Origin of the sequence: Streptomyces sp. RB17, assembly GCF_009604455.1 — a bacterium.
In the GTDB taxonomy this organism is placed as follows: Bacteria; Actinomycetota; Actinomycetes; order Streptomycetales; family Streptomycetaceae; genus Streptomyces.
Genome location: NZ_WEGL01000013.1, coordinates 1 through 57,671, shown reverse-complemented (window position 1 = coordinate 57,671; position 57,671 = coordinate 1). Strand labels below are relative to the sequence as shown.

The following is a 57,671-nucleotide window of genomic DNA, read 5'->3' as shown; positions in this document are numbered from 1 at the left end:
GAACATGTTGGCGAAGAGTCGCACCGCGTGCGTGAACGGGCGGACCAGCAGGTTCGAGAAGAACTCGATGACCATGACGAGCGGCAGCACCGCACCGAGCGACTTGTCGTAGCCCGTCACGTTCTTGAAGAAGCCGACGAAGCCGTGACGCTTGAAGGTCAGGGAGACCCAGATGACCCAGACGATCACGGCCAGAACCATCGGGTAGGCGACGATCGAGCCCACCGGGAACTGCGCCAGCGGGATCACGGACCAGACGTTCATGATCCAGATGAAGAAGAAGAGGGAGACGATGAACGGCACCCACTTCTCGCCCTCGCGCTTGCCGAGCGTCTCGTACACGATGCCGCGGCGCACGAAGTCGTAGCCGGCCTCGCCGACCATCTGCAGCTTGCCCGGGATGACCTTGGCGTTGCCGAAGGCGGCCCAGAAGAAGCCGACGACGAGCGCGGTGGTGATGAGCGCGAGCAGCATCACCTTGTTGAAGTCGAAGCCGCCGACCGTGAAGAGCGGCGTGAACAGGAAGGAGTGCAGGCCCGGAGCCGGAAAGCCACACCCGTTGTCGGACATGATCCGACAACTCCAGTCAAAGGCGAGCTGGGTCTGGTCAGCACTCACCGCGGGCTCCTTCGGCGTGACGCATGGGTACGGCAACCTCGTTGTGTCGGCGCGGCGCGCGGCCGCGGATCGGCACCGGACTGGTGTTACGGATGTGGGGGCGGCTGGGGGGCATCGAGCCTCGCGATCGAGCAGGCGTCAGCTCAGATGCCCGCGCCCGCGATGCCGCAGTTGGCACCGGACGATAGCAGGAGATCTCACAAGCCTTTATCCCGCCCCTACCCCTCACGACGACGGCCCTGTCTTCTCGGGCTTGTCACTCTTCGCGGAGTCCGGATCGATATAGAAGATCTTGGCCTTCAGGTGCGCGCGGGCCTGCGCGGCCATCCACGCGACGGTCGTGACCACGATCCCCACGGCGAACGCCTTGCCGTTGAAGAGGGAGGTGCCTTTGAAGACGGCGACGAAGATGAAGAGCAGCAGCAACTGGGCCATGTAGAGCATGAGGCCCATCGCCTGGAACAGCTGCGGGAGCGTTTTTGCCGTCCACTGCAGCACGTAGAGGCCGATTCCCATGAACAGGATGGCCAGCACCGTGCCGACGGCCGCGCCGAGCGCGCCCTTACCCCCTGCGACCGCGGCGCTCACAGCGACGGCGATCGCGCCTGCAGCCGCTGCGGGCACAGCGATCTGCAGTAGGTTCCGGGCGTCTTTGGACGGCATGGCGGCAACTCCGCTTTCACAGGGGGCAGGGTGTCGTCATGGACGAGCGTAGTCCCGGGCTGAGTGATCGAGACCTCACACCAATGGACCGTCGCACTACGGTCCTTCGGCTCTGTCCGGGGTTCTCGTGAACCGTATCACAAACTATTTGATGAGGTCTTTACTCGTCACGTGTGCTTGCTGTCACACATGAGAGTGACAGTGCACGTCTGCGCAGAGACCGGGCCCATTTGTCTGGTATTGGGGGACTTTATTCCCCCACGAGTTGGCAATGCTCTCGTCAGATTCTTACCTTGCCAGAGTCAGCGCCGGTCAAGGAAACGCGAACGGGGGCCGATCGCGGTCGCTCCGTTGACGCCCGAGACCCCGGCGGCGACGGGAGCCCGCTCCTCGGCCTCCTGTGCCTCCTGTGCCTCCTCCGCCTCCCCGATCACAGCGGCCTCGGCGGCACGGCGCCGCAGCCGGTAGCGCGGCGGCACGAACCGCTGGGCCCACATCGGGACCCGCGGCGTGAAGCGCGGGAGCAGCAGCAGGACCAGGCCGACCCCGCTCAGGGCCACCACGCCGAGCACGATCCACATCGACGCCGAGTTGACCGAGTACGCCAGTGCACCGAAGGCGATCAGCGCGGACCAGAAGTACATGATCAGCACGGCCCGGCTGTGCGAGTGGCCGATCTCCAGCAGCCGGTGGTGCAGATGCCCGCGGTCCGCGGCGAACGGGGACTGGCCGCGCCAGGTGCGCCGGACGATCGCGAGGACCAGGTCCGCCGCCGGCACCGCGATGATCGTCAGCGGGAGCAGCAGCGGGATGTAGACCGGCACCGTCTGGTGCACCGCCGCCTTCTCCGAGCCCGTGAACAGCGCGAGCGCGTCCGGGTCGAGCTGGCCGGTGATGGAGATCGCGCCGGCCGCCAGCACCAGGCCGATCAGCATCGAGCCGGAGTCGCCCATGAAGATCCGCGCCGGGTGCATGTTGTGCGGCAGGAAGCCCAGGCACATGCCCATGAGAATCGCCGCGAACAGGGTGCCGGGGGCGGCGGCCTCGATGCCGTACGAGTACCAGATCCGGTAGGCGTACAGGAAGAACGCGCCCGCCGCGATGCAGACCATGCCGGCCGCGAGGCCGTCCAGGCCGTCCACGAAGTTCACCGCGTTGATCGTGATGACGACGAGCGCCACGGTCAGCAGCGTGCCCTGCCACTGGGTCAGCGCCACGTTGCCGACGCCCGGGATGGGCAGCCACAGGATCGTCAGGCCCTGCACGACCATGACGCCGGCGGCGATCATCTGGCCGCCCAGCTTGATCAGCGCGTCGATCTCGAACTTGTCGTCCAGGACGCCGATCAGCCAGATCAGGGCCGCGCCGGAGAGCAGGGCCCGCGGCTCGTTCGACTTCGCGAAGACCTCGTTGAGGTTGGTCAGGTGGTCCGCGACCAGCAGGCCCGCGCACAGGCCGAAGAACATGGCGATACCGCCGAGCCGCGGAGTGGGTTCCCGGTGCACGTCACGCGCCCGGATCTCCGGCATCGCCCCGGCCACGATCGCGAACTTCCGTACCGGCCCTGTCAGCAGATACGTCACCGCGGCCGTGACGCAGAGCGTCAGCAGGTATTCACGCACAGGCTTCCCCACGAGTCTCGCTGGCCATCACAGCCCCACACCCTAGCGATGGACGTATATGGATGGGGACTTCCGGGTAGCCACGATGGTTGCACGGGTGGCTGTGAGCCACGGCGCACATCGGGGTGTATGGCACACCGCCTACCCCCGTTCAGCCCGGATACGGCGGAAACGCGCCTGTGAGAAGGCGCACCTCCTCCCGTGCCGCCGCCGGCTCGGTCTCGCCGCGCAGCACGCCCGCCAGCAGGGCGGCGATCCGCACCATCTCCGGCTCCCCCATGCCCTGCGTGGTCACCGCGGCCGTGCCCAGGCGCAGGCCGCGGCCGTCGCCGTGCGGCAGCGCACAGCAGTCCAGGACGATCCCGGCGGCGGCGAGCCGGCCGCGTGCGCTGCGGCCGTCCACCCCGAGCGGGGCCGGGTCGGCGGTGATCAGATGGGTGTCCGTGCCGCCGGTGGTGACGGTGAAGCCCTCGGCGGCCAGGTGACCGGCGAGCACCCGTGCGTTCGCGACCACCTGATGGGCGTACACGGCGAAGGCCGGTGTTGCCGCCTCGCCGAACGCGACGGCCTTCGCGGCGATCGTGTGCATCTGCGCGCCGCCCTGGGTGAACGGGAACACCGCGCGGTCGACGCGCTCGGCCAGTTCGCTCCCGCACAGGATCATCCCGCCGCGCGGACCGCGCAGCACCTTGTGGGTGGTCGCGCACACGATGTCGGCGTACGGCACCGGGCTCGGCGCCGCGCCGCCGGCGACCAGCCCGATCGGGTGCGCGGCGTCGGCGATCAGATAGGCCCCGACCTCGTCGGCGACCTCACGGAAGAAGGCGTAGTCGATGTGCCGGGGGTAGGCGATCGAGCCGCACACGATCGCCTTGGGCCGGTGGCCAAGGGCCAGGTGACGCACCTGGTCGTGGTCGATGAGCCCGGTCTCCGCGTCCACCCCGTACCCGACGAAGTCGAACCAGCGGCCGGAGAAGTTGGCGGGTGAGCCGTGGGTGAGATGGCCGCCGTAGTGCAGCCCGAGGGCGAGGACGGTGTCACCGGGGCGCAGCAGGGCCGCGTAGGCGGCCAGGACGGCAGAGGAGCCCGAGTGGGACTGGACATTGGCGTGTTCGGCGCCGAACAGCTCCTTGGCCCGGTCGATGGCGGCGCGTTCGGCGAGGTCGACGATCTCGCAGCCGCCGTGGTGCCGGGCGCCGGGATAGCCCTCGGCGTACTTGTTGGCGAGCGCGGAGCCGAGGGCGGCGAGCACCGCCGGCGAGCAGAAGTTCTCGGCGGCGATCAGCTGCAGGGTGGTGGACTGCCGGTCCAGCTCCGCGAGGAGGATCTCGGCCATCGCCGGGTCCTGCCGCCGCAGGACATCGGTCTCGAGGGTATGGGTGACCGACATGGCGGGCTCCCGGGCGGTCGACGGTGACGTGTACCCAATGTAGGACGGAGATGTGCGTTATGCCCGGTATTGCAGCGCCTCCGGGGCACTCAGGTCCGCGCCGGTACTCCGGTCAGCGCCGTGACCACCGGATCCAGCGCCTCGTGTATCTCGTCCCCGATCGACCGGAAGAACGGAAGGGGCGCCCCGTACGGGTCGTGGACCTCGTCCGCCTCCACCGTGGGCGCCAGCAGCCACCCGCGTAGAGCCGCCGCCGCACGCACCAGGGCGCGTGCGCGCATGACCACGCCGTCGTCCAGGGGCGGCAGGGTGGCCGGATCTATCGCCCGGACCAGCCGGGTGAACTCCTTCAGGGTGAAGGTGCGCAGGCCCGCCGAATGGCCCATGGAGATGACCTGGGCGCGGTGGTCGCGGGTGGCGGTGAGCACGAGGTCGGCCCTGATGACGTGCTCGTCGAGCAGCTCCCGGCCGAAGAAGCCGGAGGCGTCCGCGCCGAACTCCCCCAGCACGGCCTCCGCGTTGGCCTCCATCGGCGCGCCCTCGTGGCCCCAGGTGCCCGCGCTCTCCACGATCAGACCGCCGCCGAGCACGCCGAGCCGCTCGGCGACGAAATGCCGGGTCAGCCGCTCGGTGATGGGCGAGCGGCACACATTGCCGGTGCTGACGTGGAGGATGCGGAAGGTGTCGCGCGGAAACCCGAAAGTGGTCGTCTCCTCCGCGACACGTTCGCCGACGCCTATGCCACGCCCCGCTTCAGGGGCCGTCAATTCGCCACCTCGAGGTCGGGTACGACCTTGCGCAGCTCCTCCGGGGAGATCGCGCCCTCGCGCAGCAGCACCGGCACCGGGCCGCTGACGTCCACGATGGACGAGGGCACATTGGCCGGGGTGGGGCCGCCGTCGAGGTAGACGGAGACGGAGTCGCCGAGCATCTCCTGCGCGGCGTCGCAGTTCTCCGGCGCCGGGTGGCCGGTGAGGTTGGCCGAGGACACGGCCATGGGACCGACCTCGGTGAGCAGCTCGATGGCGACCGGGTGCAGTGGCATGCGCACGGCAACCGTGCCCCGGGTGTCGCCGAGGTCCCACTGCAGGGACGGCTGGTGCTTGGCGACGAGCGTGAGGGCGCCCGGCCAGAAGGCGTCGACCAGCTCCCAGGCCAGCTCGGAGAAGTCCGTGACGAGGCCGTGCAGCGTGTTCGGGGAGCCGATGAGGACGGGGGTGGGCATGTTGCGGCCCCGGCCCTTGGCGGCGAGCAGGTCGGCGACCGCCTCGGAGGAGAACGCGTCGGCGCCGATGCCGTACACCGTGTCGGTCGGCAGCACCACCAGCTCGCCCCGGCGGACGGCGGACGCGGCCTCGCGCAGACCCGTCGCGCGGTCGGTCGCGTCGTTGGTGTCGTATCGCCGTGCCATCTTTAGCGGGCCTCCTCGTACACGTACTGCGGGACATGAGTCTGCGGGGTCACGGCAGCGCCTTGCGGGCGGTCGCGAACCGGGGGCGCTTGTTGAGGTCGGGGTGGTCGGCCGCGTCGGCCCAGCCCCGCTCCTCGGTGAAGATCCACGGCACCTGGCCGCCCTGGGTGTCGGCGTGCTCGACCACGACGACCCCGCCGGGACGCAGGAGACGGTGAGCGGTGCGTTCCAGGCCCCGGATCAGGTCGAGGCCGTCCTCGCCGGAGAACAACGCCAGCTCGGGGTCGTAGTCACGGGCCTCGGGAGCCACGTACTCCCACTCCGTGAGCGGGATGTACGGCGGGTTGGAGATCACCAGGTCGACCTGCCCGTCGAGGTCGGGGAAGGCCGTCAGGGCGTCACCCTGGCGCAGGTCGACCCTGGACCCCTCCACGTTCTTGCGGGTCCACTGGAGCGCCTCCTCGGACAGCTCCACGGCGTGCACACGCGAGCGCGGGACCTCCTGGGCGAGGGCGAGCGCGATGGCGCCGGAGCCGGTGCACAGATCCACGATGCACGGCTCGACGACGTCCATGGCGCGCACGGCGTCTATGGCCCAGCCGACCACGGACTCGGTCTCCGGCCGGGGCACGAAGACGCCCGGCCCGACCTGGAGCTCCAGATAGCGGAAGTAGGCCCGCCCGGTGATGTGCTGCAGCGGCTCGCGCTGTTCGCGCCGGGCGATGACCTCCCAGTACCGGGCGTCGAAGTCCGAGTCCTTCACGGAGTGCAGTTCGCCGCGCTTCACGCCGTGCACGAACGCGGCCAGCTCCTCCGCGTCGGTGCGCGGCGAGGGCACGCCGGCGTCGGCCAGCCGCTGGGTGGCCTGGGCCACCTCCGCGAGCAGCAGGTTCACGCGAGTCCTCCGTGTCGTACTCGTACTTGTGCTCGTACGTGCGTACGTGTCTTACGCGGCCGCCAGCTTCGCCGCCGAGTCGGCGTCGACGCAGGCCTGGATGACCGCGTCCAGGTCGCCGTCCAGGACCTGGTCCAGGTTGTACGCCTTGAAGCCGACGCGGTGGTCCGAGATGCGGTTCTCCGGGAAGTTGTAGGTGCGGATCTTCTCGGAGCGGTCGACCGTGCGGACCTGGCTGCGGCGGGCGTCCGCGGCCTCCCGCTCGGCCTCCTCCTGCGCCATGGCGAGCAGCCTGGAGCGCAGGATACGCAGCGCCTGCTCCTTGTTCTGCAGCTGACTCTTCTCGTTCTGGCAGGAGGCGACGACCCCGGTCGGCAGGTGCGTGATGCGCACCGCGGAGTCGGTGGTGTTGACCGACTGGCCGCCCGGGCCGGAGGACCGGTACACGTCGATGCGGAGGTCGTTGGGGTTGATCTCCACGTCCACCTCCTCGGCCTCCGGGGTCACGAGGACACCGGCGGCGGAGGTGTGGATACGGCCCTGCGACTCGGTCGCCGGGACGCGCTGCACGCGGTGCACACCGCCCTCGTACTTCAGCCGGGCCCACACGCCCTGGCCGGGTTCGAGCTGGCCGCGGGCCTTGACCGCGACCTGGACGTCCTTGTAGCCGCCCAGCTCGGACTCGGTGGCGTCGATGATCTCGGTCTTCCAGCCGACGCGCTCGGCGTAGCGCAGGTACATGCGCAGCAGGTCGCCGGCGAAGAGGGCCGACTCGTCGCCGCCCGCGCCCGCCTTGATCTCCAGAATGACGTCCTTGTCGTCACTCGGGTCGCGCGGGATCAGCAGGAAGCGGAGCTTCTCCGTCAGCTCCTCGCGCTGCTTCTCCAGGTCCTTGACCTCGGCGGCGAAGTCGGGGTCGGCGGCCGCGAACTCGCGCGCGGTCTCGGCGTCGTCGCCGGCCTGCTTCCAGGAGCGGTACGTGGCGACGATCGGGGTCAGCTCGGCGTAGCGCTTGTTCAGCTTGCGCGCGTTCGCCTGGTCGGCGTGGACCGACGGGTCGGCGAGCTTCTTCTCCAGATCGGCGTGCTCGGCGACGAGTTCGTCGACGGCCTCGAACATCTTGGGCTCCTGTACTGCGGTGAGGGGAAGGGCGGGCGACCAAAAACGCCGGTCCCGGGCACACCCCGGCGAGGGCGTGACCGTGGACCGGCGAAATGGGGCTCGCTACTTCTTGGAGCCGGCGGCCTTGCCGAAGCGGGCCTCGAAGCGGGCCACACGGCCACCGGTGTCGAGGATCTTCTGCTTGCCCGTGTAGAACGGGTGGCACTCGGAGCAGACCTCGGCCCGGATGGTGCCGGACTCGATGGTGCTGCGGGTGGTGAACGACGCGCCACAGGTGCAGCTGACCTGCGTCTCGACGTACGCGGGGTGGATGTCGCGCTTCAAGGTGTCTCCTAGGTTTCGGGAGGGCGCCGGGTCGCCGCCGCGGGGTGCGGGAGCGTGAACCGGGGCCGACGTACCAGTCTGCCAGGACTGGGGCCATCCCCCAAAACTGGGGGCCACTGTTCTTTATTCCTCGAGGGTTTTCGCCCGCCCCGCGCCCCTTACGGGGCGTTCACCACGCCCTTGGCCTCGCCGGTGGCCGTGCCCGCGGTCGCCGACTTCGGGATCGGGCGGTCGTTCTTCAGGGCGTCCCAGACCAGCTGGGCCTTCTGCTTCTCCATGAGGACGCGGTTGGGGTTCGACGGGTCGTACTGGACCGGCATGGTGATCATGGTCATGCGGTGGGAGCTGATGCCCTTGAGGCCGTCGGCGAAGTCGATGAGGGAGTTGACCGAGCCGAGTTCGGAGTCGGTGGTGACCGTCTTGGTGGCGGTGTCGGCGAGGTCGTACAGCTTCTTGGGGCTGGTGAAGACGCCGACGTGCTTGACCTGGCCGATCAGTGCCTTGACGAAGGCCTGCTGGAGCTGGATGCGGCCCAGGTCGGAGCCGTCGCCCACGCCGTGCCGGGTGCGGACCAGGCCGAGGGCCTGCCGGCCGTCGAGGGTGTGGGTGCCGGCCTGGAGGTTCAGATGGCTCTGCGGGTCGTCGATGTTCCTGGTCGTGGTGACCGGGACTCCGCCGAGGTCGTCGATGAGCTTCTGGAAGCCCGCGAAGTCGACCTCGAGGTAGTGGTCCATGCGGATGCCGGTGAGGGACTCGACGGTCTTCACCGCGCAGGCGGCGCCGCCGGTGGAGTAGGCCTCGTTGAACATCACGCCGTTCGCGGCCGGGTGCGTGGTGCCCTTGGTGTCGGTGCAGGCCGGACGGTCGATCAGGGTGTCCCGGGGGACGGAGACCACGGAGGCCTTCTTGTGGCCCTCGTAGACGTGGACGATCATCGCCGTGTCGGAGCGGGCGCTGCCGTCGTCGGTGCCGCCGCCGAGCTTCTTGTTGGAGCCGGAGCGGGTGTCCGAGCCGAGGACCAGGATGTTCTCGGAGCCGTTGTCGATCTTCGAGGGCCGGTCGTTGCCGAGGGCCTGGTCGATGTCGACGCTTCGGAGGTTGCCGTTGAGCTCGAAGTACAGGTACCCCGCGCCCGTACCGCCCAGCACGACCACCCCCGCGGCCGTCCAGGCCGCGACGCGCAGGGCCTTGCGGCTCCTGCTGCGGGCCTTGCGGCGGCCCCTGCCACTGCGGGGGCCGGGCTCGGCCGGCGTGGGTATGACGGGCTCCGGCGTGCTCTCGGCGGACACATTGCTCCTCAAGTCGTCGTCGGTCGGTTACCCCCTGCTTTCAGGGTCAGGCGCGGTCGGTACCGCTCCATCGTCGCTCCGTAAGGGCAGACGGAGAAACTCGGGCCAGGGTTGCACGACGCACCGTGCCCATCGCGTAGGGCGATGGGCACGGTGGGTCATCGGGTCACGGGCGGTGAGCCTCGCTCACCTGGGGCTTCAGCCCCAGAGGTCGTATGCCTGGAAACCGGTGCCAACCGAGATTCTTGTGGCAAAGATCTCGCTGGTCGCCTTGCCGGTGCCCGGGTACAGGTAGAGCGTGCCGCCGGAGGTGCGGGCCAGGAAGTCCGCCTTGCCGTCACCGGTGATGTCGCCGACCGCGTCGAAGGCGTTGTAGCCGGTCCAGCCGCTGCGCACCTTGATCCGGGAGGCGAAGGCACCCGAGCCGGACTTGCCGGTGCCCCGGTACAGGTACACGTCGTCGGTGCCGCTCTGGCGGGCGATCAGGTCGGCCTTGCCGTCGCCGTCGAAGTCGCCGTGGCCGCGCAGGGAGTTGTACTGGCCCCAGCCGGTGCCGACCTCGACGCGGGCGGAGAAGGTGCCGTCGCCCTTGCCCGGGTAGATCCACAGGATGCCGGAGGAGTCGACCGAGAGGAGGTCGGGCAGGTAGTCGCCGGTCACGTCACCGGGAGCGACGGTGAACTTCCGGCTGGACCAGTTGCTGAAGATCTCCTTCTTGCTCCAGCTCTGGGTGGCCGGGATGTAATGCAGCCAGAAGACCGCCCCGTCGCTGCTGCGGCGCAGGACGAAGTCCTGGTAGCCGTCCCGGTCCAGGTCCGTCTGCAGGATCGTGTTGTAGCCGGAGAAGCTGCCCCAGGAGACGCGGGACGCGAAGGAGGTGCCCTTGGAGTCCTTCTCATAGCCGGTGTTCGTGGAGTGCTCGCGCACGAACAGGTCGGCCTTGTGGTCGCCGCTGAGGTTGGTGTCGTCGATGCGCGGGTAGGCGGCGCCGACGTAGGTGCTGACCTTCGTGAAGACGGCGTAGGCCCCCTTCGCGACGCAGTTCGTGACACCCCAGGAGACCACGCCCACGATCCGGTTGTTCACGATCAGCGGGCCGCCGGAATCACCGTTGCACGTGGTGGTGGTGCCGCTGTCGCTGCCGGTGGCGGGGTTGCCGACGCAGACCATGTGGCCCGCGACGAACACGGAGCTGCCGTAGGCGGTCGTGCAGGTGCTGTCGGACTGGATCGGCAGCGTGGCCGTCTTCAGCGTCTGCGAGATGTCCTGGCTGGTGGAGCTGGTGCGGCCCCAGCCGTAGACCTTGGCGCTGGTGCCGGCCTTGTACGAGGTCGTGTCGCTGGACGTCGTCATGCGGATCGGCGTGGCCTTGATCGGCGTCGGCAGGGTCAGCACGGCGATGTCGTTGTTGGCGGGCGGCTGGGTGTTCGTCGTCCCCGCGGTGTACGACGGGTGGTTCCACTGCCGCCAGACGCCGGAGACCGTGCCACCGTGCAGATCGGTGTTGCCGGAGGAGTCGGTGGTGGGCAGCTGGTCGGTGCCCGTGAGGATGGCGCCGTTGGCGTGCCAGTCGTAGCCCTTGACGCAGTGCGCGGCGGTGAGGATCTTCGTCGGCGCCACCACGGCACCGCCGCAGAAGAAGCTGACGTCGTCGCCGGTGCTGCTGGTGCCCTTGTCGTCGTAGTACCAGAGCTGGGCCATCCACGGGGCCGAGCTGATGCTCGTGGTGGTACCGCCGATGATCATCGGGCTGACGGTGGACGTCGACGACGAACCGGACGAGGTCCCGGAGCCGGATGCCGTGGACGAGGAGGACGAGGAAGACGAGGAAGACGTGTCCTTGGTCTTCGAGGCCTTCTTGAAGTCCTTGTCGGTGGCGAGCGCGCCCGTGACGCGGTGGGTCAGCTCGGAGAGCGACGCGGAGCTGGTGGCCGGCTTGACGGTCGGCGCGGCCGAGGCCGTCGTGGCGCCGGCGGAGGTGGTCAGCAGCGCGGCGGCGACGGCCGCGGCGACACCGGCGGCGGCGACGGGCAGGCCGATGCGTATACGGCGTCTGTGCCGGCCGCTGCGGGGCAGAGGTGTGGACAAAGAGTCCCCCCATGGAGCGTGAGTCAGAAGGGGTGCGTGATGCGCACCCGTACCTCTCAGCGCCAAAGGGCCGCCCCCCGTCACCGACGTGACGGGGGGCGGCCCTCTTTCTTACCCAGTCTCTACCGGCTAGTCGCCGTTCCCGGGCGTCGGCGTCGTCTTCTGAATCTGCATCAGGAACTCGACGTTCGACTTGGTCTGCTTCATCTTGTCGAGCAGCAGCTCGATCGCCTGCTGCTGGTCGAGCGCGTGCAGAACGCGGCGCAGCTTCCAGACGATGCCCAGCTCCTCGGCCCCGAGCAGGATCTCTTCCTTACGGGTACCGGAGGCGTCCACGTCCACGGCCGGGAAGATCCGCTTGTCCGCGAGCTTGCGGTCGAGCTTCAGCTCCATGTTGCCCGTGCCCTTGAACTCCTCGAAGATCACCTCGTCCATGCGGGACCCGGTGTCCACGAGAGCCGTGGCCAGGATGGTCAGCGAACCGCCGTCCTCGATGTTGCGCGCCGCACCGAAGAACCGCTTCGGCGGGTACAGCGCGGTCGAGTCGACACCACCGGACAGGATGCGGCCGGAGGCCGGCGCCGCCAGGTTGTAGGCGCGGCCCAGACGCGTGATGGAGTCGAGCAGCACGACGACGTCGTGGCCCAGCTCCACCAGACGCTTGGCGCGCTCGATGGCGAGTTCGGCGACCGTGGTGTGGTCCTCGGCCGGGCGGTCGAAGGTCGAGGAGATGACCTCGCCCTTGACCGACCGCTGCATGTCGGTGACCTCTTCCGGACGCTCGTCGACGAGGACGACCATCAGGTGGCACTCGGGGTTGTTGTGCGTGATCGCGTTGGCGATCGCCTGCATGATCATGGTCTTGCCGGTCTTCGGCGGGGCCACGATCAGACCGCGCTGGCCCTTACCGATCGGCGAGACCAGGTCGATGATGCGGGTGGTGAGCACGCCCGGGTCCGTCTCCAGGCGAAGGCGGTCCTGCGGGTAGAGCGGGGTCAGCTTGTTGAACTCCGGGCGGCCACGGCCGTGTTCGGGCGCCATGCCGTTGACGGAGTCGAGGCGGACCAGCGCGTTGAACTTCTCGCGGCGCTCGCCCTCCTTGGGCTGACGGACCGCGCCGGTGACGTGGTCACCCTTGCGCAGGCCGTTCTTGCGGACCTGGGCGAGGGAGACGTACACGTCGTTCGGGCCCGGCAGGTAGCCGGAGGTCCGGATGAAGGCGTAGTTGTCGAGGATGTCCAGGATGCCCGCGACGGGGATCAGGACGTCGTCCTCGGCGAGCTGCGGCTCGGCGATCTCGTCGCGGCCACGGCGGCCACGGCGGTCGCGGTAGCGGCCGCGACGGCCCCGACGGCCGCCCTCGAAGTCGTCCCCGTCCTCGTCGGCCCGCTGACGGTCCTGCCGGCCGCCCTGCTGCTGGCCCTGCTGCTGACGCTGGCCGCCCTGCTGGTCGTCGCCCTTGCCGCGGCGGTCACGGTCGCGGTCGCGGTCACGGCCGCGCTCACGGCGGTCGCGGCGGCCACGGCCCTCGCCGTCACCGGCGTCGCCCTTGGCGGCCTCGCCCTGCGGCTGCTGGGCGGCCGTCTCGGCCTTGGCCTCGGCGGCGACGGTCTCGGCGCTGCTCGCGGCGGGGCTGCCGGCCTCCGCGGTGGCGCGGCGGCGACGGCGCTCGGTCGGCGCGTCGTCGGAGGCGGGCTGACCGGGGATCTCGATCTGCTGCTGGGCCACGGCCTTCTCGGCGGGGGCCTCGGTCTTGGCCTCCGCCTTCTTCTCGGCTTCCTCGCCGGTACGGGCCTTGGAGGTGGCGCGGCGCTTCGGCTTGGTCTCGGTGGCGGCATCGCCCTTGGCGGCGGCTCCCCCGGCGGGGGCACCTCCACCGGCGGCCTGCGCCTCCTTGATGACCTCGATCAGCTGGCTCTTGCGCATCCGCGCGGTGCCCCTGATGCCGAGGCCCGAGGCGACCTGCTGCAGCTCGGCCAGCACCATGCCCTCGAGGCCGGTACCGCGGCGCCGCCGGGAGCCGGCACCGGTGGCAGGCGCGGAGGCGTCCGTGGCGGGCGCGGCAGCGGTCTCCTCGACACGTGCGCCCATCAGATCGGTGGTGTCGCTCACGAAGGGTCCTTCCCTGGAGCGGACGTCGGCCTGTCTGGCTCGGCGACCGGTTGTGCTGTCCGGCTACGGTCCTTGCTTTCGGTGAACCGTGCCGGGGCGGTGGTCCGCCAAAGCGGCGGAAGAAATGTGCGGTGACGGCGCTTCCACGAGTCGTGGCACTCAGTGTCACGCGGCGTGGTAGCACCTGTTCCGGAGCGTGCCCAGTGGCCTGCTCAATGTCCGCATACGACGTACTGCCCAGGTACGGCGCACGGAACACGGAGTGGCGTGGGAGGCTCCCGGAAGAATGTCTGTCCCGAACTGGGACACAAGGCACCTCGCCATGGTGGGGTCGGGTGCAGACTTGAGGTTAACACTACCGGATCCAACAAACATTCCCCCTCTCCAAATCCGGCAACCGTGTGTCAGGTCGCAAGCGGCAGCACACTCGCTCCCTGCACATCGAGGTCCAGCCGGTTCGCGGCCCAGCCCGCACCCGCGAGGTGGGCCACCTTGTCGGCGCTCTCGGCGTCGGCCAACGCCATGACGGTGGGGCCGGCGCCCGAGATGACGGCCGGGATGCCGTCGGCGCGCAGCCGCTCCACCAGCGCGGCGCTCTCCGGCATGGCCGGGGCGCGGTACTCCTGGTGGAGGCGGTCCTCGGTGGCGGGCAGCAGCAGCTCGGGGCGCCGGGTGAGGGCCTCGACGAGCAGGGCGGCACGGCCCGCGTTGACGGCGGCGTCGACGTGCGGCACGGTGCGCGGCAGCAGGCCGCGCGCGGTCTCGGTCAGGACCGGCTTTCCGGGCACGAAAACCACCGGAACGATGGAATCGCAGGGTTCCATCCTGATCGCCCGGGCGGCGCCGGCCTCCATCCAGGACAGGGTGAAGCCGCCGAGCAGACACGCGGCCACGTTGTCGGGGTGGCCCTCGATCTCGGTGGCCAGCTCGAGCAGCGCCGCGTCGTCCAGACGGGCCTCGCCGCCTATGGTCACCGCGCGGGCGGCGACGATGCCGGCGCAGATGGCGGCGGAGGAGGAGCCGAGGCCACGGCCGTGCGGGATGCGGTTGGCGCAGACGATCTCCAGGCCGCGGGGCTGTCCGCCCAGCAGATCGAAGGCGGTGCGCAGGGACCGGACGAGAAGGTGAGACTCGTCACGCGGAAGGGTCTCGCTGCCCTCTCCCGCGATGTCGATGTGCAGCCCGGAGTCGGCCACCCGGACGACCACGTCGTCGTAGAGCCCCAGCGCGAGGCCGAGGGCGTCGAAGCCCGGGCCGAGATTGGCGCTGGTGGCGGGAACGCGCACCCGGACGGCGGCGGCGCGGAACGCTGGACCGGCCATCGCTCGTTGACTCTCCTTGAGCTGCGTGACTGTTGAAGGCATTCGATACGTACGTGGAGACCCTCAGGCCGCGCAGACGGCGCGGCGTCGCCCATATGCACAGACATATGCCAGGCATATGCAGCGGGCGGGTTCAGTACAGCCTATCGAAGGAAGGTTCTGTGGCGACATAGGGCGCACAGGAGGCGCACGATGCGTGTCGTAAGCCCCCTGTGCACCCTGTCAGGGAAAATCCGGGGTTCCCGCCGCTCAGGCGAGGCCCAGGCGCTCGGCCGCGGCGGCCGCGTCGACCGGGACGGTGACCGGCTGCGGGGCACCGGCGACGGCCCAGTCGGGGTCCTTCAGACCGTTGCCGGTGACCGTGCACACGATCTGCTGGCCCGGGTCGACCTTGCCCTGCTCGGCGGCCTTCAGCAGGCCGGCCACGGAGGCGGCGGAGGCGGGCTCCACGAAGACGCCCTCCTGCGCGGCCAACAGGCGGTAGGCGCGCAGGATTTCACGGTCCGTCACCTCGTCGATGGCGCCGCCCGACTCGTCGCGCGCGGCGAGGGCGTACTGCCAGGAGGCGGGGTTTCCGATGCGGATGGCGGTGGCGATGGTCGACGGGTCCTTGACCACCTCGCCGCGCACGATCGGGGCGCTGCCGGAGGCCTGGAAGCCCCACATGCGCGGGGTCCTCGTGGCGATCCCGTCGGCGGCGTACTCCTTGTAGCCCTTCCAGTAGGCGGTGATGTTGCCCGCGTTGCCCACCGGCAGGACGTGGATGTCGGGTGCGTCACCGAGCATGTCCACGATTTCGAAGGAGGCCGTCTTCTGCCCCTCGATACGCACCGGATTGACCGAATTGACCAGCGCCACCGGGTAGTTCTCGCTCAGGTTCCGGGCGAGGGTGAGGCAGTCGTCGAAGTTGCCGTCGACCTGGAGGATCTTCGCGCCGTGCACGAGGGCCTGGCCCATCTTGCCGAGGGCGATCTTGCCCTGCGGGACGAGCACGGCCGAGACCATGCCGGCCCGCACCGCGTATGCGGCGGCGGAGGCGGAGGTGTTGCCGGTGGAGGCGCAGATGACCGCCTTGGCCCCCTCCTCCTTCGCCTTGCTGATGGCCATGGTCATGCCGCGGTCCTTGAAGGAGCCGGTGGGGTTGGCCCCCTCCACCTTCAGGTGCACCTCACAGCCCGTGCGCTCGGAGAGCACCTGCGCGGGCACGAGGGGCGTGCCGCCCTCGCGGAGCGTCACGACCGGCGTGGTGTCCGATACCGGCAGCCGGTCCCGGTACTCCTCGATGATTCCGCGCCACTGGTGGGTCATTGCTGGTTACTCTCCTTCAACCCGCATGATGCTGGCGACACCCCGCACGGTGTCGAGCTTGCGCAGCGCCTCGACGGTCCCGGTGAGGGAGGCGTCGGACGCGCGGTGGGTGACGACGACGAGGGAGGCCTCGCCGTCCTTGCCCTGCTGCCGAACCGTATCGATCGACACCCCGTGCTCCGCGAACACGGTCGCGACCTGGGCGAGAACACCCGGTTTGTCCGCGACGTCGAGGCTGATGTGGTAGCGCGTGACCACCTCGCCCATGGGCGAGACGGGCAGGGCGGCGTACGCCGACTCACCGGGCCCCGTTGCGCCGCCCCGCCGGTTGCGGCAGACGGCGACGAGGTCGCCGAGCACGGCGGAGGCGGTCGGGGAACCGCCGGCGCCGGGTCCGTAGAACATGAGCTGCCCGGCGGCATCGCTCTCCACGAAGACGGCGTTGTACGCGCCGCGCACGGAGGCGAGCGGGTGGCTCAGCGGAATCATCGCGGGATGCACGCGCGCGGTGACGGACGCCCCGTCCTTGGAGCGCTCGCAGATGGCGAGCAGCTTGATGGTGCAGCCCATCTCCTTCGCCGAGCGGAAGTCGGCGGCGGTCACCTCGGTCATGCCCTCGCGGTAGACGTCGTCGAGGCGCACGCGCGTGTGGAAGGCGATACCGGCGAGGATGGCGGCCTTGGCGGCGGCGTCGAAGCCCTCGACGTCGGCGGTCGGGTCGGCCTCCGCGTACCCGAGCGCGGTGGCCTCGTCGAGCGCCTCCTGATACCCGGCGCCCGTGGAGTCCATCTTGTCGAGGATGAAGTTGGTCGTGCCGTTGACGATCCCCATCACCCGGTTGATCTTGTCGCCGGCGAGGGACTCGCGCAGCGGCCGGATCAGCGGGATGGCACCGGCGACGGCGGCCTCGTAGTAGAGGTCCCTGCCGTGCTCCTCGGCCGCCGCGTGCAGGGCGGCCCCGTCCTGGGCGAGCAGGGCCTTGTTGGCGGAGACGACGGACGCGCCGTGCTCGAAGGCGGTGGTGATGAGGGTCCGGGCGGGCTCGATGCCCCCGATGACCTCGATCACCACATCGATGTCCCCGCGTTTGACGAGGGCGGTGGCGTCCGTGGTGACGAGGCCGGGGTCGATGCCCTCGCGGACCTTGGACGGCCGCCGTACGGCGACCCCCGCCAGCTCCACGGGGGCGCCGATCCGGGCGGCGAGGTCGTCGGCGTGCGTCGTCATGATGCGCGCCACCTCTGAGCCGACCACTCCACAGCCCAGCAGCGCCACCTTCAGCGGACGCGTACGCATCATCCGACCTCGTTTCCTCATACCGTCTACGGTTGGACCAGTCTCACTCACCGGACGGGAGTTTCTACCCTTCGTCCGGATCGTGAGACATGTATTTCATGGGTACGGGGCGGAAAGACCGAAGATCTTCCAGCCCCGGTGCCGGGCTAGCCGACGTCGAGACGCAGGAGGTCCTCCTCCGTCTCGCGCCGGACGATCACCCGCGCCTCGCCGTCCTTCACGGCGACGACGGGCGGCCGCAGCACATGGTTGTAGTTGCTGGCCATGGACCGGCAGTACGCACCGGTGGCCGGTACGGCGATGAGATCCCCCGGCGCCAGGTCGGCCGGCAGGAACGCGTCCTTGACCACGATGTCCCCGCTCTCGCAGTGCTTGCCGACCACACGGGCGAGCATGGGCTCGGCACTGGAGGCGCGGGAGACGAGGGCGACGCTGTACTCGGCGTCGTACAGCGCGGTCCGGATGTTGTCGGACATGCCACCGTCGACGGACACATACGTCCGCAGCCCCTCCAGCGGCTTGACGGTGCCGACCTCGTAGAGCGTGAAGGCGGTCGGCCCGACGATGGCGCGCCCGGGCTCGACGGAGATGCGGGGCGTGCGCAGCCGGGCGGCGTCGCACTCGCGGCTGACGATCTCGGTGAGCGCCTTGGCGATCTCGTGCGGCTCGCGCGGATCGTCGTCACTGGTGTAGGCGATACCGAGACCTCCCCCGAGGTCGATCTCGGGCAGCTCGACGCCGTGCTCGTCCCGAATGTCCTTCAGCAGCCCCACAACCCGATGGGCGGCGACCTCGAACCCGGACATGTCGAAGATCTGCGACCCGATGTGGGAGTGGATCCCGATCAGCTCGAGCCCGTCGAGCTGCAGCGCCCGCCGCACGGCTTCCGCGGCCTGGCCCCCGGCCAGCGGAATCCCGAACTTCTGGTCTTCATGGGCGGTGGCGATGAACTCGTGCGTGTGCGCCTCGACCCCGACGGTGATCCGGATCTGGACCTTCTGCCGCTTGCCCAGGGACTGCGCGATGTGGGCGACGCGCACGATCTCCTGGAAGGAGTCCAGCACGATCCGCCCGACCCCGGCCTCGACGGCGCGCCGGATCTCGTCCGGGGACTTGTTGTTGCCGTGGAAGGCGACACGCTCGGCCGGCATCCCGGCGGAGAGGGCGGTGGCCAGCTCGCCGCCCGAGCACACGTCGAGGTTGAGCCCTTCCTCATGGAGCCACCGCACGACGGCACGGGACAGGAACGCCTTCCCGGCGTAGAACACGTCGGCGTCGGCCCCGAAGGCGGAACGCCACGCACGCGCGCGTGCCCGGAAATCGGCCTCGTCGAGGATGTAGGCCGGGGTGCCGTGCTCCTCGGCGAGGGTCTTCACGTCGACCCCGCCGACGGTGGCGACGCCGTCGGCGTTGCGCCCGACGGTCTGGGCCCACACCTTGTGGTCGAGGGCATTGAGGTCGGCGGGCGGTGCGGAGTAGTGCCCCTCGGGCAGGACGTCGGCGTGACGGGGCCCGGCGGGATGGGCGGAACGGCTCATGACGGTGGCTCTCAGACTCTCTGTCTCTCTCCGGGCCTCTCGCGAGGGGCCTCAGAGGTGTTCGGGTGCGTCGATGCCGAGCAGGGACAGGCCGCCGGCCAGCACCGTCCCGGCGGCTTCGGCGAGGGCGAGCCGGGCGCGGTGGGCGGCCGAGGGTTTCTCCTCGCCGCAGGGAAGCACGCAGGGCAGAAACGGCAGCACGGCATCGGCAACGGTGACGAGATGCCGGGCAATCCGGTCCGGGGCACGGTGGGTGGCGGCCGCGGCGAGGATGCGGGGGTGGTCGGCGAGGGGGGTGAGGAGGTCGCGGGGGGTGGTGCTGGTGGGGATGGCGCTGGTGCCGTTCGCGGTAGCGCCGTTGGCGGTGGTGACCGGGGCGGTGTGGGGCCGGCGGGCGTCGAGGGGGCCGGCGCCGGGCGGGCCGGCGAGCGGGGCGGGGTCGAGCGGGCCGACGGGGCAGGGGTGGGGGTGTGGCAGGCCGGTGCCGATCGGGCCGGCGACGAGCGGTCCGATGTCGACCGGGGCGGCTTCGAACAGGCCGGTGCCGGGCGCGCCGACGCCGTGCAGGCCGGAGTCGAGCAGGCTCGCGTAGGGCAGGCCGGTGTCGGCCGGGGCGGCGCCGAGCGGGTCGGCATGGACCAGGCCGCTGTCGGCCGGGGCGGTTTCGTCCGGGACGGTGTCGTCCGGGCGGGTGTCGAGCGGACCTGGCTCGGCGGCGAAGCCCAGGCGGGCGGCGTTGCGGCTGAGGGACCGGATGCGGGCGTGGGCGTACCGCACCCGGAACAGCGGATTGCTCTCCCGCTGGACCAGATGATCGGCGGTGATCCGGGGCCGGTCGTGCGGAGCGGGATGCAGCAGGGCCCACTGGGAGGCGTCGTGGCCCAGCGGCGCGGGATCCTCCGGCGCCGGCACGGGCCGCAGATTGACGGGCTCACCGTGCTCGACGGTGGCCCGCCCGCCCTGCGTGGCCACGATCCGTACGACGGCGTCCGCGACGACCTCCGCCCGCACCTCGTAGGGCACCCGCAACGCAACGACCTGTCCGGCAAGGGCGTCACCATGCCCGTACGAGACCCCACGCTCCCTGATCTCCCGGACGAGCCCGGTGACGGGGTCGGCCTGCGCGTCGAGGCTGATGTTGAGAAACCCGGGCCCGGTCACGACGACATCCCGGATGCCGTCGGCACCGACGAGCCGGGGCCGCAGAATCTCGGCGACCCGCCGCGGCGGCTGCCCGGCCGGCCGAGCGAGCTGCAGAGCGACGTTGGTGGCGAAGTCCCCGCACCCTCCGGGCCCCGGCTCGGTCACCACGACCCGCTCGGGCACGGTCACACTCAGCTCCCCGTCATCGACAGCACAACGCACCGCGTGCAGCACGGTGCGGGACAGCTCGACGGGGGTCACGGGACAAGCGTAGGGGAGGAAGGGGCTGGGTAGGCGAAGCGGTTCTCACTGTGGGACGACCCTCTGACCGAACCGGGCCTTTCACCCGATCCCCGGCCCCCTAACCACCGGAGGAAATCCCACCGGACACCCCGTCGGAGATCCCGTCGGCAACGCCCCCCGAAACCCTGCCGTCACCCCTGTCACCCCTGCTGTCACTCCCGCCGTCGACCCTGCCGCCGCCCCCGTCACCCTCCGCGCCGCCATCACCACCCCCGTCACCATCTCCGTCGCCACCGCCGCCGTTCCCGCCACTCCCGCCGCGATGTTCTCCCTGCCCTCCCCGTTCTCCTTGCCCTCCCCCGCGCCCCTCTCCTCCGTCGTCTCCACCCCCGCGCTCGATCAGCTGCTTGACGAGGCGGACGAGTTCGGCGGGCTCGAAGGGCTTGGTGAGGAAGGCGTCCACACCGACATCGAGACCGGTGTCGACCTCGTACTGCGTGCACGCGCTGATGATGGCGAGGGGCAGATGGTGCGTACGGGGGTCGGCGCGGAGCCGGGCGGCGGTGCGCAGGCCGTCCAGCCGGGGCATGACGACGTCGAGCGTCACGACATCGGGCCGCACCTGGTGCACGACATCCAGACACTCGGCACCGTCGGCCGCGGTCACGACCTCAAGCCCTTCCAGCTCGAGGTTGACCCTGATCAGCTGCCGGATGACCTTGTTGTCGTCCACAACAAGCACCCGACCCGAGGCGCCTGGCACAACTCGAGAGTAGGTCCGGACCGGCCACCGCGTCCGGGTTTTCCCCACTTCCACCCCGTACAGGGGACCCGTCCCGGCACCCAGTGGACCCACGCCGCCCCGCACCCGGGGAAACGGATTCCTGATCATCCCGCCGGACCTGCTAGTGTTCTACCCGTCGCCGCGAGCAAGAAGCTCCGCAACCGACACGCCCCCGTAGCTCAGGGGATAGAGCAACGGCCTCCGGAGCCGTGTGCGCAGGTTCGAATCCTGCCGGGGGCACTCGCCCAGGATCAGCAGAAATCAAGCGCTGACCAGGGCGGATGCCGACAGAAGAGGGCGGGAGTCAGTCTCACTGACTCCCGCCCTCTCTCGTTGTCTCTCAGTATCCGCGACACACCTCCGACACACCGCGCAGAGCGGTTCACCCTCCGCTGCGACTGCCTGGTGTCAGGCCTTCTGCTTCTTGTGGGTCGGACGCATTTTGATCCGTTCGTGCCGACGAACCGGGGCATTAGGGGAGCGTGACCACGTCCCGAGGATGTCTCGACGCTGGAGGACCTCAAGGACCACGTCGTCGGCCTTGCGCTGGAAGCCCTGAGGGGTGGGCGTCACTCGGTGACAGAACAGGTCACTGGTGTCCTGTTTGTAGTCTTCCCACTTGCCGTCGTAGTGGCGCTCTTCTGGACGAATCACGTCTAGCAGCTGGAAGGCGTCTAGCTGCTGGTGGGTTTCGTACGTTTCCCGCCCGAGCCCGTAGAACCCCTGCCGGGTGTCGCTTGTGACACGAGTGACGATGATCGATGTATCTGATGTCCGAGTCGGGTCGAATTTCAAAGCGTCGAGCCACATCAGGAGTGCGGCAATCTCGCTCATGGTCAGGACGTGAACCCAGCCGTTCGTGAAGAATTCCCGTGGTACCTCAAGATAAGCTTCCGAGCTGCTCGGAACGCTGTAGGGAATCCCGGCCGCAGCGGTGCTCTTGCCGTTCTCACACAGCATCTCGAAGCCCTGGCGGGCCCGCCCTGGGCCGGTGGTGGCGCGTATGAGGGCTAGGCCTTCCAACTTCTTCAGCGCCTGAGTCAGCTGGCGTCGTTTGTTCGTGGCTACCGAAGCGCCTTGGATGCCGGGGCCCTTATACGTGGCGTGGACGGCAACCAGGCCGGCCCATGACGCATCGCTCTGCACGGTCGGCTCCACTGGATAGGGATGGGGCCAAGGCTTGCCGGGCTTGACTGCGCACTGCGCCGCGAAGAGCTGGGTGAGGTGGAATTTCAGGGCAACACCCTTGGGAGCGATCATCCGAGCGGACAGGGGCCGGTCCGCCATGGGCAGCGGCTTGCGCTCGTCTTCAACGCGCTTCATGGTCTCGTTGCGCACGTACGACCGTCGGATCCGTATTGTCGCAGGTTGTAGACCCTGCTCCCAGATCCGCTGCGCAGCTGCCGTGACCGCAGGTATCTCGGCACGGCGCAAATCCTTCAGCGTCTGCAGCCGGACCTCTACCTTCCCGTCCCCCGCCGGCACTTACCCTCCCCGATTGGCCGCTACGGATTGATCCTCATGATGACCTGGTCAACTTTATTGATCAATATTGTTACTAGTCGCCATGCGGATCAATCCGTCAGCCAGTGTACCTGATGACGCCCTCCGGGCCGGTCAAGCTTGATTGCGAGGCCCCCGTAACGCCGGGCGCTTCACCGGAAGTTGGGGATCAGCCCACCGCCGGATCGGCAGCAAGCACCAGGGCAACGGGCCTGCCAGCACAGCACCCTGGGCCTGCGACCTCACCGAAAGCGAGAAAATAACTGGTGATTGAGATGGAACGTACCCCAGAGATGGGGAGCAAGCACACCCCGCCGATCGGATCGGCCAGGGCGGACGCAGACCGGTCCGGGAACAGGGCACTCGTATGGGCACAGTTCGCGTTCTCGGTGTTGTGTGTCGTCGGGGGCACCGCCATCAGTCTGATGGGTAACCCTCCGCTCGGGATCGCGATCGTCACCGTCGCAGCGGGATGGCAGATCACCATCCACATCCGGAGGTAACTCCTGCGGGGTCAACCGACGGCGCTGGACCCCGAGACCTCCGTTGGCTCGGGGCCCGCGTAACGCTGTCCGGACGAATTGTTCGTTGAGCGCCGGACCGGTGACCGTATCTGCGAGCTCAGGTAGGCCGACCAGCCGTGCAGGCAGTGCTGTCATGGAGCCGACGCACGGTCTCGCCAGCAGCCGCCCTACATCTAAGTCCCGTCGCCCTCCTCTTCCAACGCCTTCTCAATCTTCGCGTTGGCCGCTTCCTCATGTCCGTCGATGCAGCCGTGGTATCGCCGGTGGATCACCTCCGGAGAGTTACCGACCCGGCGGGCCACTTCAGCGATCGGCACCCCGGCGTTCAGCCACCGCGTGATGCATGCGTGCCTCAGGTCGTAGGGGCGCCCGCCCAGCGGCGAGTCGATGCGCTCCGGTGGTAGGGCGTACTCCCGCGCTTCCTCCCACACCCGCCAGTAGGTGGATGAACCGACCACTCCCCCGCGCTCGTTGCCGAACACGCGCCCTTCCTTGGCGGTCCCGAACTCCTTCAGGTGTGCCCGGAGGATGGCGACCAGGACCGGCGGGATGGGGACCGGCCGGTCGGTGGACGCCTCGCGTGCCTTCAGGCCCCGACGATCGTGGCGCTCCCCGGAGTCGGTCCACTGCTTGCCGGAGACGGGGCGTGTCTCCCGCAGCGTCAGCGTGCCCCAGCCTTTCTCTGGCAGGTGGCAGTCCGACAGCCGTAGCCCGACCGCCTCAGCGGGCCGGAGCCCCGCGTAGTACAGCACCGCATAGAAGGCCACCAGGCGCCGGCCACGGCAGCGATCCCACGAACCGACGTAGGAGACGGACGTGAGCAACTGCCGGGCCTGTGCGGCGTTCACCAGGACGCGCGGGTCCACCACGTCATTGGAGCCGACGCGCTTCCGGCGGGTCCGCTGAAGTGGGTTCTCCAGGAGCTCCCCGGTGGCCACAGCGTGTTCGAGAGCGGCGTTCAGGGCCCGGCGGCGCCGCTTGTACGTGTCGCCGGCGGCCGGGGTGCCGTCGAGCTTGTAGCTGACGCGGTATAGCACATCCTCGAATACCTCGGCATCGGTAAGGTCGCCCAAGGGCCGGTCGGTCGTTGTGACCCACTCGTACGCGGCTTTGAGTTCGACCGGCGGGTCCTCCCCCTCGTTCGCGGGCACGATCCCCCAGCGGAAGGCCAGCCGAAGCGTCTCATCCTCGGGAGTGCCGTCCCCGCGCTTGACCATGGCGAGGGTCACGGCCGCGAGACTGTCGGCCATGCCTTCACGGGTCTTGGCAGCAGCCGTGCGCCATCGCCCGGCCACGTACTTTCGGCAGAACTCGAACCACCGCAACGTCGGTTCGGCGTCCGCTGCTTCGGCCGCCGTGCGCACCTCGGACTCAGGCAATCCCGATTCGATCTCGAACGCTTCACCGCGCCGGTTCATGGCCTGCCACAGCTCGGACCGTCGGCTCTCCGCGAGAGCCAACGTGGTGAACGTGTCGCCGTGCACCCGCCCTGCGACCACCCACCGGAGGCGCCACGGCCGGGACTTGCGACCGGTCTTGGACACCTTCCACAACTTGACGTCGAATGAGTAGCCCGGCCGGGCCGACCCGCGCGGGCGCCCGGCCGGGGTGTCGTTCTCAGTGCTCACGCAGCGTCCTCCCGCTCCGCAAGCCAACGCTCGTACTCCGACCGCCGGATCCGCACGTCGCCGTTCGGGAGCTTGATCGCGCGGGGTCCCCTCCCGAGCTGGCGCCACCGGTAGAAGGTCGACGGGGCGACCTTGAGATCAGCGATGACCTCCTTGACGGTCATCTTCTCGTCTCGCGTACGGGCGCTCATTTCGCCGTCCCTTCGGCTTCGTCCGCACCGGACAGGCCGGACAGCTCCAATTCCGACTGTCCGGGGTGTTCGTGCAGGTCAGAGGAGGCAACCGGACAGCCGGACAGTGCGGACACCTCTTGGGCGCCCTGCGTCCGGGCTTCGGTGTCCGGGTAGTACCGGCCGCCGGCATCCTTGGTGAGCTGTCCGGCGTCGGCCATGCGGCTGCAGGTGCGGCGGATCGTGTCGAGGTCGACGTGCGGCAGCTCGCCCGCCATGTTCTTCGGCTTGGCACCGGGGTGGGCGCGGACGTAGCGCAGGATCGTGGCGCGGGTGTCGCTGACGGTGTGGTCGGAGACCGGGCCGTCCAACAGGTGCCAGGCACCGGAGCCGGGTTGGAAGCTGAGGGCGTACTCAGCCTCATCCACGTCGCGGCCGGTGACGTGCAGGATGCCGTCCGCCTGCCCGCGGGCCCGCTTGAGTACGAGGGTGGCGTCAGCCGCTCCGGCGATGCCGTTGGTGCCGGAGACCTCGGTGAGGAAGTCCTCGGAGCCTGCCTTGCGGACGTGGTGGACCAGGACGACGGCCACACCGTAGTGGTCCGCGAGCCGCTTGGCGTATCCGACGGCCACATAGTCCGCGTCGTACGCCGATGCCCCGGCCGGGGCCTGTCCGCGCATCTTGGCGAACACGTCGATAACAACCATCCGCGCGGCCAGGTTGCGCTCCAGCCACTGGGCGATGGCCTCGGTGCCGCCCTGAGGGAAGGGTGGGCATTCGGTGACCAGGGTCAGACCGGCCGGCGCGGGCTGCCCTCCGAGGAGCTTGCCCATACGGGTCTGCAGACGGCGCGGGGTGTCTTCCAGGGCGAGGTACAGCACCGGCCCGCCCTCGACGGACACGGAGTCAAACGCCTTGCTGCCAGCGGCAACCGACAGACCCAGTCCGAGGGAGAGCCAGGACTTGCCGACCTTCGGCGGTCCGGCGAGAACGCTGACGCCCTCGGCGAGGATGCCGGGCACGGCCCATTTCGGCTCGGGGAAGTGCGCGGCCATGAGCTGATCGGCCGTCCATGCGGTCCGTGGGCGCTCCCGCTTCGGCGGCGCCGTGGGGGCCGGTTCGGGGTCGCTGGGCACGGAGTACAGGTGCAGGGGCGGGATGGGGTTGGCGCTCATGCTGCGACCGTCCGGGGGCGTCGTGCTCCGGCCCGGAGACCGGAAGCGATGGTGCGCCGCGCCTCGCGCTCGCCCTGGCCGACTTGGAGCGCGGCGGTGAGGAGCCAGCCGGTGACGTCGGCTTCGCTCAGCTCGCCCCCGGCAACGAGCTGTCCGAGGGCGACCGCGGCGACGTACAGCGCGTTGTTGTGCTCGTGCGCGCCGGAGCCGGTGACCCGGTGCACCTCCCCGTTGATCGCCGAGCGAAGGAAGGCTGTGCGTCGTCCCCGGCCAGTGAGGGCGACCGTGATGGGCGTCTGCGGGGGAAGTGGGGCCGGGCGCAGGAGTTCGACGAGCCAGTCCGGCAGGGGTGCCACGGGGGCGTTGCGGGTGACCGCGTACGGGCGCCCTTCGAAGGTGCTGCCGGCGCCGACCACGAGTCCGCCCCACGCGCGGGTGTCGACCTTCCAGCCCAGTCCACGGGCGCTGTCCCCGGCGGTGTTGCGCAGGGGCTCGCCCTCGGGCGCGAGGAAGTACAGGTGGGTGCCGCCGCTCCAGGTGCGGACCGTGTGCGTGTCGGCGGGGAAGGGCTGTCCGTAGCGCTCGCAGAGTACGGCGAGCACGTCGGCGCCGTCAGTGACGTCGTGCTCGGCCCAGGCGGCTGGCGGGGTGTCGCCGGGGTGCTTGGGCTTGTCCAGGTCGATGACGACCAGGCCGGAGGGGCCGGTGGCGATGCCGACGTTGAAGGCGGCGACGGACCATGCGCGGATGATGCGGTCTGGGTCGGTGGTGGCGCGGGTCTCCCAGTCGGAGACGGCCGGGCGCTTGTCGCCGGGGATGAGGGGGAAGACGCGCCAGTCACGCGACGCTGCGTCAAGCGCGGCGGTGAGCTGGGCAGAGCCGTCCGGGTGCGGCATGCTGGGGGTTCTCCTGTTCTGTCTTACGGATGGGCAGGGAGAACCGCGGCGGCGGGCGACCTTGCTGGGGAGTCCCGCCGCCGCGGCGTTGCTACTGGTTCTTGGCCCACGCGGCGTACTGCTGGCGGACGTAGTAGCGCGGGGCGCAGATGATGGCCGTGCCGTCCAGCTCCATCAGCCGATGCGCGGCTCGGGTGGCGAGGTCGGCGGCGTCGTTGGTGACGCGGTCGGCTTCGTCGCTCAGCGCGATCCGGTCCAACAGAGCGGCCTTGCGGAGCCAGAACTCGCGGTTCAGCCCGTCGTAGAACGGCCTGTTGGCCGCTGTCCGGGCGGTCCATCCGATTTCGCTGATGATGCTGGGGGCGAGCGCGTATGCCTCTTCCGGGGCGGGCCAGTGAGGGGCCATGGACGACGGCTCAGGGGCGGGCCGGTGGTCGGCGGTGACGTACAGCCGGGTGCGCTTGCCGTCGTGGGTGGGGTACTGGCGTGCCGGGCCGGTGTCGAACGCGGCGGCCAGGGCGTGGCTGACGCGGTCCCTGTCGGCCAGGTCGCAGATGACGCGGATCTCGAACATGGTCAGTGCTCCTTGCTGGTGCTGACGGAGGGCAGCTCGGGCAGCCCGGCGGCTTCCAGGGCCTTGAAGTCGAAGCCGGGCAAGGCGGCGCGGGTGATGAGGGCCTGGGCGAGCTGCTCGGCGTAGGCGGCGCCGCTACGGGCCACCTCGATCTGGGCTCCGGCACGCAGAGCCTCGACGCGCTCGATGTGGGCGTGTTCCTCGCGGCGCGCGCTGGTCTGCCGCTCGTACGCGGTGCGCTCGCGGCGGTCGGTGCGCCAGTACCGCGCGGCGAGCCCGTAGGCGATGGCGGTGGCGAGCGCCCACAGCAGCAGGGGCAGGGACAGTCCGTCGGCGTATCCGGCGACCCCGGCGAGGGTGAGCCCTCCGGAGGCGGCGAACGCGGTTCCGGCGATGACGCTGTCTCCGGCGCGTCCGATGCTGGCGCATACGCCGGCCGCTGCGGCGGCGAGGGACAGCGCGGTCATGAGCACGGCGTTGCCGACGGAGTGTTCGGCGCCGTTGGCGTTCCAGATACGGGCCAGGATCAGCACGGTGGATGTAGCGATGGCGGGCGCCGCCTTGGGCGCGATGATGGCGAGCCAGTGTGGGGCGATGGTCTGTTCGTTCATGGCTGAGCTCCTCACAGGTGTGGGATGGCGTCGATGACGGCGGCGGCGAGCTGGTTGATGGGTCCGGCGGCGCCGGTGGAGGCGAGGAAGAATCCGAACCCGGCTGCGGTGAAGGCGGCGCCGTAGCCGAGGGAGTTGGAGCGCAGCAGGAAGAACAGGACGAGTCCGAACAGGGCCACGAGAGAGACGGTGACGGCCATGGGCGGTACCTCCTTGGGGTGGTGTGGGCGGGTGGTCAGTGCGTGCCTTCGCGGTAGATCCGCTGGGCGCGGTTGAAGAGCCAGCGCCCGGCGCGTATGCGCTTACCGGTGGCCTTGCAGCGGCGGCAGCTCTTGCCGCGCTTGGGCCGTCCCTTGCGGTCGGTTTCCATGGCGAAGCCGAAGCCGTGGCATTTGCGGCAGGTGCCGAACGGGCTGGCCGCGCACATTCCGGCGTAACCGAGAGTGATGGCGAACAGGCAGGCGACAGCAAGGGCGATGAGGGTCATGAGGGGCCCTTCCAGGTGGTTTCCGGGGTTTTCGCAGGGCGGGCGCTATGCACTAGATCGCAGATCAGGTGCTATGTGGTGTGCTAGCAGGCCTGCTACCGGTAGCAGGGCTAGGTGCTACCGGTAGCACCGTCCGGGGCTAGGCGGCGCCCCGCTTTTCGTCACGATCTGCAATCGCCTTGGTGAGGTCGGCGCGGGTGATGCCGCGGCGGGTGGTGCGGGTGCCGTCGTCGGTGGTCCCGGCCACGTCGCGTGTCTTGATGCCGTGCGGCTTGAGTGCGGATGTGACGTTCTCGCCCTTCCAGCCGCCGTAGACCTCCGGCCGCAGCTCGGCCAGCCGGGCGGCGATCCGCTCGTTCCAGACCCGCTCTTCCGAGGGCGGCACGACCGCGGCGACGTCGGCGAGCAGGTCGTAGGACGGACCGGTCACGGAATCGGGGTCCTCTCCGAGTGCGTGACCGGACAGGGTTCCCTCCGCCTTGCGCAGGGCGTAAGCGCGCTGGGCGATGGCGTTGGTGGCCGGGTCGTCCAGGTAGGCGGTGCGCACCACGACCGGCAGCGCAGTCGCGCCGGCGAGGTAGCCGTTACCGGCGTCGATCTCCGGGCGGAACGACGTGGCGCGCACGCCGTTCTTGTAGGCGGAGGTGCCGAGGATCATGTCGTTTTCGACCTGCCCGGCCACCTTGAGGGCGAACCGGATGGACACGTTGCCGCTGATCCCGGTCGGGAGCGAGTCCTTGTCCGGGCGCTGCGTGGCCAGGATCAGGATCACACCCAAGGCGCGACCGAGCTTGATGATGAACTCGGCGTCGTCACCTGCCTGTTTGCCGTACTTGGGGTGGCCAAACAGGTTCTGGCACTCATCGAACACCCCGACCAGCGGCCACAGCTTGAGTGAGCGTTTGTCGGCGATGGCGCGGGTGATGCGCTTGTCCGGGCACAGGTCCCGCGGCAGCTTCTTGATCGCAGCCGCACGGCGCATGACTTCCTCGCGCAGCAGCTTCAGGGAGTCGGCCGCGTACTTGATCGAGTCGTCGTCGATACCGGAGACGAACCGGTGGCTGACGCATTCGAGGGAGTCCAGGTCGCCGGTGCCCTTGTTCTCGTGCAGCCACAGTTCCACGGACGGGTCCATGGCGGCGCCGCAGGCCAACACGCGCACGGAGGCGGTCTTGCCCTGGCCGGGCAGCGAGCCGATCAGGATGTTGTGCTGGATCATCGGCACGGACTGAGCCCGGCCGCGCGGGTCGATGCCGAACGGGATCCGCTTGAAGATGTCGTGCTTGCGCGCGCCTGCGAGCGGCCACTTGACGAGACCGGTCTTGGACAGGTCCCGGTCCCCCACCCAGAGAATGAGGCGCCCTTCATGCTCGCTGGGGTCTGCGTCGGGCCACACACAGCCGAGCGGGCGGCGCAGGCCGGAGGCGAGCCGAGCGCGCCGGTCGGCCACGTCGGCGACCGTGACGCCCAAGGGCAGGTCGATGTCCGCGCGCCAGCCGGGCCCCTCGCGGGTGATCGGGGCGACGAACTTGATGCCGTCCTGGCCCTTGGCAACCGCGGAGGCGATCTGCCCGATGCCTATGGACGCCATGGCCTTGACCACGATGTCGCTGGTCAGCTTCTGCACCTCGGTCTTGATGACCGCGCGGGTGGCCAGCGGCGCATCCGCCGGCGCTCCCAGCCAGCCCAGCGTCAGCACGGTGACCGTGGCGCCGATGACCTGCGTGCGCAGCTCCGCGCCGTAGACCAGGAACAGACCCAGGCCCAGGGCGAACAAGGCCCCGAGGATCGTCAGGATCATCCGCAGCCGCACCCGCCGGTCACGCTGCCGGGACAGCTTCAGGTACAGCTCGGAGTTCTCCCGCCGGGCCTCGGCCTGCCGCAGCGGCTCGCCCTCCGCGTCGACCGCCCACCGGCCGACGCGGGTCAGGGTGTTGGCTAGGCCGCGAGGGGAGCGCCAGATGAGCTTGGGCACGTACAGGAATGGCACGCGGACCGCGTGGAAGGCGATGGTGTGCCAGACGTGCCCGGCCATCCACCGCATCGCGTCGGTGAACTCCGGGCCCGACTTCACCCACGCCGGGAGGACGTCCAGCCGCTTGGAGTCGCGGATGCGGTCGATCAGACCGGGGCCCGACTGCGCCGGGGCCGGACGGTCAACCAGGGTCGGGCCGGAGTCGTCCGACTCTGCCTCGCTCGGGTCGGCCGACCGGTCGGGCCCGGAGTCGGGCGACGCGTCGGGCGTGCGTTCGGCCGACTCGGTGCGAGCGGAACGGGCCTTGTCCAGGTCGACCACGGCACCGTCGGAGTCGGCGGCGATCTCGGCTTCCAGCCGGTTGAAGAGTTCGTTGTCGTCGTCGGGGTGTTTCACTGAGGGTTCCTTCTCTTGGGAGGGATGGCGAGGCCCGGCCGCTGCTTTGGTCGGTTTGGGACCGGGCCCCGTACAGGTCAGGCGGCGCGCTGTTCCTCGGGGTAGGCGCAGAGGACGCACACCCCGAGCGAGGTCGGGATGCAGTAGCTGTAGGTGATCCGGCACTTGGGGCAGGTGCGGCGGGCGAGCATCGCCAGGGCGAGCGCACCCCACTTGCGGGAGGTCATCGGCCGGACAGGCTTCGCGGAGTCGACGCGGTAGAGGTAGGCGACCTGGTAGCCGGACCTGCGGCCGCGGTGGCGGCGCATCACCTGAGCCGCCACCGGCTGCCCGCCGGGCCGCAGCCCGGCCGCCCGCAGCTGACGGCGGGTGGCGTAGCCGTCCGGGGCGAACCGCCACGGGTACGTGGGGACCCCGAACCGGGCGCCGGACGGGTCGAAGCACTTGCCGTAGGCGGACATCAGGCAGCCACCCCCACGACCGGAGCATCGGCCCGGGCCCCGGCGCGGCCGGCGCGCCGCCCGGTGACCGTGGCGAACAGTCGCCCCAGCCCCGCCCGGCGGGCCCCGGCGCGCGCCTGCTTGGCCGCGTACATCGCCTCATCGGCTCGCCGCAGCAGAGCCGACAGGTCCTCGCCGGGGAAATCCGCGGCGCGCACCCAGCCGAGAGAGACTGTGGTGTGTACCGCCGGGTCCTGGCCATCGATCGGGCGAGCCAGCACCCCGTGCAGCACGGCGAGCAGATCAGCAGCGGTGCCGTGGTCATCGATCAGGACGGCGGCGAACTCATCGCCCCCGAGTCGCCCGGCCACCCCGGAACCGCCGACGTGGTGGGCGAGCCGGGCCGCGGTCGCCTTCAGCAGCGCATCTCCGGCAGCATGCCCGAAGGTGTCGTTGATCTGCTTGAAGCGGTCGACATCGGCCAGCACCACGACCGCCCGCGGGTTCCGCAGCAGTGCGGTAGCGCGACGGGTGAACGCCTCCCGTGTCCGCAGCCCGGTCAGCGGGTCACGGCGGGCGACGTTCAGGCGCCGCCGCAGCCACAGCGTGTGGGCCGTCCAGCCGGAAGCGACCGGAGCCACCGCAGCCAGCATGCTGAGCCAGGTGTTCATGCCGCAGTCCCCTCTGTCTCCTCGCCGCCGTCGACGGAGTGCAGGCGTCGCCCTTCGGCCCGCTCGCTGAGCAGCAGGTCGCGCAGCACACGGGAGTTGGCCGCGGAGCAGTGCAGGGTTGTCCGGATGGCTTCCGCGTTGATCGCGTCATCGGCCCAGTCGGCCGTGGCCTCCCGCGCCTCGGCGAGCAGTTCCGCCGGGGTCCGCGGCGCCTTGCCCGTCTTGCCCTTGCTCTTGGCACCGGCCGGGCGCTTGCGCGGTGGTTTGGGCGCCTCCGGCTTCGGCTCCTCCGTCTGCTGCGGCGGCACCGGCAGGTCTTCGCTCGCCGGGGCCAACTCGCCCAGCTTCAGCAGCACGCGTTCCGGGCGCGGGGTCTTCGACCGCCACCGCCGGCCGTGCCGCTCCCGCAGCCGGGCGCGGGCCAACTGCCGCTCTCGTTCCCGCTTCAGTGCCTCGGAGTACGACGTGATCTCCCACAGCGTCATCCGCCGCCACAGGGCGAAGGTCGACAGCGGGGCGAGCATCCAGCGCGAGAACCGCACCTTCTCCATCCGGCGGCCGGTGGCGGCGCCGATCCGCACGGCGTAGACGTGGGCGCCGATCTCGGAGAACACCACCCACAGCAGGGGCATTGTGCCGTGCGCGACCTTGGCCCACAGCGTGTGCCCGGCAGCGACGTTCAGTCCGCACGTGACCAGCGTCAGCGCCCAGGGCACGAACCGCACCCACGCCAACGCCATGTCCATCCGGATCAGCAGCAGGTTGGCCACGGTGAACACCGGAATGGCCACGTCGATCCCGACCGGCAGCATCCACGGCTCGGCGAATCCCCATCGGGCAGCAGCAGACGAGACTGCGTCGAGCGATGCGATCAGCCCCAGGGCGCCGACACCGGCCGCCGCTAACACGCCCAGTGCGGCAAAACTCATCTCCGGCTTCGTCAGCGGCGGCACCGCCGGCCGTGCCGTCTCGGTTGCGGTCGTCATGCCGCCGCTCCCTTAAGGGAGGACCGGCGGCGCCTCGCCGGCCGCGCCAGCGGGACGACGTTGAACAACTCCGGGGCGTGGGCCTCGATCACCTCGGCGGCGATGCGGGCCACGTCGTCCGGCAGGCTGCGGTACTCGGGGTCGGCGAGGATGTCGCGCGCCGCGTCCAGGCGGGCCGCGCGCTCGATCTCGGTTTCGCCCTCCACCCCGAGCCACAGTTCAACAGGGGTGCCAAGGGCCAGTTCCACGAAGTCCTCGGCTGAGATGGCCTGTTGATGGCCGATGTACGTGCGCATGGTGCTCTCCTGAGTCGAAGGAGCAGGGAGAACCGCGGCGGTGGGCGACCTTGCTGGGGAGTCCCAGCGCCACGGGATTTCCAGATTGACCTAGGTCAATCTAGCTGTCAAGGAGGGACGACGGGAGAACAGAGATTGACCTAGGTCCAGCTACTCTCGAAGCCATGGAGCAGAGCCCAGAAGCGCCGAAGCAGACGCCCACGGCCAAAGAGATCGCCGCCGATTTCCGCGCGAAGATCACGGGTCCGAACCGCTCGTACGAACCGGGCAAGCAGCTGCCCGCGGCTCGCAGGCTCGCCAAAGAACTCGGCGTGCAGCTCATGACCGTGCAGAGCGCATATGGGCAGCTCCGCGACGAGGGGCTCGTGCTTACCCAGCAGGGCCGCGGAACGTTCGTCCGCGACCCGTCGGTGCCGCTCGGCACCGAGCCGGGCAGTATCCCCGCGTTCACCGCGCTCTCCGCTGAGCTCAGCGCGATTCACGACGCGCTTCGTACGCTCGGCGAGCGGCTTGATCGTCTTGAACGACTCGTCGGTAACGAGACTCCACCCGCGTCGTAAGCCTGTCCGCGCGCCTCAGCAGTCGTTCAGCCGTAACGCGCACCTCGCCCATGCTCACTTTGATCGCGGCGAGTTCGGCAGAGGTTAGGCCTCCCGACTCGCCGCTTCGCTCATTGATCCCTGACATGCCAATGAGCATGCAGCCGGAAACAGCAGAGGACCCGGACAGACTGTCCGGGTCCTCTTTCCTTGCAGATCAGGCCTGTTGACGACCCATCATTGGATGGAACCGTCCACGGCGTCCAGCACTGCAGTCCACGGAAGTTCGCGCCCGGCCGGGGCGTCCCTCGGCTCGTACAGCGGCCAGACATCCGGGCCGTAGACCAGATGCACCCCTCCCGCCCTGAGAGCGTCGATGTGGCCTTGCCACGCGGGGTGGCGAGCGTGCGCCGCGTTCACCCGCGGGAAAACCACGACGGGGAGACCGAGAGTCCCGATGGCCTCGCCAACCTGCGTCAGCGCCTGGTTGTCCATCAGGCCGGTCGCCAGCTTGGCGACCATGTTGGCGGACGCGGGGGCGACCACGTAGCAGTCAACCGGCGGATGTGGCCGAGCCTCGCCGGGAAGGCGCGGCTCATCACGCACGGGCAGGCCGGTCAGCTTCTCCAACCGCTCACGCTCGCCGCTCGTACGCAGCCACTGACCTGCGGTTGGCGTGAGCGTGACGGCCACGCGCCATCCGCGGCCCATGGCGGGCTCTACGAGACCGGTGCGCAACGCTTCTACTCCGCCGGCCGCCGAGCCGACGACTCCCAGAACCCCACGATTGCCTGAACTCACTGCACCGCCCTGCACCGCTGAGCCATCGCGAACACATCCGACGAACGCGAGCCGCCCGTCACTGGGGACTGCTTGATCAGGTCTCGCAGCGTCTCGCGCACCCTCGGATTGTTGCGTACGAGCTGCGGCGACGTGCGTTCGGCCGTACGCAGCTCTGCGAAGGCATCATCACCTTGCCCAGCGAGCGACAGGGCACGGGCGAAGTCGATACGGTGCGAGACGCTGCGTTCCTGCGGCATGTGATCGACGTTGATCCGACCGCGCTCCACCACATACGAGACGTTGTCGAGGTCCAGCTCGATGGACAGTCGGTGGAGCAGTACGTTCGTCGGCCCGAAGCCGGTCTGCCAGTAGTTCTCATCCGAGCCGAGATCGTCCGCGAGCTCCTCGGCACGGTTCAGGAGTGCCGTTGCGGTGGGCCGGTCCTGATGGCGCGCCGCCGCGACAGCTGCACGCAGGTGGATCATTCCCAGCAGGCTGAGTGCCGCCGGGTTGTGATCAATTACCTGAGACGACAGCCAGGCTGCGGCCGTGTTGCCCAGTTCGAGGGCATCGTCATAGCGCCCGTTGGCCAGCAGCGCGTGCGTACCCGAACGTGCGGCGGACGCCAGCACGAGCGGGTCGTCCGACTCGTCAGCGGCTCGCATCGCGCGCTCGGCGGCCAGCCACGAGATGTCCGACTCGCCGATCTTGGCGAGTGTCGTAGCCGCAAGGTGGTGCGTACGGGCCGACACAGCCCAGCAGTCACCACGGTCATCGCCGCGGCGCGCCGCTCGCTCCTCCAGCTCCTGAGCCGTCTGAAGGAGGGCAGGCAGTGCAGCAATGACGCTGCCGAGCCGGCCACCCTGGTAGTCGTTCCAAGCATGCTCCACGCGCACGGCCACAGGAACAGGCGCCGGGAGCTGAGCCTCAGCGTCCGGCCCGAAGAGGAGACGGGACAGCCGGCGCGGGCTCATGAGAGCGTCACGCACGGCGGGGACGTCGTCTTGTTGTCGCTCGTCTTCCATGAGGACGGTCTGTCCGAGCAAGTCTCCGAGGGGCACGCGCAGGATGCGCGACAGCTCCGCGAGCATGTCGATGCGGGGCGGCTTCCTGCGACCGGTCTCGATCTTCGCCAGCCAGTCAGTGCTCCGACCGACCAGGCCGGCCAGCACCTCTTGCGTGTAGCCGCGGCGCTTCCGATAGAACGCAATGCGCTCGCCGATGCTGAGGTGATCTCCAAGACCACGCATGGGGTGTTGCCTCCCGCTGGTGAGTAGGGGCGCATTTCACGGTACCGACGCGGCGGGGAAGGGGTAAGTAATCTCAGCCCTTACCGCCAATGACCAGCGTGCGGCACTGAGTAGGAGCGGACCAGGACGGATTGTCCGGGTCTGATGGAACCGCGCCGGGAGGCGTCCGCGCTGTCCGACTGTCCGATCAGGGCTTTCACCTGCACAAACAGCCCGGACAGCTCAAAGTGCCACTGTCCGGGCTGTCCGGTCACAGACGGCTGCAACACACAGCGGTGTTACAGCCCGTCGGCGAAGCCGACCTCTCAATGGAGGTAGGAGCCGGAGGCGACTTCCGATCTGCTCTGGCTCACGTGATACACAGCAGGGTTCGGAACTTTCCCTACCTGATCAAGGCCCGCGCACGGCGCAGGCGCTCGCCGCCTCAGCGGCGCGGCCTACCCGTTCCTTCGCCCCGGCTAGCCGCCGCAACCGGCGGCAGCTGGCGACTGCCGGCGGACATGAGGGAGAAGCCCTCTGTGGCTGATGAGGTCAGCTACTCATCCGGCATTTCCTCCACCCATCCCACATAGTCGTCAGTACTGGCGGTGCACCTCAGCCATTCTTCTACGGTGTGACAGGTAGTGACTGAACCATCTGAATGTCGGTATTCGTACGGCGTGCCCGCCTCGATCGATAGAATATTTTCGGCCCCCGAATGGATCGTTTGCCTGAACGCTTCCTCTACAGTCGTGTTGCGTTCTTTAGCAATCCAGCGCATTAATTTTAGAGTCGCCCCAAATAGCTGCAGGCTCATTTCGCCGTCATGATGTTCAATTACCAGTATTCCAGCCTGAGAGTCATAGTCCACCTTGGCATTCATTGACTTTGACAGCAAATCCAACAGGACTTCCGATCCACGCTGTTCCCTATTAAGCCTCTTATGTCGAGAAACCGTTTGTGTGCGCAGCCTTTCCAGCCCCGACCTATCCAACGCGTTACGTCTTGGCACGAGGATTTTCGCCTTCACCCCTGATGTGTCCAGAGGGAGGGAGGGCTCTTGGATCATGTCCCACATCAAACTCCCTGTTTCCCTATCCCAAATGATAAGAAAGACGGGGTCCGAGAATTTCAGCCAATGCTCAAGGTGATCAAATGCGATGGGGTAACGCACATAGTCACTCCCCTTCTTGACATATCGAGAAAGGGTTTCTGTCGATTTGGCCTGAACGTAGAACGTGTACGGCGTCGCCTCTCCATCGTCGAATATTCGAACCAACAAGTCCTCTCCGTAATCTTTTCCAAGGGTTTCCGCAGTCCAGCCCTGCAAGGCGAACGCTTCCTGCATTTTAGCAATCGATAGATCAGCATTTAGGTGAGATCGCGGGCGCTTGGGTGACATTCTGCCATTTAAGCATGAAGCTGCAGTGAAAGCCCATGATTGAACGAACGTCAAGTGGCGTGGTGGCGCCGGCAGGGCAAGGGAAAGCCGCACGGGTTTGCGGAGTCATCCAGCACGCCGACGGCCTCCAACTTGTCGCACGTCTCACGACTGCTGCCGACGGTTCGGCCCTCGCCGACCTCCAGTCGCTGAGGCGCTGGAAGGTTCCCGCCTAGATCTAACTGGAGACCTCACCCCCGGCGCAGCTTCCGCTTGACGTTCTCCAATGCCCGCACCCAGCCCTGTACGCGCCCCGCGTCTCCCGTTGTGCAGGCTCACCGGGCCGGCCCCCTGGTGGCCGGGTGGGGCCGGCCAGGTGCGAAACGCGCAGAACAAGAGTCAGCGTCCCAGAGACATGGCAAGATGCAGGTCCGGAAGCAATAAGCCCTGGGGGGGTCTGTGCAGGACTTGATCGATGTTTACGGACTGCCGTTCTTGCAGTTCGTTCTGAATATGACCGAAGAAGACTTCGGAACTTGCACGCTTTCTGATAGGCAACTTCAAGTCGTGCAGACTCTGCGCGATCTCAGCGAACGCGACAAAGGGCGAGAACCTATAGTTCGATGGATGAATTTGGGGTCTGCCGCGACCAGACTTCTCCCGGACATGAAGATGTCCGCAGCAGCCTATTTCCGGGTGCACTGCGGCGGCGCCGTCGATATTCCTACAGTGGAAGGCGACGCAATCGGCCAGATGCTCCTGAATGCCGCCAAAGACGTTTACGCCGCCTACCTAATCAAGCGCCCAACAGAGCATACGTACCTAGGAGTTCCAGTCGCTCACTACGTCGCGAACAATGAGGAGTTTATTCGTTTCTGCAATGCCGTCCTGCATGATCCGCGGCTTAAATATTTGTTTCCGGGCTACATAGATGCTGCGGAAATGGCATCCATTCAGGATCTCGTCGAGGTCAGCTCGATGATATTTTCAGTGGCGGGCGGGGGTAGTTCTTTGCAACTTCTCATGCTTCCAGACGCCATTCTTCGATCCGCTTTCGCGAAATGTTCCCTGCGAGGAGCGACAGGGCTCGATGATTACCTGCAGGAAACTCTCAACACCTTGGAAGATGTGCGAGAGCTAGCGGCCGGGCGAGCGGTTTCCATCCCGGTTGCCATCGGCCTGACAAATGTCACCTTCGACGGCCTAGACGAGTTGAACCTCCCCGGCGGCATGTTGCGGAAAGTCAGCAGTGCCGATTTCGCTCATATACCCGAAGCGGCGCAGGTTGAAGCAGTTCTAACTTTCCAGGTTTCGTTCAAGCTTCTAGCCAAAAAGGCTCACCCTCGGGACGAAATGTTTCCCGACTTTAGCCAACTCTTCCCACAAGTAGAGAAATGGCAAAACTCGCTGCAAGACGGAATCAACAAGCGCCTTCTGACGCTTATGCTCGCAAGCCCCTCCGGGCACCGGTCTGCCGCCATCACCGTTTCTCAAAGCGTATTCGTTCCACTCTCGCTGGCTCCAGATATGTCCTGGCAGGAACGGCCCCCAGCGACCACAGCGGACAGAATTACCATATCCTCTGCGGACGTTGGCGAAATCCAGACTTGGATGCGTAAGGTACTTGACCAGCATCCAAAGAATCTCGGTGTGGCAATGCGACGGATCATCTCCGCAGTGGGTGCAAGGATTGATCCGGTGGACAGCCTGGTTGATGCTGTCCTGGCATGGGAGAACATGTTCAGCGGGACACCCGAGACAAGTCTCAGGGTGTGCGGCTCTCTTGCTCACCTGCTTGAACCTGAAGACTTTTCTCTTCGCCAGGACCTTTTCGGTGAACTTGGAAAAATCTACAGCATGCGGAGCGATATTGTCCATGGGAAGGCAAACGAGCCTTCTACTGCCGAAGTAACACAACAGCGCGCCAGGGCGGTCGAAATAGCGGTCATGGCCATGCGGAAACTCTATGAATTTCCTGATCTGCTTAAGGCAGAGAACTCAAGCGTCCGAGGAAAGAACATCCTCTTGGGACGGGTATTGGGCAGCGCTATCGACAGATGAGGTGGCCCACGTCCTTACTCCGGAGGCGGCGCAGGAAGACCCACTAAGGGGGCCGCACATGCCACTCGTATGCGGCCCTGGCATCGCGCGTGCTCTAGCCAGATCGGTCAGACCGATCATTCCTGCCCGTGCAAGCCTCGGGAAGAGCACGCATCTGCAAGTGTCCGGGCTGTCCGACGTGCGGCACACCTCCGACACACCGCCGGACGCCATGCCCCCGGATTGGGTTCGCTCCGAGCCCAGAAGTAACAAAGGGCTTGATCGACGCAACCACTCCACTGCCGGCACCGGCGCGGGAGGTGTCCGGGCTATCCGATTAAGTCCCTCACCTGTGTAAACAGCCTGGACAGCTCAGAGGGCCGCTGTCCGGGCTGTCCGGTCGCCGACTGGTTGCAAACCCTGGGTGTTGCAAGCAGTCGGCGCAGCCGACCTCTCAATGGACGCAGGCGCCAGGGGCGACTTCCGATTTTGACTGCATCAGCGGGGACGCGACTTCCCTGCCTTGTCAAGAGCGGCCCGCCCACTCCATCTGATTGCGCAGAGCGCCTGCGGTCCAAGGCGCACCCTCTTCACGACGAAAAGGGGCACGAGCGCAGGTGGGTAGCCGTTGGTGGGGCGGCGCCTTCAAGGACGGGCCGTGCGCACAGAGCCCCCGAGCAAGCCGGGAGTACTGATCTGATTCAGGTGGAAGTTGGGTCGAACTCGGTCCCAATGCACGGGACTGACCCCCTGTGCTGCTAGACATGCAACCGTGCACTCAGCTCTCTCCCCTTCACAGCTTCAACTTCTGCAACACCTCATGCTCGCCGAGGTTCCACACCCCGATACGGATCCCGTGGCGGTGGCGGTCCGAGACCTCGAAGAAGCGAGCATCGCGAACGACGTGCGAACTCTCAGCTGGATGGGACTGCTGGAGGTCAGAGGTGAGCGCCTGGCCATCACGCCGCACGGGAGGGCAGTGCACTTCGAAGCCGAGTGTGCCGCGCTCTCGGCGCGTCTGGCCGAGGTGAGCGCCTTCGCCGACGACCTCCAGCGACGCACACCCTCACTCGCTGCAGAAATGCACGCGCTCCGCCAACTCGCCGACGGGACGTGGAGCGTGGCGGAGGCAGTCGCGTACGTGGAGCGTTGGGCGCACTGACCAGGCCCTAAGCTTCCTCGCCGGCCTCGGTGGGGAGTACGACTCGGCGGTGGGGTTTGCGGGCCTTGTCGGGGACCGGCAGGATGCCGACCTTCTCAAGGTCGACTGTAGTAACCGTGGGAGCAGCGAGGACGCGGTCCAGCAGGTCCTGCTGGGCGGGCGCGAGGTCAACAAGTCGGCGCAGCACGGAGAGCAGTTCCATGAGCTCCCGCGACCAGTCGGCTGGCCACGACTCGACATGCAGGTCGTCCAAGGGGCTGGTCTTGCGGCTGTTGGGGTTGGCTTTTCGGTAGCCGAACCATTTCTTGATGATCTGCATGCCGCCGACGTCGTAGTTCCATACTTCGGCGGGAACAGGGCTGACGTGCCCGCCGCCCAAGTGCAGGGTGCCGGTCATCTCGGCGTACCGGATTTCGGCGGGGACTTCCGCCCCTATGTGCTGGTCGTAACGGAGCCGGCGCGCATCGCCTAGCGGAAAGAGGACGTCTCCGGCCGGTCGGCCATCTTCCGGATCGGCATAGCGCTCCCCGTAGGTCGAGGCCCACAAGAGGCGTTTGCCCAGTTGCACCGCTTCGTACCACAGGGCGGAATCGCGTGTGAGCGGCAGCCGCACGCCTGGGGTGAGGAGCTCCTCGGTGAACCGCTTGGTGAATCCGGCGTGCCCGGCAACAGCCGCCGCGTATGCAGCCAGATCGTGCACCGTGACGTGGTCGAGGCCGAGTTCGGCAGCGAGGTACGCGAGGAGGCGCGGATGCACGTTAGGGGTGCCGTCCGGATGGAGGATCGGCATGATCTTGCCACCACGGCCGTTGAAATGGTGGGTGTCAGGGAGCAGGGAGGTAGCGACGATCGCCGGCCCGGTTTCGATCTCGTGCGAGGACTGCTGGTTCAGGAAGAGCTGATCTGGCTGCGTGGCTTCCCACAATGCAGGCCGGCCGAAGTCGATGACACGGCTATCAGAGATCAGCCACTGCCGGTCGAAGCTGCGCATGGCGATGCGCACCAGGTCAGGTGCCAGGTTTGTTTCGGCCGCGAGTTCCTTGGTGTGCTTAGGCTGCCCGGGCAACGGATCCCTGCTGGCATGCAGCGAACGGTCTCTTGTCTCCTTGAGTAGCTCCGCCTTCTTGGCCGGATCGTTCTCGTGGATCAGACGCGCCCATCGCTTCTCAAGCACCTGCCTGCTGGGGCCGTTGACCCAGGACCGATTGGCCGTGATGCCCAGGCTCCCCCAGCAGAAGAGATCGTCGAGAGCGGGGTAATCCTCCCACCCCGTCTCAGTGGTCGGGCGGAAGGGCCGGATGGCATCCGAGTGCGTGTCCTGCCAGCCGTCATCGTCCAGTCGGATCTCTTTGAGCTGGCGGTACTTGGCGCCCCGCTTGCCGTGGACGGCGCGGTAATGGACGCGGGCGGGTCGCTCAGGGTCTGTGTCTCTGCTGCGGACGAAGATGCAGATGGCCAGCGGCTGGGCGACGCCCGGGAAAATCCGGCTGGCCACATCCGGGCGGTGCCCTTCCGGAGACAGGTCGATGATCCAGCCCTCGTCACAGGTACGCCGCAGGTAGTCCCGCATGCCACGCCCGCCGGGCCCGGTGGTGAAGCCGGAGGGCGTGATGAAGCAGACGACTCCCTGCTGATCCTGCGGATGGGCGTCGAAGACCTTCCACGTCGCCCAGCGCCAGAAGTAGACGTAGAGGTTCTTCAGCACGTGCTCATAGCGGCCGTTGCCAGGCCACTTGAAAGCCGCGATGGGAGCCACGCCTTGCGCGGGTGTGCCCTTCTCCACCCAGCCGCCGCGGCCCTTGGCCTTGTCGTCGTAGGGCGGGTTGCCGATCGCCACGGTGACCGGCGTGCTGGCCTTCACCCGGTTCGCCCGTTTACGGGACTCCGAGATCACCCCATACGTCGAGGCGAGGGTTTCCTCGGCCAAATACGGGTCGTCCAACGTATCGGTGACAAACAGCTTCATCCCATCTGGCGGTGCGACCGCTTGATGCCGCTTAAGCAGATCCGAGGTCCGCAGCTCGGCGACAGCGAAGGGCCCCATCTGTAGCTCGAAACCGATCAGACGCTTCGCCAGACCACCTATCGCATCCGGCGTTGCACCGGGGCCGATGGTCTCCGCCGCCCACGCGGCGACATGCTCAATGACCGCGTGAAGGTACGTGCCCGTCCCCATCGCCGGATCGACGATGCGCACGCTCTCGTCCGCATATCCGTCCGAGCGGCCCAAGCGGGTACGTAGCACGTCCTCGGTGAGGCGCACCATCTCCTCGACCACTTCACGAGGGGTGTAATAGGAGCCGCTCTTCTGCCGCAGCTTCTCGTCGTACACCTCCAGGAACGACTCGTACAGGTGCAGATATGCATCCCGCCGGCCCTTACGAATCGCCGCCCAGTCAACCGCGTCGATCACCTGAATCAGCAGATCAAGGCTGACTTCGAAGCTCACTGTGATGTTGTCGGTGAGGAGCTGAAGGGCCTTGCCCATCAGGGCATGTCCGGCATCCAGCCGCCGACCGACCTCATGCAGCCCCACCCCCTTCAAGGAGATGTCCTCGGTGCGCGCCAGCAGCAACGCGAAAGTCACTGCCTGGGCGTAGCCATCAGCGAAGGTGGCGTCATCGGCCGTCGGAAAGAGCAGCTTGCGCCAGTCGTTCTTCAGCCCTGTGAACCGCAACTCCTCAGGACGCGCGCCCTCCGCCGCATACCTCCCCTCGAACTCCAGTTGCTCAAGGACCGCCGCGCGCAGAAGGCGGCACAGCGGTGCAGTGCGCCGAACCAGAGCGGAGACTTGGCGGATTGGCTCGGGCACCCAGTGCAGGAAGGTTCGCAGGAGACTGTTGAACGCTGCAGGCTCACGGGCGGTTAACGACCGTCCTGCACTGGCCAAATCACCCTCGAAGACAACCGGAGTGCCGATCTGCTCCCCAGTGCGGAAAAGCCGCCACTCCGTGCCATTGGTGTAGAGCACGTTCGGCAGGTCGCGCAGTCGCTCCCACTGCTTCTTGTTACGCCCCGTGAACTTCTCCGGATCAACAGGATGGCCGGGGCGCTTGACCTCGATGTAACCGACGATGTCGCCGTGTACCTCGACCGCATAGTCGGGGCGCACCCCCACATCACGCAGCGGCGTCTCGGAGTGCCACAGAACGCCGTCCAAGGCATCGTGACTACCCACAGTCTCTAGGAGCTTCTGCATCGGTGGGCGGATGGACGCCTCGGGGTCGCCCGGCCCGTTCACCATGTCCTTGCACGACGCGCCGAAGGTCGATATGGCCTCCGAGAGCCAGCCGAACTGCTCCTGCGTCACTGCCACACCCCCACGCCCTGCCGATCGCGACTTGAGAGTATGTCAGGTCCGCACGAAGATCCAGACGAAGTCTCAGCGCAGCATGCAGGGTTGAGGGGCGAGCTTGGAGTATGGCTCGGTTGACGCTCCGCGCAGGCGTAGTGGATCAAACGAGGTCGCGCCAGAACGGAATCTCAGCTCTCGTCGACGCCGCCCCGTGCCTCGTCGCACTGTTGGTGCATGTAGTCCACTAGATTCAGCCCGTAGTAGATGATGCCGGTCTGCCACATCGAGAGCACCGGACGTCCGAAGCTTCTGCGGCCAGGGCAGGGGCTCAGCCGTAGCGAACGCGGACTCGTGCGACACACCTCCGACACACCACCGGGCCCCATAGCCCTAGGGTCAAACTCCATCGCAGGTCAGAAGAGGTGAAGGGTTCGATCGGCGCAATCACTCCGGAGCCGTGTGCGCAGGTTCGAATCCTGCCGGGGGCACCCTTCATGAGGTGCCCAAAGACCCCGTCACCAGCGGAAACGCTGAGGCCGGGGTCTTCGCGTATGTGCAGGCGTATGCAGCGCTGAGCGGCCCTAGGACGGCGTCTGTGGACTATTTGTGGACAGGATCTTGGGGCATCGTTCCTGGTCAGCCCTGATCGCGGCGACCCCAGTCCGGTCATGCGGCAGGCCTCTACGCGCACGAGAACCGCTGGCATGCCGCACGCTGGCGGCTGCTTCCTCGACGATCTCCAGCGATTGGGCCGAGCCACCCAAGTGGGTTAGCTACTGTCTCCGCATCAGGACAAGTCAGGTAGACGCCGGGGGGCGGGGATGTCCGATGGCACCATCTCTGTGATCGTCGCGAGCGTTGGCGTATTGGGGACGCTGGCTTCGGCGGTGATCACTCAAGTTCTCGCCCAACGCGCCGAGGCGCAAAGGTCGACGCGAGAAGAATTAGCCCGAAGCGCGGAACAGCGAGCTTCTGAAGATCAGCGCAAGATCGATCAACTACGCAACTGCTACGCGCAGCTGAACGCCAATGATCGCCAGTACAGAGACGCGATGCTGGCGTACGCCTACGCGCTCAAGTCGGGATCAACCGACACCGATGCAGCAGAAGTCAGTAACGCGCGACGTGCTCAACGGGACACCCGCGCCGAAGCTCAGCTCGTGGCAAGCGACGCGGTACTAGAGATCGAGAGCCGGGTAAACGCACAGCTCACAACCGCCTACAGACACTTGATGCAAGCAGCGGCCGAGGCGGACTCATCTGCTCGCCAAGCGAAGCTCCAGCGTGTCATTGCCCTCCTGAACACGATCATCGAGCAGCAAGGACACGTGCGAGCACTCATGCGCCTTGAGGTGCGCGCCACTGAAGCGCTCCCAGACTGGTATAGCCCCGAGATCGGACCGGCAGCGCATCTGCACCAGGGCCCCTGATCATCTACAAGCGACGTTGCTAAGGCGCAGGCCCAGATAGCCCAAGGGGCCAGCGCCCGGCGCATGAGTGATCACTCGTACTCGCGCAACAGCTCTTCGATCTTCCTGTTGGCGATCTCCTGCCGTCCGTCGATGCATTTGGCGTAGCGGCTCAGCAGGACCTCAACGCTGTTGCCCGCGCGTTCGGCCACCTCGGTCGGATCCACCCCGGAGTTAAGCCAGGTCGACAGGGCCGAGTGTCGGAGGTCGTACGGCCGGGCGGCGAGCGGAGAAGCGACCGCGGCCGGCGGGAACGCCAGCGCCCGAGCCTCCTGCCACACGCGGTAGTAGGTCGAGGAGCCGACCACTCCCCCACGTTCGTTCGTGAACAGTCGCCCGTCCTCCGCGCTGCCGAACGTGTCGAGGTGCTGCCGAAGGATGGCGACGAGCTGGGGTGGGATGGGCACGAGCCGCACCTCTTCGGCCGGCCTGTTCTTCAGACCGCGGTCGTCGTGGGTCTCGCCGGAGTCCGTCCACTGCTTGCCGACACTGGGACGCGTGCGGTTCAGCAGGGCCGTCCCCCAGCCGGTCTCCGGCAGCTTCAGGTCTGCTCTGGTCAGGCCGACTGCCTCAGCAGGGCGTAAGGCGCCGTAGTACATGCAGGCGAACAGGCCGACGAGTCGACCTTCCGCCGCTGGCTGCTCCCTCGGATCAGGGGCCGTGTCGAGTCACCTCGAATCTGGGGGCTCGGCGTCATCCTGATGGGGCTTGGGTGGTCGGTCGAGCTTCTCGACGCATATCGGCACGATGACATGTTTCGCAACATCGCAGGATTGGCGGGCCTCTGCATCCTGATATGCGGCTTTTGCCTTGAAAAGTGGGCGCGGGTGTCCGGTCGACTCAGCCAGTCATAGGCGTGCCGAGACAGCGCCAAAAAGCCGCAGACGGGTCACCCGGCTCCTGCTGACGGCAGTCTTCCAACCTAGTGCTCCAGGCCGGAGAGAAAAGGCGCTTGTCAAGACCACGTGCGGCGGCTGACACCAACAAGCGCGAACAGCAGCGGTCGACGCTGGACCGCAGCAGACGATCGGCCAAGGCGCAGGGGCCGTTGGTCGACGTTGGCAGACCCCCGTGATCGACCTGATAAGGATGAGGCCGGACCTCAAAGCCTGTACGCCAGGACGGCTCAGAGCACCGCGTGGGAAGCCGAGCAGAGCCCGGGGCAGGGTCTTCGGACCCAGGAAGGCTGAGAACGCGGCAGAGAGCCACGCGTGCCCCCTGCGTGCCCGATGACGCGGTTCCGAACGGGGAACAGCGGGGAGTCACGGCAACCAGTTCAGAAACGCGCAGGTCAGCGTCTCACCAGGTCACCACACATCCGCATACGCGATCTTCCAAACTAGGGCTCTGGGTGGCTGGGGCCGGAGGGCACTTTCCGCCGCAGGCTTGGCCGAGTCATCGAGAACACACCGCTCGGCGAATGAGCGAGAGGGGGGCTTGCAGTGGGTCCGTACAGAGGGTGTGAGGGCGCGGGCGCCGTCATGTGCGTCGGATGATCAGCACGGCCACGTCGTCGAGGTGGTCTACCGCGACGGCGGCGTCGAGGATGCGGTCGGCGGTCTCCTCGACGTTCAGTCCGTCGTGGACGGCTTGGGCGGCCAGCGTTCCGGCTCGCTCCAGTCCGGCGTCCAGTGTCAGGGCCGGTCCTTCGACCACTCCGTCGGTGACCATGATCAGCGCGGTGTCCTTGCCCAGTGTGAAGGTTCCTTCAAGGTAGTCGGCGTCGGGTAGGACTCCCAGCACCGGGCCGCCCGGCAGTTCACGGATGCTGTGGCTGCCGTCGTCGCGTGCGTACAGCAACGGCACATGGCCGGCGCTGGCGCCGGTGACCCGTCCGTCGCGCGGGTCGAGATGAAGCATGGTGCAGCTGGCGAATCGTGCCGCATCCATCGTGACGAGCAGCTCGTTGGTGCGCGTCAGCACGGTTGCGGGATCCGGTTCATGGACGGCGATCCCGCGCATGAACGAGCGCACCTGTCCCATGGCTGCGGCGGCGTCCACGTCGTGCCCTTGGATGTCGCCGATCTCCAGGGCGATGGCACCGTCAGGCATGACGAAGGCGTCGTACCAGTCTCCGCCGATATCCAGCCCGTCCCGGCTCGGTCGGTACCGGGCGGCGACCTCCAGGCCCGGCAGGCGCTCGGGCAGCGTGGGGAGCATGGTCTGCTGGAGCGCTGTGGCGAGCTCGACTCGTGCCTCTTGCAACCTGACGCGTTTCAGTGCCTGGCCTGCAAGGTCGGCAAGAGTACCCATGAGGGCCCGCTCATCCGGGGACGAGTGGTGTTCGCTGTCGTAGGTCACCAACCAGGCCCCGAGCGGCTGATCGCCGGTCGGGCTGAGGGAGGTGATCGAGATGGCGTAGCCGGAGTCGAGCTGGTCGAAGTACGGCACCATGGCCCCGTGCGGCCAGCGGCGGATGTAGTCCTCCTGATCGCGTATGAACTGCGGCTTGCCGGTTCGGATCGCAAAGGGCAGCGGGCTCGGGGCATCCAGCGACAGGCCGTGCACGGCAGCCTCCGGCATCGGCATCCCGCCATCGGAGGAGACGCGCAGGCGACCTTTCGTGATGAACGCCAGCGCGGCGCCGGTACCACCGAAGGTCGCGGCGAGCCGTGTCAGGGCGACCTGCTGTACTTCTTGCTCCGTGGCTGCGGTGATCAAGGCGGAGGAGAAGGCCGCAATCTCGGCGGCTCGCTGTCGCTCAGCACTCAGCGCGACCAACGCTCTGCGTCGGCGCGCTTCCCCCTTCGTGTCGTCGCGGATCACTCCGAAGACCCGCTCAGGGCCGCCAGACCCCAGCTGGACCCGGCGGGCCCGGCAGGCCAGAAGGTGCCAGCCGTCGCGCTCGGTGAGGAACCGCAACGTGATCCAGGGAGACTGGGCGGCGGTCGAACGCATGAGCCGCCGCAGAGCCCCGCGGTCGTCAGGATGGACTCGCCGAACTACCCCGGACAACGACATGGAGGCCTCCGGGAACAGCGCCGCCAAGGCGGGTGCGCCACCCAGCCACTCCAACTGGTGCTCCGGGAGTGAATACATGCACAGACCGAGGTTGGCGGCCTCGGCCGCCAACCGGAACGGGACCACCAGACCGCCCAGGTCGTTTCCCGCGTCCAACTCGTGCACCCACACCAGCGGTTCTCCACCTGCGTGATCCTTCACGGGTTGCGCCTCGACAAGGCAGACCACGGGGGGTGCGCCCGCCCCGGCGAACTCCAGCACCCGCATCACGATCGTCTTCGTCGTGGCGGCGTGGGCCACGAGACTCTCGACCGCAGTCCGCTGGCTTGCGGGCATCAGATCAACCAAGCCACGACCCACGCACTGCTCCGCTGTCCTGCCCAGTGCCCTGGCCATCGCCGCATTGAGGCCGCGGATAGTACCGTCCCCGGTCAAGAGAGCCGAAGGGGCGGCCCTTCGAAGGAGTTCGTCCGAGGCGTCCATCTGGGGCTCCCTGACACATAACACAACAGGCTCTTCAATCTTCGGCGATCTCACCCGGCTGCGCGTGCCGCGGGCACGGTGGTCATACCGATGGTTCACCGATCCCCGCGCCCGGGCCGGGTACCCGGTTCAGGATCACGCGACGGAGTCCCGGGCGCTCGTCGCCGACTTGCGGGCCGCAGCCGTCCGCCGAGACGACGCGCAGGCGAAGGACCTGGTCAGACGGCTGCTACGGTCGATCCCCGAAATTCGAGGCCCTGTGACATCTGCCTGTGGTGGGGGTGATGCGCAGCAGACGCAGGCGGATCCAGCACCCCGACATGGGCCTTATGGAACTCGACTGCCAGATACTCGTCGACGAGGAGCGCACGCAGATCCTCGCACAGGTGCTGCATTCCGTCCGGGCTGCTCTCCCCGGCGTGATCGGCGATGCTCCAGCAGCTCTTGCGCGGCAGCTACGCCAACATGCCCCGCAGGAACCGGATGAAGAACAATCCCCTGATACTCCGCCAGATGATTTTCCGGTCACCTCAGGGCATGCGAACCCACTACGAAGAGCTGGCCGACGGGGACGCAAGCGTTCATGGAACGTCGCAGGCCACACTACGTTGAGAGAGCTGAGCAAGCTCCGATTGAGCTTCGCTGCGCATTGGCGCTCCCACCGACTGACGTATCTCACACGCCGAGATAGACGAGCTTGGTGAAGAGGTCCGGGCCGATGATCCCCTGCCCCCACTTGGCGTCGAAGGGCTGGGTGGGCTTGGCCGCAATGGTCTGTTCAACCGTAAGGCCTCTCCTCTTGAGGTCGGCGACGCGGTTGCGAATGCCGACGAGCATATTGCGGTACTCCACCAGATCGGCGCGCCTTCCGACCGGCCCATGCCCGGGAACCACGATCGTGCCGTCCCTCACCATCGCGATGTTCTGGTTCGCAGCCCGGATCATCCCGTCGATGCTGCCGCCGGTCTCGTGGTCGATGAACGGGTAGAGATCGTTCCAAAAGGTGTCGCCGGTGAACAGCACGTCCGCCCTGGTGAAATCGGCGGAGAGGTCGCCGTCGGTGTGGGCGGGGCTGTAGGGACGCAGCCGCACCGGCTGTCCACCGACGGTGAACGTCTTCTCGGAGGCGACGGTCACGGTCGGTCGAGCGGCGGCAGGGACTGGGGTGAAGGTGTGCGCCCATTCCGCCACCCGGATGGTCTTGCTCAGGTTGCGCAGGGTATTGGGGGTGGCGATGATCTCTGCCCCATGCTCGTGGACCCAGCTGTTTCCGCCCGTGTGGTCGAAATGCCAATGAGTGTTCATCAGGTACCTGATGCGGGAAGCCCCGAGCTTGTGCAGGGCGCTTTCCATCTTCTGGCGAGAAACGGCGATGCCGGCGTCCACCATGAAGGCGCCGTCCTTGCTCGGCAGCACGCCGATGTTTCCGCCTGACCCCTGGAACAGGTACACGCCGCCCCGAAGAGGCGTCACGGTGATGGGGTCCCGGGCTGCGGCGGCGTTGAGCACAACGTAAGGGTTTTTCTGCTGTTTCTGCGGGCTGGGTGGCGGAGTACTACCCGGTGCAAGCGTGGGTGGAGCGCCTGCGGCGTTGTTCACACGGTAGGGGGTTTCCTGCACGCTGGGCGGCGGAGTACTACCCGATGCAAGCGTGGGTGGCGCGCCCAGGGAGCACGCCGCCAGAACCGCGGCGATCGCCGCCTTCCTTGGGGTGTTCATCTCCCGTTTCATGATGGAAGTTCCTCTCCCTTATCCCCGCGCGAAGGCAAGGAGGTCCTCGTTGAATCTGTCCTTGTAGGGATCCACCATCGCCAGACCGTGTGGGGCGCCTTCGTACACCTTGAAGGTATTGTCCTTGACGATCTTGGACGACTTGTCGCCAGCAGCGATGATGGGCACGATCTGGTCGTCGTCGCCGTGCACGATGAGCGTGGGGATGTCGAACGCACGGAGGTCCTCGGTGAGGTCGGTCTCGGAGAAGGCCCGCACGCAGTCGTAGGAGCCTTTGATGCCCACCTGCATGCACCACATCCAGAAGGCGTCGCGCGTGCCCTGAGTGACCTGATTTCCCGGGCGGTTTGCGCCGTAGAAGGGGGCGCTGAGGTCCTCATAGTATTGCGACCTGTCACCGGTTATACCGGCCCTGATCTCGTCGAAGACCTCGATGGGCAGCCCATCGGGATTGGCCTTTGTCTTGAGCATTAGGGGCGGAATGGCGCTCTGGAGCAGGGCCTTGGCGACGCGGGAAGTGCCGTGGCGACCGATGTAGCGGGCGACCTCGCCGCCGCCCGTCGAGTGACCGACCAGGATGACGTCGCGCAGGTCGAGGGACTCGATCAGCTCCGAGAGGTCGTCGGCGTAGGTGTCGAGATCGTTGCCTGCCCACGGCTGGCTCGACCGCCCGTGGCCGCGCCGGTCGTGCACGACGGAGCGGAAGCCGTTGTCCGCCATCAGCTTGGCCTGTGGGTCCCAGGCGTCACCGTTGAGGGGCCAGCCATGGCTGAAGACGACGGGCTGCCCGCTGCCCCAGTCCTTGTAGAAGATCTCCGTCTTGTCCCGGGTCGTGAGGAAAGGCATAAGTGGCCCCTTTAGCTGGTGTCCGGGTGACAAGCGCGCCGTACAGGATCGCCTTCGGGGCACGCCCCACGTTTCTTCATCGCGGACTATCCAACGCGGTAACAGCGCGATTGGGTTCGGGGTGCAATGATCTCCCCGACGATTGTCCGCCTTCTCCCCGCGCCGTCCGAATAAACGCGGGGCGACCGATACCCTCGGCGCCCTTTCACGCTACCCGACCAGGCGGGGCTTGTCCTTCCGGCGACTCTGCGGCCCAGCCGAGGAGCTGACTCCGAGGCGCGCCCAGACTTTCGGGCTCTCCGAACGCTCCTCTCTCGGTGGGCACTGGAATTCGTCGGGCCAGATTGCCGTCGCAATGTCGTGGTCGACCCGCCCCGATGATGTCCATCTCGGCTGCCTCCCGCATCAGGTGCCGCACACACCGCAGTTCTGCTGTGCTCCGGCAGTCCGTCGAGGCAGATGTCCTGGTCACGTGGTCCTGTGTTTCCCACACGCTCTCCGGACACTGAGCGTGGACAGACAGCGCCGTGTCCCGTTGGGCAGTAGGCCCTCCCGTTCTGGGGAGGGCGTGTGGGGCAGGCTGACAGCGCCCCACCGGGGTTGCCGGGCCGCCCCTTGCTTTGCGGTCGCTTGATCATGGCAGGCGACGGTCCTGGTGGCCTGAGTGCTGGGTGGGTCGGGGCGGCCGAAGTGGGATGGTCGGTCAGGAACAGGTGGATGCGGGTTGGGGGCTGGGTCCGGGGACGGATGGTTCAACCGGTGTGTCCGCGCGGCGGGGCGTGCGGATCACGAGGGCCGCGAGCAGCCCGGCGATTGCGGTGATGCCAGCTGCGACGGCCATGGCCACGTTGTAGCCGGAGGTCAGGGCCTGTGGCAGGGCGTCGTGGGTGAGCGAGGCGGTCACGGTGCCGGCGGTGCCGGAGATGACGGCCAGGCCGAGTGCGCCGCCCGCCTGCTGTGAGGTGGCGATCAGGCCAGAGGTGACACCGGCGAAGCGCTGAGGGGTGCCGGCGGTGGCGGCGGCGTACATGGGGGCGAAGCTCATGCCGTAGCCCAGTGGCATCACCAGCAGTCCTGGCAGCACGTGGACGGCGTAACTGCCGTGGACGGGAAGGAAGCTGACCCACAGCATGCCGATGATGACGAGGACGGGCCCCATGATCAGGAAGCGGCGGAAGCCGAAGCGGCGGACCAGGCCCGCCATCCGGGTGGAGACCAGGCCCAGGATGACAGGGAAGGGCAGGAATGCCAGCCCTGTGCGGATGGCGCTGTAGTGCTCGATGTCCTGCATGTACAGGGTGAGCAGGAAGAACATGCCCAGGTTGCCGGCGAAGACCGTTGCCATCATGCCGTTGGCGCCCGAGACGTTGCGGATCGTGAAGATCCCGAGGTCCACCAGTGGATCGGCGGCACGGCGCTCGTTGAAAACGAAGGCGGCGAGCAGGATTACACAGGCCGCGAAGCAGATGAGGGTGAGCGGGTTGGCCCAGCCCCACTCGGGCGCCTGGCTGAAGGCGAAGACGCCCGCCATTAGCCCGGCGGTGGCCAGTACCGCGCCGGGAGCATCCGGAAGGCCCCTGCGGTCCCGGCTTCCGGGTCGGTGGTCGGGGACGAGGCGGGGTACGAGCGCGAGGACGATCACCCCGACAGGGACGTTGATGAAGAAGTTCCAGCGCCAGCCGGCGTACTGGGTGAGTACGCCGCCCAGGAGGAGGCCGACGGCTGCTCCGCCGGTGGCGACCATGGACCAGAAGCCCAGTGCACGGGAGCGCTCGTGCCCTTCAGGGAACTGGGTCAGGACCGTGGACAAGGCAGCGGGGGACATCACGGCGGCAGCCAGGCCCTGCAGTCCGCGCAGCACAATGAGCAGCGGCACAGAGGAGTTCACTCCGATCAGGAGCGAGACCACGGTGAAGGCCGCCATCCCCATGAGCAGCGTGCGGCGCCGGCCGAGCAGGTCGGCCAGTCGCCCGCCCAGCAGCAGGAAGCCGCCGAATGCCAGGACGTAGGCGGTGACGACCCACTGGATGGTGCTGTCACCGAAGTCCAGATCGCGCTTGATGACCGGCAGGGCGACATTGATGATCGCGGTGTCCAGCACCACCATGAACTGCGCGGTCGCCACCAGGGCGAACACCTTCCAGGGGCCGGTCGGGCGCCCGACCCGGTCCGCGTTTGTTATGAGCATGACAGTATCCTTGAACGGCTTCCGGCAGCGGGGCGCGGAAGCGGGTGGTCGGGAATCAGGCAGGGCGGTCGAGGGCCTGCCGATGGAGGGGTTCGCAGCGGCCGGACCGGGTCCCGGACGCCAAAGGTCAGCTCAACTGCTCACCGAGAAGTTGGCCTTGGGCCTCCAGGCGTTCGGCCTCGGCGTCGTCACCGGCCTGGACGGCACGCCAGTAGCCGACCCGGTTGTCGATGTAGTGCTTGCGGGCGGCCAGGCGCCGCATCTCCTCCTCCAGCGCCTCGCCGTGGGCAGCGAGCATCCCGATCTTCATAGCGACGGTCTCGGGCGCGTGCCCGCGCGCCGCCATCAGCGCACGCATCTCCTCGATCGCCAGCCCCGCGGCCCGCAGGTGCGCCAGCGATTCGATGCGGGCCAGGTCGGTACGGGTGTAGGCGCGATGGCCGCTGGAGGCATCCCGGGCGATGGGGTCGATCAAGCCGATCTTCTCGTAGTACCGCAGCGTCCAGCCGCTCAGCCCGGTGATCCGGGAGACCTCCTGAACGCTCAGGACCCTGTCCGTCGCGGACTCCTCGGTGTGCCGCCCTCGGAGTGCTCGTGCCTCGTTCATGATTCGAGTATCGATAACTTGGAGCGCTCCAAGTCAAGCGCGGAGCACCACGGAGTTGGCAGAGCAGGGATCACATCTGTCGACGGACCCCGTCCCGGTGTGCTCGGCGCCCAGTGACATCGCTCTCCGTAGCAGCGCAGGAAACCGGAGGAACGCCTTCACGGTGTCGAGGGCCGCTTCGAGGTGGGTGATCCGGCCGGGACATCAGGATTTTCCGTCCGTTCCGCCCCCGGAACGGCGACCGTCCCGCCCGGGTTGGGTGAGTCCGCTCCCCCACCCAACGAGATCCCGAAGTCCGGCAGGAGCACTAGTAGGGGGGCCAGAGAGAATGAAGTGAGGCACTGATGCCAAAGCGGAAGGAGAGAGCCGCTATGCGACGTCGATTCACACGCACCGTGGCTACCGGTATAGCTGCGGGCATCATGGCCGGCGGCGCAGCCGTCGCCTCCGTCGGGACTGCCTCCGCAACGCCGGCCGCTACGGGCGAGCGATCGACGTGCCCTAGATCCTGATGTCTCCCGGACCCGGTTCATCTTGCTCCTCGGGTCGGCTCCGGCGTTCTGTCGTCTGGCCGAAGAAGTAACCCAAGACGATCAGGAAGCTATTGCTGAGCAGCTCAGACACGGCAGTGCCTAGGAACATCGCCACGACCAGAGTGACCGCCAGCCCGATAAGAAGAAATGCGCCGACCATCGGCGCGATCGCGTCGCGGGCGAGCAGCTTCGAGCGGTAGGACCACCTTCGCTCAGACAATTGGATTTTCAGGAACGCCAGGTCACGCTCACGTTGGAACTGCAGGGCGCTCTCCTCCGAGGCCACTGCCCGCGCCGCAGCCTCCGACTCAACAGACTGCCGCTCCAGAGCATCCAACTGGTCAGCGAGCGCTCGCTGTTGCTCGCCCGGTGGCAGACGATCGATCAGTTCGCGCAAGTCAGAGATCTTCTGCTCGCTGCGGAGCTCGTTGAGTCGGTCGACGATCAGCCTTTTGCGCTGTATGAAGAACGGGAGCAGGCTGACCCCGTCGTCGGCCGCGACCACCCAAAGCTTCACGCTTACCCGAGGAAACTGATCGATGTGAGTGATCGCGTCCTCGATGCGATCCAGCGCCGCTTCCAAGCCCCAGGAGGATATGGACAAGTTCACGGCCGAGTCCCTGACCCTGCCACCTATCAAGGATCCAGACGTCCATGACCCGTCCTTCATGACAATCATTGCAGGTACGGAAACGGAGCCGTCCAATGACTGTCTTCCTTGGATCAAAGAACACAATTTCGCTGGTGGAGTGCTTATCCAGGGATGAGTCGTCTATGTCTACTCGCAGCGACTGATAATACTGGGCGTCGAGTGGTTCCAACACAGCTCGGCCGCCTCCCAGGCTAGCGTCGCTCCATACTCGGAACGACAATACCAAGAACACTATAGCGAAACTGCGCCGGATCGCTTCATCAACGTGCGAACGCCAAGAGCAGCCCCGCCTACCGGTAGTTTGCCAAAATAGGCTTGACAGCGGCATGCGGCGGGCGTGTGGGGAGAAACAGGGTTCCGTCGCGTGCTGGAGGTCGGCGATGACTGCGCGCCGCCTGTGTCCGCCAGCGCCGAGTCCGTTGGAGGATTACGCGGCGCGGTTCGACGACGTGTTCCACGGCCCGGCCGCATCACGTTGCGGTAGATCGGCGTGACGAACTCACCGCACTCCATGCAGACGCTCAGCCAGGGCTTGTCGTTGAAAGGTCACACCGATACGGGCCAGGCCCCCTTGGCGATCATGTTGGCCTTGGCGGTCTCGGGATCGAGATGACGGGGCAGTTCACTCCAAGCGGCTTATGCGACAGATACTTTGACGTCAATCGGGGTTCCCAGCGACGCGGCCACCGTAGCGCGCATCACTGACAGTCATAGTGATACGCGGGTCCCCGGTGGCCGTGACCCGATCACTGACTGACGTCCTGCTGGACTGTCCTTGCATTGATCTGTCCGGCCGCCGGGCCCAGTTCCCAGGGCTCCGGCCGGGCAGAGCATGACCTAATAGGAGCCTGGCCAGAGGCCCCATGACTGTCCTGTCTGCCAGTCCGGCCGGAGCTACCTTCGGCAAGGAAGGCTCCTCCAGCATGACAGGCACGGCCTCTGCAGACCTCCCGGACGAGTTAGTTGTCAGCGGGGTGGACTCCCACTCCAGCACCCTCCACGTTGCCGTGGTCACCGATCGGGGCGGACACCTCGACGACGCCGAATTCCCCACGAAGGCTGCCGGGTACGCCGCCGCGATTGGCTTCTTGCAGGCCCACGGCACCGTCACCGCCGTCGGTGTGGAGGGCACATCCTCCTACGGAGCGGGCTTCACACGCGCCGCCCGGCAGGCCGGCCTGACCGTCGTCGAGGTCAACCGGCCCGACACAGCCGAACGTCGCAGGATCGGCAAGTCCGACCCGATCGACGCCTACGCCGCGGCCCGCGCCGTCGTCTCAGGGCGGGCGACCAGCGCTCCCAAGGACAGCGCGGTCGACGGCATACGCGCCCTGCAGACCGCCGCTCGCTCCGCAGTCAAGGCACGCACCGCGGCGCTCAACCAGATCACACACCTGCTGGTCACCGCGCCCGACCCGATCCGCATCAAGTACCCGGCACAGCCTGGTGACAAGCGCATCGCTGCGCCGGCCCAGATCCGGCCAGCCACCGATCATGAGAACACCGCGCTCCTGACCGCGCTGCGCACGCTGGCCCGGCGCGTCCAGAGCCTGACCGAGGAGCACACGGCTCTGACCGCGGAGTTGGACAAGCTGGTCACCGGACTCGGTCCCGGCCTGCGTGCCGCCTACGGCGTGGGCACGGACACCGCCGCCCAGCTGCTGATCACAGCAGGAGCGAACCCGGAACGACTGCGCACGCAAGCGTCCTTCGCCGCGCTGTGCGGTGCGGCCCCTGTCCCGGCCTCGAGCGGGAAGACCAACCGGCACAGGCTCTCCCGCGGAGGCGACCGCGCGGCCAACGCGGCTTTGTACCGCATCGCACTCACCCGGGACGGCCCACGACCAACGCACACGCGAGTACGTCGCCCGGCAGACCGACGCCGGTCGCACCAAGACCGAGATCATCCGGCTGCTCAAGCGCGCCATCGCCCGCGAGGTCTTCCGGCTGCTGACCACCCCCGTCCGGGTGCCCCATGCCGCGGACCTGCGGCAGACCCGGCAATCGAAGAACATCACCCTCACCACCGTGGCGAACCACTTCGGGGTCTGGCCCGCTGTCATCTCCAACATCGAGCGCGGCCTGCGCCGAGATGACGCCTTCGCCGACACCTACCGCAAGTGGCTCCTCAGCGCTTGACCAACCATAGGAGTCGAGCGTTCACCTGCGGTGACGCCCCGCGGGCGTGAAAATCGGTACAGGGGCTGTCCGCCGACGCCGCTTGATGTTTGGGCTGTGAGCCCGCATAGGAGTCTGGTGAGGGAGCCGTCCG

47 protein-coding genes, 1 tRNA gene and 3 pseudogenes (1 of these 51 running past the window's edge) are annotated in these 57,671 nt (G+C 67.7%); 7 read left to right on the top strand and 44 right to left on the bottom strand.

Going from position 1 to position 57,671, the window contains the following annotated elements; translation table 11 throughout:
• The 18 genes and pseudogenes from atpB to SRB17_RS40360 all read right to left on the bottom strand — a co-directional run.
• A protein-coding gene (atpB, locus tag SRB17_RS40445) for a F0F1 ATP synthase subunit A (RefSeq protein ID WP_153546655.1) crosses the window boundary here: on the bottom strand, window positions 1–570 show its 5' portion. The gene continues 201 nt to the left of window position 1, outside the view; the window shows 570 of its 771 coding nt (coding positions 1–570); its start codon is at window positions 568–570; the stop codon falls past the left edge of the window.
• Between the two features lie 273 nt (window positions 571–843).
• Entirely contained in the window at window positions 844–1,281 is a 438-nt protein-coding gene (locus SRB17_RS40440) for a hypothetical protein (RefSeq protein WP_153546527.1), read from the bottom strand.
• A gap of 302 nt (window positions 1,282–1,583) precedes the next feature.
• On the bottom strand, window positions 1,584–2,903 hold the full coding sequence (locus tag SRB17_RS40435; protein WP_323377398.1) for an MraY family glycosyltransferase: 1,320 nt from the start codon (window positions 2,901–2,903) through the stop codon (window positions 1,584–1,586).
• Window positions 2,904–3,054: 151 nt separating this feature from the next.
• Window positions 3,055–4,293, bottom strand: a complete 1,239-nt coding sequence (gene glyA, locus SRB17_RS40430; protein WP_153546525.1) for a serine hydroxymethyltransferase — start codon at window positions 4,291–4,293, stop codon at window positions 3,055–3,057.
• 89 nt (window positions 4,294–4,382) lie between these two features.
• Window positions 4,383–5,060, bottom strand: coding sequence for a protein-tyrosine-phosphatase (locus SRB17_RS40425; RefSeq protein WP_153546523.1), 678 nt, complete (start codon window positions 5,058–5,060; stop codon window positions 4,383–4,385).
• Complete coding sequence (locus tag SRB17_RS40420; protein WP_153546521.1) at window positions 5,057–5,704, bottom strand: L-threonylcarbamoyladenylate synthase; 648 nt, start codon at window positions 5,702–5,704, stop codon at window positions 5,057–5,059. The genes SRB17_RS40425 and SRB17_RS40420 overlap by 4 nt, the downstream gene beginning before the upstream one ends.
• 49 nt (window positions 5,705–5,753) lie before the next feature.
• The gene (gene prmC / locus SRB17_RS40415) at window positions 5,754–6,599 is read right to left on the bottom strand and encodes a peptide chain release factor N(5)-glutamine methyltransferase (protein WP_323377395.1); all 846 of its coding nucleotides are present in this window, start codon (window positions 6,597–6,599) and stop codon (window positions 5,754–5,756) included.
• 51 nt (window positions 6,600–6,650) lie between these two features.
• On the bottom strand, window positions 6,651–7,718 hold the full coding sequence (gene prfA, locus SRB17_RS40410; protein ID WP_153546519.1) for a peptide chain release factor 1: 1,068 nt from the start codon (window positions 7,716–7,718) through the stop codon (window positions 6,651–6,653).
• A 105-nt stretch (window positions 7,719–7,823) separates the two neighbouring features.
• Window positions 7,824–8,045, bottom strand: coding sequence for a 50S ribosomal protein L31 (gene rpmE, locus SRB17_RS40405; RefSeq protein ID WP_030740744.1), 222 nt, complete (start codon window positions 8,043–8,045; stop codon window positions 7,824–7,826).
• A 158-nt stretch (window positions 8,046–8,203) separates the two neighbouring features.
• Window positions 8,204–9,334, bottom strand: coding sequence for an LCP family protein (locus SRB17_RS40400; RefSeq protein ID WP_323377393.1), 1,131 nt, complete (start codon window positions 9,332–9,334; stop codon window positions 8,204–8,206).
• 198 nt (window positions 9,335–9,532) lie between these two features.
• On the bottom strand, window positions 9,533–11,422 hold the full coding sequence (locus SRB17_RS40395; protein ID WP_228396572.1) for a trypsin-like serine protease: 1,890 nt from the start codon (window positions 11,420–11,422) through the stop codon (window positions 9,533–9,535).
• A 129-nt stretch (window positions 11,423–11,551) separates the two neighbouring features.
• Window positions 11,552–13,534 (bottom strand): transcription termination factor Rho, encoded by a 1,983-nt coding sequence (gene rho / locus SRB17_RS40390; RefSeq protein WP_323377392.1) that lies wholly within the window; start codon window positions 13,532–13,534, stop codon window positions 11,552–11,554.
• Between the two features lie 404 nt (window positions 13,535–13,938).
• A complete protein-coding gene (gene thrB / locus SRB17_RS40385; protein ID WP_153546515.1) occupies window positions 13,939–14,856 on the bottom strand; it encodes a homoserine kinase in 918 nt (305 codons plus the stop codon).
• A gap of 249 nt (window positions 14,857–15,105) precedes the next feature.
• On the bottom strand, window positions 15,106–16,164 hold the full coding sequence (gene thrC / locus SRB17_RS40380) for a threonine synthase (protein ID WP_153546513.1): 1,059 nt from the start codon (window positions 16,162–16,164) through the stop codon (window positions 15,106–15,108).
• A 6-nt stretch (window positions 16,165–16,170) separates the two neighbouring features.
• Complete coding sequence (locus tag SRB17_RS40375; protein WP_194294295.1) at window positions 16,171–17,463, bottom strand: homoserine dehydrogenase; 1,293 nt, start codon at window positions 17,461–17,463, stop codon at window positions 16,171–16,173.
• A gap of 143 nt (window positions 17,464–17,606) precedes the next feature.
• Window positions 17,607–18,998: a diaminopimelate decarboxylase gene (gene lysA / locus SRB17_RS40370; RefSeq protein ID WP_153546511.1), complete on the bottom strand. Its 1,392-nt coding sequence runs from the start codon at window positions 18,996–18,998 to the stop codon at window positions 17,607–17,609.
• A 51-nt stretch (window positions 18,999–19,049) separates the two neighbouring features.
• A complete protein-coding gene (gene nrtL, locus SRB17_RS40365) occupies window positions 19,050–20,402 on the bottom strand; it encodes an ArgS-related anticodon-binding protein NrtL (protein WP_323377391.1) in 1,353 nt (450 codons plus the stop codon).
• Between the two features lie 313 nt (window positions 20,403–20,715).
• A pseudogene (locus SRB17_RS40360) lies at window positions 20,716–21,195 on the bottom strand (response regulator); the annotation flags it as partial.
• A gap of 141 nt (window positions 21,196–21,336) precedes the next feature.
• Here SRB17_RS40360 and SRB17_RS40355 point away from each other — a divergent pair.
• Window positions 21,337–21,408: transfer RNA gene (locus SRB17_RS40355), tRNA-Arg, on the top strand.
• A 168-nt stretch (window positions 21,409–21,576) separates the two neighbouring features.
• Here SRB17_RS40355 and SRB17_RS40350 read toward each other — a convergent pair.
• From SRB17_RS40350 to SRB17_RS40285, 14 genes are all read right to left on the bottom strand, one after another.
• Window positions 21,577–22,506 carry a hypothetical protein gene (locus tag SRB17_RS40350; protein ID WP_194294294.1) on the bottom strand — a complete coding sequence of 310 codons (930 nt, stop codon included), beginning with the start codon at window positions 22,504–22,506 and terminating at the stop codon, window positions 21,577–21,579.
• Window positions 22,507–23,368: 862 nt separating this feature from the next.
• On the bottom strand, window positions 23,369–24,823 hold the full coding sequence (locus SRB17_RS40345) for a tyrosine-type recombinase/integrase (protein WP_323377390.1): 1,455 nt from the start codon (window positions 24,821–24,823) through the stop codon (window positions 23,369–23,371).
• Window positions 24,820–25,014, bottom strand: coding sequence for a helix-turn-helix transcriptional regulator (locus SRB17_RS40340; protein ID WP_153546509.1), 195 nt, complete (start codon window positions 25,012–25,014; stop codon window positions 24,820–24,822). Before SRB17_RS40340 ends, SRB17_RS40345 begins: the two co-directional genes overlap by 4 nt.
• Window positions 25,011–26,168: an AAA family ATPase gene (locus SRB17_RS40335; protein ID WP_153546506.1), complete on the bottom strand. Its 1,158-nt coding sequence runs from the start codon at window positions 26,166–26,168 to the stop codon at window positions 25,011–25,013. Before SRB17_RS40335 ends, SRB17_RS40340 begins: the two co-directional genes overlap by 4 nt.
• On the bottom strand, window positions 26,165–27,064 hold the full coding sequence (locus tag SRB17_RS40330) for a bifunctional DNA primase/polymerase (RefSeq protein WP_153546504.1): 900 nt from the start codon (window positions 27,062–27,064) through the stop codon (window positions 26,165–26,167). Before SRB17_RS40330 ends, SRB17_RS40335 begins: the two co-directional genes overlap by 4 nt.
• Before the next feature lie 91 nt (window positions 27,065–27,155).
• Window positions 27,156–27,638 (bottom strand): hypothetical protein, encoded by a 483-nt coding sequence (locus tag SRB17_RS40325; RefSeq protein WP_153546500.1) that lies wholly within the window; start codon window positions 27,636–27,638, stop codon window positions 27,156–27,158.
• A gap of 2 nt (window positions 27,639–27,640) precedes the next feature.
• Complete coding sequence (locus SRB17_RS40320) at window positions 27,641–28,249, bottom strand: hypothetical protein (protein WP_153546498.1); 609 nt, start codon at window positions 28,247–28,249, stop codon at window positions 27,641–27,643.
• Between the two features lie 11 nt (window positions 28,250–28,260).
• Window positions 28,261–28,449: a hypothetical protein gene (locus SRB17_RS40315; RefSeq protein WP_153546497.1), complete on the bottom strand. Its 189-nt coding sequence runs from the start codon at window positions 28,447–28,449 to the stop codon at window positions 28,261–28,263.
• Between the two features lie 35 nt (window positions 28,450–28,484).
• Window positions 28,485–28,736 (bottom strand): hypothetical protein, encoded by a 252-nt coding sequence (locus tag SRB17_RS40310; RefSeq protein WP_153546494.1) that lies wholly within the window; start codon window positions 28,734–28,736, stop codon window positions 28,485–28,487.
• 139 nt (window positions 28,737–28,875) lie between these two features.
• The gene (locus SRB17_RS40305; RefSeq protein ID WP_323377388.1) at window positions 28,876–31,107 is read right to left on the bottom strand and encodes a cell division protein FtsK; all 2,232 of its coding nucleotides are present in this window, start codon (window positions 31,105–31,107) and stop codon (window positions 28,876–28,878) included.
• Window positions 31,108–31,184: 77 nt separating this feature from the next.
• The gene (locus tag SRB17_RS40300; RefSeq protein WP_153546492.1) at window positions 31,185–31,568 is read right to left on the bottom strand and encodes an RRQRL motif-containing zinc-binding protein; all 384 of its coding nucleotides are present in this window, start codon (window positions 31,566–31,568) and stop codon (window positions 31,185–31,187) included.
• Window positions 31,568–32,218: a GGDEF domain-containing protein gene (locus SRB17_RS40295; RefSeq protein WP_153546490.1), complete on the bottom strand. Its 651-nt coding sequence runs from the start codon at window positions 32,216–32,218 to the stop codon at window positions 31,568–31,570. Before SRB17_RS40295 ends, SRB17_RS40300 begins: the two co-directional genes overlap by 1 nt.
• Window positions 32,215–33,204 carry a DUF2637 domain-containing protein gene (locus SRB17_RS40290; protein WP_153546488.1) on the bottom strand — a complete coding sequence of 330 codons (990 nt, stop codon included), beginning with the start codon at window positions 33,202–33,204 and terminating at the stop codon, window positions 32,215–32,217. Before SRB17_RS40290 ends, SRB17_RS40295 begins: the two co-directional genes overlap by 4 nt.
• Window positions 33,201–33,500, bottom strand: coding sequence for a hypothetical protein (locus SRB17_RS40285; protein ID WP_153546486.1), 300 nt, complete (start codon window positions 33,498–33,500; stop codon window positions 33,201–33,203). The genes SRB17_RS40290 and SRB17_RS40285 overlap by 4 nt, the downstream gene beginning before the upstream one ends.
• 164 nt (window positions 33,501–33,664) lie before the next feature.
• On the opposite strand from SRB17_RS40285, the gene SRB17_RS40280 reads away from it, so the two are divergent.
• A complete protein-coding gene (locus tag SRB17_RS40280) occupies window positions 33,665–34,060 on the top strand; it encodes a GntR family transcriptional regulator (RefSeq protein ID WP_153546484.1) in 396 nt (131 codons plus the stop codon).
• A 216-nt stretch (window positions 34,061–34,276) separates the two neighbouring features.
• Here SRB17_RS40280 and SRB17_RS40275 read toward each other — a convergent pair whose 3' ends face one another.
• The 3 genes from SRB17_RS40275 to SRB17_RS40265 all read right to left on the bottom strand — a co-directional run bounded on the left by SRB17_RS40275 (window position 34,277) and on the right by SRB17_RS40265 (window position 37,453).
• The gene (locus SRB17_RS40275) at window positions 34,277–34,840 is read right to left on the bottom strand and encodes a flavoprotein (RefSeq protein WP_323377386.1); all 564 of its coding nucleotides are present in this window, start codon (window positions 34,838–34,840) and stop codon (window positions 34,277–34,279) included.
• Window positions 34,837–36,072, bottom strand: a complete 1,236-nt coding sequence (locus SRB17_RS40270; RefSeq protein ID WP_153546482.1) for a helix-turn-helix domain-containing protein — start codon at window positions 36,070–36,072, stop codon at window positions 34,837–34,839. The genes SRB17_RS40275 and SRB17_RS40270 overlap by 4 nt, the downstream gene beginning before the upstream one ends.
• A 535-nt stretch (window positions 36,073–36,607) precedes the next feature.
• The gene (locus SRB17_RS40265; RefSeq protein ID WP_153546480.1) at window positions 36,608–37,453 is read right to left on the bottom strand and encodes a DUF4365 domain-containing protein; all 846 of its coding nucleotides are present in this window, start codon (window positions 37,451–37,453) and stop codon (window positions 36,608–36,610) included.
• Window positions 37,454–37,891: 438 nt separating this feature from the next.
• Between SRB17_RS40265 and SRB17_RS40260 the strand changes: the two genes are divergently transcribed.
• Together SRB17_RS40260 and SRB17_RS40255 are read left to right on the top strand one after the other, a co-directional pair.
• Window positions 37,892–39,493, top strand: coding sequence for a HEPN domain-containing protein (locus SRB17_RS40260; protein WP_153546478.1), 1,602 nt, complete (start codon window positions 37,892–37,894; stop codon window positions 39,491–39,493).
• 751 nt (window positions 39,494–40,244) lie between these two features.
• Window positions 40,245–40,634 (top strand): hypothetical protein, encoded by a 390-nt coding sequence (locus SRB17_RS40255; protein ID WP_153546476.1) that lies wholly within the window; start codon window positions 40,245–40,247, stop codon window positions 40,632–40,634.
• Between the two features lie 7 nt (window positions 40,635–40,641).
• On the opposite strand, the gene SRB17_RS40250 is transcribed toward SRB17_RS40255, so the two are convergent.
• Complete coding sequence (locus SRB17_RS40250) at window positions 40,642–43,944, bottom strand: type ISP restriction/modification enzyme (protein WP_323377383.1); 3,303 nt, start codon at window positions 43,942–43,944, stop codon at window positions 40,642–40,644.
• Between the two features lie 806 nt (window positions 43,945–44,750).
• Here SRB17_RS40250 and SRB17_RS40245 point away from each other — a divergent pair.
• Window positions 44,751–45,359, top strand: coding sequence for a hypothetical protein (locus SRB17_RS40245; RefSeq protein ID WP_153546474.1), 609 nt, complete (start codon window positions 44,751–44,753; stop codon window positions 45,357–45,359).
• Window positions 45,360–45,430: 71 nt separating this feature from the next.
• Here SRB17_RS40245 and SRB17_RS40240 read toward each other — a convergent pair.
• A pseudogene (locus SRB17_RS40240) lies at window positions 45,431–46,021 on the bottom strand (tyrosine-type recombinase/integrase); the annotation flags it as partial.
• 856 nt (window positions 46,022–46,877) lie between these two features.
• Window positions 46,878–48,842, bottom strand: coding sequence for a SpoIIE family protein phosphatase (locus SRB17_RS40235; RefSeq protein ID WP_153546472.1), 1,965 nt, complete (start codon window positions 48,840–48,842; stop codon window positions 46,878–46,880).
• Between SRB17_RS40235 and SRB17_RS48705 the strand changes: the two genes are divergently transcribed.
• Window positions 48,763–49,329: a hypothetical protein gene (locus SRB17_RS48705; RefSeq protein WP_194294290.1), complete on the top strand. Its 567-nt coding sequence runs from the start codon at window positions 48,763–48,765 to the stop codon at window positions 49,327–49,329. The two genes, SRB17_RS40235 and SRB17_RS48705, sit on opposite strands and share 80 nt — an antisense overlap.
• A 188-nt stretch (window positions 49,330–49,517) precedes the next feature.
• Here SRB17_RS48705 and SRB17_RS40230 read toward each other — a convergent pair whose 3' ends face one another.
• From SRB17_RS40230 to SRB17_RS48700, 6 genes and pseudogenes are all read right to left on the bottom strand, one after another.
• Complete coding sequence (locus SRB17_RS40230; RefSeq protein WP_228396570.1) at window positions 49,518–50,573, bottom strand: MBL fold metallo-hydrolase; 1,056 nt, start codon at window positions 50,571–50,573, stop codon at window positions 49,518–49,520.
• Window positions 50,574–50,591: 18 nt separating this feature from the next.
• Window positions 50,592–51,419, bottom strand: coding sequence for an alpha/beta fold hydrolase (locus tag SRB17_RS40225; RefSeq protein ID WP_153546470.1), 828 nt, complete (start codon window positions 51,417–51,419; stop codon window positions 50,592–50,594).
• Window positions 51,420–52,122: 703 nt separating this feature from the next.
• A complete protein-coding gene (locus SRB17_RS40220; RefSeq protein ID WP_153546468.1) occupies window positions 52,123–53,607 on the bottom strand; it encodes an MFS transporter in 1,485 nt (494 codons plus the stop codon).
• 127 nt (window positions 53,608–53,734) lie between these two features.
• On the bottom strand, window positions 53,735–54,214 hold the full coding sequence (locus tag SRB17_RS40215; protein WP_153546466.1) for a MerR family transcriptional regulator: 480 nt from the start codon (window positions 54,212–54,214) through the stop codon (window positions 53,735–53,737).
• Window positions 54,215–54,715: 501 nt separating this feature from the next.
• The gene (locus SRB17_RS40210; RefSeq protein WP_153546464.1) at window positions 54,716–55,330 is read right to left on the bottom strand and encodes a hypothetical protein; all 615 of its coding nucleotides are present in this window, start codon (window positions 55,328–55,330) and stop codon (window positions 54,716–54,718) included.
• Between the two features lie 16 nt (window positions 55,331–55,346).
• Window positions 55,347–55,727 (bottom strand): annotated as a pseudogene (locus SRB17_RS48700) (GNAT family N-acetyltransferase); the annotation flags it as partial.
• A gap of 595 nt (window positions 55,728–56,322) precedes the next feature.
• Here SRB17_RS48700 and SRB17_RS40205 point away from each other — a divergent pair.
• Window positions 56,323–57,495 carry an IS110 family transposase gene (locus SRB17_RS40205; protein ID WP_228396569.1) on the top strand — a complete coding sequence of 391 codons (1,173 nt, stop codon included), beginning with the start codon at window positions 56,323–56,325 and terminating at the stop codon, window positions 57,493–57,495.
• Window positions 57,496–57,671 lie beyond the last annotated feature (176 nt).

What these genes read in the sequence shown, in the direction of transcription:
- SRB17_RS40230 (WP_228396570.1), bottom strand. Translation starts at nt 50,573, where the DNA reads ATGAAACGGGAGATGAACACCCCAAGGAAGGCGGCGATCGCCGCGGTT.
- SRB17_RS40325 (WP_153546500.1), bottom strand. Translation starts at nt 27,638, where the DNA reads ATGTTCGAGATCCGCGTCATCTGCGACCTGGCCGACAGGGACCGCGTC.
- SRB17_RS40375 (WP_194294295.1), bottom strand. Translation starts at nt 17,463, where the DNA reads ATGATGCGTACGCGTCCGCTGAAGGTGGCGCTGCTGGGCTGTGGAGTG.
- SRB17_RS40420 (WP_153546521.1), bottom strand. Translation starts at nt 5,704, where the DNA reads ATGGCACGGCGATACGACACCAACGACGCGACCGACCGCGCGACGGGT.
- SRB17_RS40225 (WP_153546470.1), bottom strand. Translation starts at nt 51,419, where the DNA reads ATGCCTTTCCTCACGACCCGGGACAAGACGGAGATCTTCTACAAGGAC.
- SRB17_RS40295 (WP_153546490.1), bottom strand. Translation starts at nt 32,218, where the DNA reads ATGAACACCTGGCTCAGCATGCTGGCTGCGGTGGCTCCGGTCGCTTCC.
- glyA (WP_153546525.1), bottom strand. Translation starts at nt 4,293, where the DNA reads ATGTCGGTCACCCATACCCTCGAGACCGATGTCCTGCGGCGGCAGGAC.
- lysA (WP_153546511.1), bottom strand. Translation starts at nt 18,998, where the DNA reads ATGAGCCGTTCCGCCCATCCCGCCGGGCCCCGTCACGCCGACGTCCTG.
- prfA (WP_153546519.1), bottom strand. Translation starts at nt 7,718, where the DNA reads ATGTTCGAGGCCGTCGACGAACTCGTCGCCGAGCACGCCGATCTGGAG.
- SRB17_RS40270 (WP_153546482.1), bottom strand. Translation starts at nt 36,072, where the DNA reads ATGCGTGGTCTTGGAGATCACCTCAGCATCGGCGAGCGCATTGCGTTC.
- SRB17_RS40310 (WP_153546494.1), bottom strand. Translation starts at nt 28,736, where the DNA reads ATGACCCTCATCGCCCTTGCTGTCGCCTGCCTGTTCGCCATCACTCTC.
- SRB17_RS40220 (WP_153546468.1), bottom strand. Translation starts at nt 53,607, where the DNA reads ATGCTCATAACAAACGCGGACCGGGTCGGGCGCCCGACCGGCCCCTGG.
- SRB17_RS40320 (WP_153546498.1), bottom strand. Translation starts at nt 28,249, where the DNA reads ATGAACGAACAGACCATCGCCCCACACTGGCTCGCCATCATCGCGCCC.
- SRB17_RS40235 (WP_153546472.1), bottom strand. Translation starts at nt 48,842, where the DNA reads ATGGACGCCTCGGACGAACTCCTTCGAAGGGCCGCCCCTTCGGCTCTC.
- SRB17_RS40440 (WP_153546527.1), bottom strand. Translation starts at nt 1,281, where the DNA reads ATGCCGTCCAAAGACGCCCGGAACCTACTGCAGATCGCTGTGCCCGCA.
- SRB17_RS40245 (WP_153546474.1), top strand. Translation starts at nt 44,751, where the DNA reads ATGTCCGATGGCACCATCTCTGTGATCGTCGCGAGCGTTGGCGTATTG.
- SRB17_RS40265 (WP_153546480.1), bottom strand. Translation starts at nt 37,453, where the DNA reads ATGTCACCCAAGCGCCCGCGATCTCACCTAAATGCTGATCTATCGATT.
- thrB (WP_153546515.1), bottom strand. Translation starts at nt 14,856, where the DNA reads ATGGCCGGTCCAGCGTTCCGCGCCGCCGCCGTCCGGGTGCGCGTTCCC.
- thrC (WP_153546513.1), bottom strand. Translation starts at nt 16,164, where the DNA reads ATGACCCACCAGTGGCGCGGAATCATCGAGGAGTACCGGGACCGGCTG.
- SRB17_RS40330 (WP_153546504.1), bottom strand. Translation starts at nt 27,064, where the DNA reads ATGCCGCACCCGGACGGCTCTGCCCAGCTCACCGCCGCGCTTGACGCA.
- SRB17_RS40215 (WP_153546466.1), bottom strand. Translation starts at nt 54,214, where the DNA reads ATGAACGAGGCACGAGCACTCCGAGGGCGGCACACCGAGGAGTCCGCG.
- SRB17_RS40300 (WP_153546492.1), bottom strand. Translation starts at nt 31,568, where the DNA reads ATGTCCGCCTACGGCAAGTGCTTCGACCCGTCCGGCGCCCGGTTCGGG.
- SRB17_RS40285 (WP_153546486.1), bottom strand. Translation starts at nt 33,500, where the DNA reads ATGCGCACGTACATCGGCCATCAACAGGCCATCTCAGCCGAGGACTTC.
- SRB17_RS40340 (WP_153546509.1), bottom strand. Translation starts at nt 25,014, where the DNA reads ATGAGCGCCCGTACGCGAGACGAGAAGATGACCGTCAAGGAGGTCATC.
- SRB17_RS40315 (WP_153546497.1), bottom strand. Translation starts at nt 28,449, where the DNA reads ATGGCCGTCACCGTCTCTCTCGTGGCCCTGTTCGGACTCGTCCTGTTC.
- SRB17_RS40290 (WP_153546488.1), bottom strand. Translation starts at nt 33,204, where the DNA reads ATGACGACCGCAACCGAGACGGCACGGCCGGCGGTGCCGCCGCTGACG.
- SRB17_RS40280 (WP_153546484.1), top strand. Translation starts at nt 33,665, where the DNA reads ATGGAGCAGAGCCCAGAAGCGCCGAAGCAGACGCCCACGGCCAAAGAG.
- SRB17_RS40205 (WP_228396569.1), top strand. Translation starts at nt 56,323, where the DNA reads ATGACAGGCACGGCCTCTGCAGACCTCCCGGACGAGTTAGTTGTCAGC.
- SRB17_RS40335 (WP_153546506.1), bottom strand. Translation starts at nt 26,168, where the DNA reads ATGAGCGCCAACCCCATCCCGCCCCTGCACCTGTACTCCGTGCCCAGC.